This is a genomic window from Trujillonella humicola (assembly GCF_046233715.1).
Taxonomy (GTDB): Bacteria; Actinomycetota; Actinomycetes; order Mycobacteriales; family Geodermatophilaceae; genus Trujillonella; species Trujillonella humicola.
The window spans coordinates 1-48679 of the sequence record NZ_JBJNRJ010000037.1 but is presented as its reverse complement, the minus strand read 5'-3'; the positions used below and the strand labels follow the sequence as shown (position 1 = coordinate 48679).

At 72.5% G+C, this 48679-nt stretch carries 44 protein-coding genes; 23 read left to right on the top strand and 21 right to left on the bottom strand.

All coding sequences use genetic code 11. From position 1 onward, the window contains the following. Nucleotides 1–95 precede the first annotated feature (95 nt). Nucleotides 96–1022: a glycosyltransferase family 2 protein gene (locus ACK586_RS17195; RefSeq protein WP_409331718.1), complete on the bottom strand. Its 927-nt coding sequence runs from the start codon at nucleotides 1020–1022 to the stop codon at nucleotides 96–98. Beyond that, a complete protein-coding gene (locus tag ACK586_RS17190; RefSeq protein ID WP_409331717.1) occupies nucleotides 1015–2298 on the bottom strand; it encodes an O-antigen ligase family protein in 1284 nt (427 codons plus the stop codon). The genes ACK586_RS17195 and ACK586_RS17190 overlap by 8 nt, the downstream gene beginning before the upstream one ends. A 726-nt stretch (nucleotides 2299–3024) precedes the next feature. On the opposite strand from ACK586_RS17190, the gene ACK586_RS17185 reads away from it, so the two are divergent. Next, nucleotides 3025–4449, top strand: a complete 1425-nt coding sequence (locus tag ACK586_RS17185; RefSeq protein ID WP_409331716.1) for a tyrosine-protein kinase domain-containing protein — start codon at nucleotides 3025–3027, stop codon at nucleotides 4447–4449. 70 nt (nucleotides 4450–4519) lie between these two features. Here the strand turns inward: ACK586_RS17185 and gmd are convergent, their stop codons facing one another. Beyond that, on the bottom strand, nucleotides 4520–5533 hold the full coding sequence (gene gmd / locus ACK586_RS17180; protein ID WP_409331715.1) for a GDP-mannose 4,6-dehydratase: 1014 nt from the start codon (nucleotides 5531–5533) through the stop codon (nucleotides 4520–4522). A gap of 89 nt (nucleotides 5534–5622) precedes the next feature. Here gmd and ACK586_RS17175 point away from each other — a divergent pair, with 89 nt between their 5' ends. Then, complete coding sequence (locus ACK586_RS17175) at nucleotides 5623–6588, top strand: GDP-L-fucose synthase family protein (protein ID WP_409331714.1); 966 nt, start codon at nucleotides 5623–5625, stop codon at nucleotides 6586–6588. Nucleotides 6589–6606: 18 nt separating this feature from the next. On the opposite strand, the gene ACK586_RS17170 is transcribed toward ACK586_RS17175, so the two are convergent. After that, nucleotides 6607–7698 carry an LCP family protein gene (locus tag ACK586_RS17170; RefSeq protein WP_409331713.1) on the bottom strand — a complete coding sequence of 364 codons (1092 nt, stop codon included), beginning with the start codon at nucleotides 7696–7698 and terminating at the stop codon, nucleotides 6607–6609. Nucleotides 7699–8365: 667 nt separating this feature from the next. Between ACK586_RS17170 and ACK586_RS17165 the strand changes: the two genes are divergently transcribed. The 3 genes from ACK586_RS17165 (at nucleotide 8366) to ACK586_RS17155 (ending at nucleotide 12062) form a co-directional block, all read left to right on the top strand. Beyond that, nucleotides 8366–9682 (top strand): UDP-glucose dehydrogenase family protein, encoded by a 1317-nt coding sequence (locus ACK586_RS17165; protein WP_409331712.1) that lies wholly within the window; start codon nucleotides 8366–8368, stop codon nucleotides 9680–9682. 186 nt (nucleotides 9683–9868) lie between these two features. Next, nucleotides 9869–11383: a sugar transferase gene (locus tag ACK586_RS17160; protein WP_409331711.1), complete on the top strand. Its 1515-nt coding sequence runs from the start codon at nucleotides 9869–9871 to the stop codon at nucleotides 11381–11383. 46 nt (nucleotides 11384–11429) lie between these two features. After that, a complete protein-coding gene (locus tag ACK586_RS17155) occupies nucleotides 11430–12062 on the top strand; it encodes an arsenate reductase/protein-tyrosine-phosphatase family protein (protein ID WP_409331710.1) in 633 nt (210 codons plus the stop codon). 1 nt (nucleotide 12063) lies between these two features. Here ACK586_RS17155 and ACK586_RS17150 read toward each other — a convergent pair whose 3' ends face one another. Together ACK586_RS17150 and ACK586_RS17145 are read right to left on the bottom strand one after the other, a co-directional pair. Beyond that, nucleotides 12064–12669 (bottom strand): arsenate reductase/protein-tyrosine-phosphatase family protein, encoded by a 606-nt coding sequence (locus ACK586_RS17150; protein ID WP_409331709.1) that lies wholly within the window; start codon nucleotides 12667–12669, stop codon nucleotides 12064–12066. 85 nt (nucleotides 12670–12754) lie between these two features. Continuing rightward, nucleotides 12755–12922: a hypothetical protein gene (locus ACK586_RS17145; protein ID WP_409331708.1), complete on the bottom strand. Its 168-nt coding sequence runs from the start codon at nucleotides 12920–12922 to the stop codon at nucleotides 12755–12757. 306 nt (nucleotides 12923–13228) lie between these two features. On the opposite strand from ACK586_RS17145, the gene ACK586_RS17140 reads away from it, so the two are divergent. The 6 genes from ACK586_RS17140 to ACK586_RS17115 all read left to right on the top strand — a co-directional run bounded on the left by ACK586_RS17140 (nucleotide 13229) and on the right by ACK586_RS17115 (nucleotide 17148). Beyond that, nucleotides 13229–14101, top strand: coding sequence for a hypothetical protein (locus ACK586_RS17140; protein WP_409331707.1), 873 nt, complete (start codon nucleotides 13229–13231; stop codon nucleotides 14099–14101). Nucleotides 14102–14173: 72 nt separating this feature from the next. Then, nucleotides 14174–15169 (top strand): dTDP-glucose 4,6-dehydratase, encoded by a 996-nt coding sequence (gene rfbB / locus ACK586_RS17135; protein ID WP_409331706.1) that lies wholly within the window; start codon nucleotides 14174–14176, stop codon nucleotides 15167–15169. After that, nucleotides 15166–16029 carry an SDR family oxidoreductase gene (locus tag ACK586_RS17130; RefSeq protein WP_409331705.1) on the top strand — a complete coding sequence of 288 codons (864 nt, stop codon included), beginning with the start codon at nucleotides 15166–15168 and terminating at the stop codon, nucleotides 16027–16029. The genes rfbB and ACK586_RS17130 overlap by 4 nt, the downstream gene beginning before the upstream one ends. A 44-nt stretch (nucleotides 16030–16073) precedes the next feature. After that, nucleotides 16074–16241: a hypothetical protein gene (locus tag ACK586_RS17125; RefSeq protein WP_409331704.1), complete on the top strand. Its 168-nt coding sequence runs from the start codon at nucleotides 16074–16076 to the stop codon at nucleotides 16239–16241. Between the two features lie 148 nt (nucleotides 16242–16389). Next, nucleotides 16390–16653, top strand: a complete 264-nt coding sequence (locus ACK586_RS17120) for a hypothetical protein (RefSeq protein ID WP_409331703.1) — start codon at nucleotides 16390–16392, stop codon at nucleotides 16651–16653. A gap of 177 nt (nucleotides 16654–16830) precedes the next feature. Then, nucleotides 16831–17148 (top strand): hypothetical protein, encoded by a 318-nt coding sequence (locus ACK586_RS17115; protein ID WP_409331702.1) that lies wholly within the window; start codon nucleotides 16831–16833, stop codon nucleotides 17146–17148. On the opposite strand, the gene ACK586_RS17110 is transcribed toward ACK586_RS17115, so the two are convergent. From ACK586_RS17110 to ACK586_RS17100, 3 genes are all read right to left on the bottom strand, one after another. Further along, nucleotides 17117–18643, bottom strand: a complete 1527-nt coding sequence (locus tag ACK586_RS17110) for a sugar transferase (protein ID WP_409331701.1) — start codon at nucleotides 18641–18643, stop codon at nucleotides 17117–17119. The two genes, ACK586_RS17115 and ACK586_RS17110, sit on opposite strands and share 32 nt — an antisense overlap. Before the next feature lie 147 nt (nucleotides 18644–18790). Further along, complete coding sequence (locus ACK586_RS17105; protein WP_409331700.1) at nucleotides 18791–20023, bottom strand: hypothetical protein; 1233 nt, start codon at nucleotides 20021–20023, stop codon at nucleotides 18791–18793. 195 nt (nucleotides 20024–20218) lie between these two features. Beyond that, nucleotides 20219–21436, bottom strand: a complete 1218-nt coding sequence (locus ACK586_RS17100; protein ID WP_409331699.1) for a glycosyltransferase — start codon at nucleotides 21434–21436, stop codon at nucleotides 20219–20221. Nucleotides 21437–21730: 294 nt separating this feature from the next. On the opposite strand from ACK586_RS17100, the gene ACK586_RS17095 reads away from it, so the two are divergent. Next, nucleotides 21731–22786 (top strand): alpha-hydroxy acid oxidase, encoded by a 1056-nt coding sequence (locus ACK586_RS17095; RefSeq protein WP_409331698.1) that lies wholly within the window; start codon nucleotides 21731–21733, stop codon nucleotides 22784–22786. Between the two features lie 122 nt (nucleotides 22787–22908). Further along, a complete protein-coding gene (locus ACK586_RS17090; protein WP_409331697.1) occupies nucleotides 22909–23727 on the top strand; it encodes a sugar phosphate nucleotidyltransferase in 819 nt (272 codons plus the stop codon). 16 nt (nucleotides 23728–23743) lie between these two features. Here ACK586_RS17090 and ACK586_RS17085 read toward each other — a convergent pair whose 3' ends face one another. Both ACK586_RS17085 and ACK586_RS17080 read right to left on the bottom strand, forming a co-directional pair. Beyond that, nucleotides 23744–24397, bottom strand: a complete 654-nt coding sequence (locus ACK586_RS17085) for a PIG-L deacetylase family protein (RefSeq protein ID WP_409331696.1) — start codon at nucleotides 24395–24397, stop codon at nucleotides 23744–23746. Nucleotides 24398–24401: 4 nt separating this feature from the next. Beyond that, nucleotides 24402–25238 (bottom strand): glycosyltransferase family protein, encoded by an 837-nt coding sequence (locus tag ACK586_RS17080; protein WP_409331695.1) that lies wholly within the window; start codon nucleotides 25236–25238, stop codon nucleotides 24402–24404. Nucleotides 25239–25467: 229 nt separating this feature from the next. On the opposite strand from ACK586_RS17080, the gene ACK586_RS17075 reads away from it, so the two are divergent. From ACK586_RS17075 to ACK586_RS17060, 4 genes are all read left to right on the top strand, one after another. Next, nucleotides 25468–26493 carry an NAD-dependent epimerase/dehydratase family protein gene (locus ACK586_RS17075; protein WP_409331694.1) on the top strand — a complete coding sequence of 342 codons (1026 nt, stop codon included), beginning with the start codon at nucleotides 25468–25470 and terminating at the stop codon, nucleotides 26491–26493. Continuing rightward, a complete protein-coding gene (locus tag ACK586_RS17070) occupies nucleotides 26490–27059 on the top strand; it encodes a dTDP-4-dehydrorhamnose 3,5-epimerase family protein (protein WP_409331693.1) in 570 nt (189 codons plus the stop codon). Before ACK586_RS17075 ends, ACK586_RS17070 begins: the two co-directional genes overlap by 4 nt. Next, a complete protein-coding gene (locus ACK586_RS17065; RefSeq protein WP_409331720.1) occupies nucleotides 27059–28360 on the top strand; it encodes an NAD(P)H-dependent oxidoreductase in 1302 nt (433 codons plus the stop codon). Before ACK586_RS17070 ends, ACK586_RS17065 begins: the two co-directional genes overlap by 1 nt. Nucleotides 28361–29267: 907 nt before the next feature. Then, the gene (locus ACK586_RS17060; RefSeq protein WP_409331692.1) at nucleotides 29268–30179 is read left to right on the top strand and encodes a glycoside hydrolase family 26 protein; all 912 of its coding nucleotides are present in this window, start codon (nucleotides 29268–29270) and stop codon (nucleotides 30177–30179) included. Nucleotides 30180–30200: 21 nt separating this feature from the next. Here the strand turns inward: ACK586_RS17060 and ACK586_RS17055 are convergent, their stop codons facing one another. After that, entirely contained in the window at nucleotides 30201–31502 is a 1302-nt protein-coding gene (locus ACK586_RS17055) for a hypothetical protein (protein WP_409331691.1), read from the bottom strand. After that, nucleotides 31495–32394, bottom strand: coding sequence for a glycosyltransferase family 2 protein (locus tag ACK586_RS17050; protein ID WP_409331690.1), 900 nt, complete (start codon nucleotides 32392–32394; stop codon nucleotides 31495–31497). Before ACK586_RS17050 ends, ACK586_RS17055 begins: the two co-directional genes overlap by 8 nt. Before the next feature lie 241 nt (nucleotides 32395–32635). Between ACK586_RS17050 and ACK586_RS17045 the strand changes: the two genes are divergently transcribed. Then, nucleotides 32636–34078 (top strand): P-loop NTPase family protein, encoded by a 1443-nt coding sequence (locus tag ACK586_RS17045; protein ID WP_409331689.1) that lies wholly within the window; start codon nucleotides 32636–32638, stop codon nucleotides 34076–34078. 21 nt (nucleotides 34079–34099) lie between these two features. Here ACK586_RS17045 and ACK586_RS17040 read toward each other — a convergent pair whose 3' ends face one another. Further along, the gene (locus ACK586_RS17040; protein ID WP_409331688.1) at nucleotides 34100–35059 is read right to left on the bottom strand and encodes a glycosyltransferase family protein; all 960 of its coding nucleotides are present in this window, start codon (nucleotides 35057–35059) and stop codon (nucleotides 34100–34102) included. Nucleotides 35060–35301: 242 nt separating this feature from the next. On the opposite strand from ACK586_RS17040, the gene ACK586_RS17035 reads away from it, so the two are divergent. Continuing rightward, nucleotides 35302–36432 carry a glycoside hydrolase family 26 protein gene (locus ACK586_RS17035; protein ID WP_409331687.1) on the top strand — a complete coding sequence of 377 codons (1131 nt, stop codon included), beginning with the start codon at nucleotides 35302–35304 and terminating at the stop codon, nucleotides 36430–36432. A 30-nt stretch (nucleotides 36433–36462) separates the two neighbouring features. Here the strand turns inward: ACK586_RS17035 and ACK586_RS17030 are convergent, their stop codons facing one another. After that, nucleotides 36463–37938, bottom strand: coding sequence for a glycoside hydrolase family 26 protein (locus tag ACK586_RS17030; protein ID WP_409331686.1), 1476 nt, complete (start codon nucleotides 37936–37938; stop codon nucleotides 36463–36465). A gap of 368 nt (nucleotides 37939–38306) precedes the next feature. On the opposite strand from ACK586_RS17030, the gene ACK586_RS17025 reads away from it, so the two are divergent. From ACK586_RS17025 to galE, 3 genes are all read left to right on the top strand, one after another. Beyond that, complete coding sequence (locus ACK586_RS17025) at nucleotides 38307–39851, top strand: hypothetical protein (RefSeq protein ID WP_409331685.1); 1545 nt, start codon at nucleotides 38307–38309, stop codon at nucleotides 39849–39851. Between the two features lie 232 nt (nucleotides 39852–40083). Then, on the top strand, nucleotides 40084–41331 hold the full coding sequence (locus ACK586_RS17020; protein WP_409331684.1) for an MATE family efflux transporter: 1248 nt from the start codon (nucleotides 40084–40086) through the stop codon (nucleotides 41329–41331). A 479-nt stretch (nucleotides 41332–41810) separates the two neighbouring features. Next, nucleotides 41811–42782 carry a UDP-glucose 4-epimerase GalE gene (gene galE / locus ACK586_RS17015; RefSeq protein ID WP_409331683.1) on the top strand — a complete coding sequence of 324 codons (972 nt, stop codon included), beginning with the start codon at nucleotides 41811–41813 and terminating at the stop codon, nucleotides 42780–42782. On the opposite strand, the gene ACK586_RS17010 is transcribed toward galE, so the two are convergent. Both ACK586_RS17010 and ACK586_RS17005 read right to left on the bottom strand, forming a co-directional pair. Next, a complete protein-coding gene (locus ACK586_RS17010) occupies nucleotides 42783–43829 on the bottom strand; it encodes a PHP domain-containing protein (protein ID WP_409331719.1) in 1047 nt (348 codons plus the stop codon). It abuts the gene before it with no gap. Beyond that, nucleotides 43826–44386, bottom strand: coding sequence for a DoxX family protein (locus tag ACK586_RS17005; RefSeq protein WP_409331682.1), 561 nt, complete (start codon nucleotides 44384–44386; stop codon nucleotides 43826–43828). The genes ACK586_RS17010 and ACK586_RS17005 overlap by 4 nt, the downstream gene beginning before the upstream one ends. Before the next feature lie 177 nt (nucleotides 44387–44563). Between ACK586_RS17005 and ACK586_RS17000 the strand changes: the two genes are divergently transcribed. Beyond that, on the top strand, nucleotides 44564–44749 hold the full coding sequence (locus tag ACK586_RS17000; protein ID WP_409331681.1) for an MYXO-CTERM sorting domain-containing protein: 186 nt from the start codon (nucleotides 44564–44566) through the stop codon (nucleotides 44747–44749). Between the two features lie 13 nt (nucleotides 44750–44762). Here ACK586_RS17000 and ACK586_RS16995 read toward each other — a convergent pair whose 3' ends face one another. The 4 genes from ACK586_RS16995 to ACK586_RS16980 form a co-directional block, all read right to left on the bottom strand. Then, entirely contained in the window at nucleotides 44763–44987 is a 225-nt protein-coding gene (locus ACK586_RS16995) for a helix-turn-helix domain-containing protein (RefSeq protein WP_409331680.1), read from the bottom strand. A gap of 63 nt (nucleotides 44988–45050) precedes the next feature. Beyond that, nucleotides 45051–45503 carry a hypothetical protein gene (locus tag ACK586_RS16990; protein WP_409331679.1) on the bottom strand — a complete coding sequence of 151 codons (453 nt, stop codon included), beginning with the start codon at nucleotides 45501–45503 and terminating at the stop codon, nucleotides 45051–45053. 452 nt (nucleotides 45504–45955) lie between these two features. After that, on the bottom strand, nucleotides 45956–46537 hold the full coding sequence (locus ACK586_RS16985; RefSeq protein ID WP_409331678.1) for a DUF6318 family protein: 582 nt from the start codon (nucleotides 46535–46537) through the stop codon (nucleotides 45956–45958). Between the two features lie 597 nt (nucleotides 46538–47134). Then, nucleotides 47135–48571, bottom strand: a complete 1437-nt coding sequence (locus tag ACK586_RS16980) for a bifunctional phosphatase PAP2/diacylglycerol kinase family protein (protein ID WP_409331677.1) — start codon at nucleotides 48569–48571, stop codon at nucleotides 47135–47137. Between the last annotated feature and the right edge of the window lie 108 nt (nucleotides 48572–48679).

The following is a 48679-nucleotide window of genomic DNA, read 5'->3' as shown; positions in this document are numbered from 1 at the left end:
GGACAGGTCCCTAGACAAGACCCATCCTTGCTGGTCAGGAGCACTTTTCAGTTGATCAACACCCGCTCACGCCACTCCGCCGTGAAAGCCCCGGGCTAGAGGCGATGTCGCCCCCCGGTCGCCCATCGTGAGATCCGTTGGCCAGCCCGCTCCGGCATGAGCAGGGCACTTCCCAGTAGTTGCAGGCGCCCTCGCAGGCGGCGATCGCCGTGGGAGGCTACGAGACCGGCGCGATACGCCGACAGGGCGACCGCTTTCCGCCTGAGGTTCAGGGCTCGAATCCGGTTCTCCCGCAGGGCTGCTTCGAACGCCTCGTACGAGCATGCCTCCCGAGGCAATCTGTACGTCGCAGTGCTGAAGGCCATGCGCTTCTGCACCTCGTACTGACGACTAGCGTTGATCCCCGACCCGTGTATCCGATACTTCAGGCCCACCTCAGGGAGGTTGGCCAGTCGCCCGACCGAGCTCATCCGAAGGAAGAGGTCGAAGTCCTCCGCGACCCCTTCCTGCCAGTAGCGGTCCACGGCATCGACAGCGGCACGCCTCATCAGGACCGAGGGATGGCAAATTGCGTGGTGCCCTCGGAGGAGCGCCTCGACGATCGCAGGGTGCGCGGTAGGGAGGGAGCTGGCCCCCAGTTCGACGCCTCCTACGACGCGGACGATCTGGCAGCCGACCGCGGCGAGATCGGGCTGTCGCACCATGGCGGACAACTGTGTCGCCAGCCTCCCCGGGAGCCAGATGTCGTCGGCGTCCATGCGTGCGACGTACGTCGAGTCCGTGGCTGCCAGACCTGCGTTGAGCGCCGCTGGAAGGCCAACCCCACCGGTGTGGATGACATGGAGTCGCCGCTCGTGCCGAAGGCCGTCGAGCCAGTTCCGCGTCTCGTCGGTGGAGCCGTCGTCGATGACGAGCAGTTCGGCGTCGTGGTCGGTGCCAATGTCCGCGAGTGTGGAGGTCACCGCCTGGCGCAGAAGTGGCCAGCCATCTCTGCTGGGTAGGAGGACGGTCGTCTCAGGCAACGGGGGACTCCTGGGCAGCTCGAGGGCGCTCCGCTGCCGCTGCTGCCAGCACCAGCGCTAGAGGTCCGGTGAACTGGACGGTCGAGAAGGGATTATCGACGAACGCGAAGGTCAGGATGCTCACGGCGACGGCGAGGCACATGCCGGCGGGACAGGATCGACGCAGGTTGCGGTAGATGATCGCGGCAATGATGACAAAGAGAGCCAGGGCAATCGGCAGGCCAGCATCAAGCCAGAAATGAATGTACTCGTTGTGTGGCGACTGAAAGGCGCTCTGGACGCCGAGTGGACGCTCGATCGAGTTCGCTACCGACGACGCGCCCAGGCCGCTGCCCCACCAGGGCTCTCTCTCTGCGATCGACCGGTAGAACTCCCACGCCTCCGTTCGGCCACTCGTGTTGTACGGACCTTCGTACGAATTCCCCTGGCTGCGCAGCGCGATGGCGCTCGCGGTCACCGCGAACGCGGTCGACAGCAGCCCGACGGCTGCCAGTCGGCCGCGAGCGAGCCTTCTGGTCCGTACGGTCGTGGCGACGTGTGCGAGGACGATGATAACGACCGCAAGGATCGCGCCTCGGGTCACCGTTGCGCAGGCGATCGCTGTATTGAGCGTTATCCAGGTCCAGTGACCGCGCGAGTGACCGCGGTGACCGCGGACAATGGTGGCGATGAGGCCACAGACGGCCAACATCGCTACTTGCGGAGGGATGAGGGAACCCGCGAGCCGGGGTACGCCGGAGGCGTCCGTGTGGGCGAACTGGATCAGGCCGGCGAGGCTGAGGATTAGTCCGGCGAGAACACACAGTGCAGCACTCGACTCGACTAAGCGTAGCCGTAGCTGCCGTTGGTCGGGCGGGACGCGGACGAAGAGCCAGAGCCAGCCACTGATGTACCCGAGATAAGCGTTCGTCATCCCCACGGGGCCCAGTCCGAAGGGGTCAGGTCCCAACACCGAAAATACCAGGGCCAAGGTCCACATCCCCAGCCAGACCAGCTCGAGCCCGGACGAGCGCCAACCCACCTTGAGCCCTGCGGCCACGGCGAAGAGGATCAGCAGGAGTTTCAAAGGTGCTGATTCGCTGCCCGCGGCCGCCACAATGTTCAGCACCGGAGGAAGCGAGAACAGCGACACCACGGCAAGGACGACGAGCCCCCGCCCCGTGGTCACCGCGGCGGCCATCAGGAGGAGGAGGACGGCGACCAGGCCAATGGCCGCGTCGTTGGCGCTGGGACGGGAGATGGCCGCCGCAGCGCCCAAGCAGGCGGACGCGAGCACCAAGACGTGCAGCCATGACAATCCGGCACCGTTCCGCGCCGCGGACAGGCCTCCATACTTTGGTCTCGACGGAGCGGTCGGAGCGAATCTATGCACGGTCGTCCGAAATCAGCGGCGATGCAGGGGCCTGATCCCCCTGGTTGGGGATCGTCCGAGCCGAGGCCCGTTCGTCCACGGACGGGTCCATCCCCCCACGCATCAGGAGGACCACCTCGGTGCGTGTCTACACGCGTGGCGGACGGCCAAGGCGAGGACAATGGGCCCTGTGGGCAGGGTCGAAAGTGCGACGGCGGACGGAATTGCGACATAGATGAGCGGAGATGACTGCCTCGTCACTGCTCATCGCTCCCGGAGTTCGACGTCGAGGACTCGAGACGGAGCATAAAGCGGATGGTCTCCTGCGGGTGCTCGTTCGAGGTTGGGGCGTCACTCGATGGGAGTGTCGGCGACCGCGCCCCAAGTCGGCCACATGGGCGCGCGGCGCCGGTACTCCAGCCGTCTCGGCCCCATGGCGGGAACACGTACGGCCTGCCACTTGCTCACGTGAGGCAGGCGGAGGGCGCCATGCGTGACGCGCGCATCGCTTCCGAGTTTCGACGTCATGGGACCTACGGTCAGTGCGATCTGCCCGCTGACATGCGGCTCGAGGCTGAGCGTTCGCCCCCTTTTGGGGCATGTGAGGGCACTTGGCCCGCTCGACACGCTGACGTCACCTAGCGTCTCAGCATGCTGTTGGCCGTTCAGCGTGGAGGGTTCGGCCGCGACGATGGGGGAAGTGTGGAGTTTCGGGACGTTGTTGCGGCCTTGCGGACGTCGTGGTGGGTTGTCGTCCTGGGGGGTGCCCTCGGCGTAGCGAGTACGCTTGGTCTGGGCCTCGCTCAACCGCCGCTCTACACGTCGACGACCCAGTTCTTCGTCTCCACGACTGGGGCCGGCTCCGCGACCGACGTCTTTCAGGGAAGTCAGTTCTCCCAGCAGCGGGTGAGTTCGTACGCGGAGCTCCTGACCGGAGCGGAACTGGCCCAGCGTGTCATTGACGTCGTGGAGCTCGACTTGACGCCGTCAGCACTCTCCTCGCAGATCACGGCGACTGTTGTGCCGAACACCGTGCTGATCGACGTCGCTGTCGTCGCGTCGTCGCCAGAGTCGGCGCGGCGCGTGGCCGGAGCGATCGGCGACGAGTTCATCGCCATGGTGGAGGAGTTGGAGACGCCGCGCGGAGGTGGTGCGTCGCCGGTCGCCGTCGCAGTGACCGATCCTCCGGACCTGCCGGATCAGCCGAGCTCGCCGCGCCTCCTCAGGGACGCGGCGCTCGGTGGTGCGGCGGGTGTGGCTATTGGTGTACTGATGGTACTTCTCCGTGCCCGACTCGACCGCTCGGTGAAAGACCCCGGGGAGGTCGCCGAACTAGCCGGTGCGCCGGTGATCGGGACGATCCTCCGCGATGACCAGCTCGCCGGCCAGCGCAGACTCGATCGCGTCGGTTTGAGTCATGCAGCCGAGGATTACCGACACCTGAGGAACAATCTGCAGTTCCTCAGGGTGGATGATCCGCCGAAGGTGATCATGATCACGAGCGCGATGCCATCCGAGGGCAAGACGACTGCGGTCATCAACCTCGCCTTCACCCTTGCGGACGTGGGACGTCGAGTCACCATCGTGGAGGCGGACCTGCGGAAGCCGAGGGTGACGCGCTACCTCGGGCTCGTGGGCGATGTCGGGTTGACCAACGTGCTTTCTGGAGTCGCGGGCATCGAGGACGTACTCCAGAAGTACGGAACGAGCGACCTCCACGTGTTGGCCGCCGGCCCCATCCCGCCGAACCCGGGCGAGCTGCTGGCGTCGACCCACATGCAGGCGCTCATCGAGAAGCTCAAAGAAGAGAACGACTTCGTCCTGGTCGACGCTCCACCGCTCCTGCCTGTGGCTGACTCCACCGGGCTCGCCGTCGGCATGGACGGTGTCCTCCTCTCGGTCCGATACGGAAGCACTCGCAAGGAGCAGGTCGAGGCCGCTGCCGGAGCGTTGAACCGGGTTGGCGCCCGCACGCTGGGCGTCATCCTGAACATCGTCACTCCCAAGGCCGACGCGGCCGTGGGGCGGGGGTACGGCTATTCGTACGACGAGCGGGTCAGCAAATCGAACCGATAGGACCGCGCGTCTCTCTGCGGAAGCTCAGTGCACTCGCCGTCGACCGCGGCCCTCCACCGACGCCGCTGCCTCAACGATCGATGCGCAGGTGTCGGCCGGAGCGCATGTCCTCGAGCTGCTGGATGTCGGCGTCGACCATGATCTTCACCAGGTCGGGCGTGAGGACCTTCGGCTCCCAGCCGAGCCGCTCCTTGGCCTTGGAGTAGTCGCCGATCAGCGCGTCGACCTCGGTGGGGCGCTCGTACCTCTCGTCGTGCTCGACGTAGTTCTCCCACTCCAGGTCGACGTGCTCGAAGGCCATCCGGACGAAGTCCTTGACCGAGTAGGCGGTGTTGGTGGCCAGGACGTAGTCATCGGGCTCGGGCGCCTGGAGCATCCGCCACATGCCCTCGACGTACTCGGGTGCGTAGCCCCAGTCGCGCACGGCGTCGAGGTTGCCCATGTAGAGCTTGTCCTGGAGGCCGGCCTGGATACGGGCCACGGCGCGGGTCACCTTGCGGGTGACGAAGGTGGCGCCGCGGCGGGGGCTTTCGTGGTTGAACAGGATGCCGTTGACGGCGTGGATGCCGTAGGCCTCGCGGTAGTTGCGGGTGGCCCAGTAGGCGTAGACCTTGGCGGCGCCGTAGGGGCTGCGTGGGTAGAACGGTGTCTGCTCGTCCTGCGGCGGCGGGGTGGCGCCGAACATCTCCGACGACGACGCCTGGTAGATCTTCGTGCGGACCCGGGCGGCGCGGACCGCTTCCAGCAGGCGCATGGCGGCCAGGCCGGTGACGTCGCCGGTGAACACCGGCTGGTCGAAGGACACCCGAACATGCGACTGCGCGCCGAGGTTGTACACCTCGTCGGGGTTGATCTCGCGCAGCAGGTTGATCAGCGTGACGCCGTCGTTCAGGTCGCCGAAGTGCAGGAACAGCCGCCGGTTGGCGACGTGCGGGTCCTGGTAGATGCCGTCGAGCCGCTCGGTGTTGAAGGACGAGGAGCGGCGCACCAGGCCGTGCACCTCGTAACCCTTCTCCAGGAGCAGTTCGGCCAGGTAGGAACCGTCCTGACCGGTGATCCCGGTGATCAGCGCCGACTTCGCCACGAGGTACTCCTCACACGTCCCGTGCGATCCGGACAGTTCCGGATCGTCCCCCCGTTAGCCTAGGGGCGGCCGTCACGGGAGGACTCGTCATGTCGATCGCACCGCTGGACCGCAGTGCCCGCACATACATCGCCGGGCACCGGGGGCTCGTCGGGGGAGCGGTGCTTCGGCACTTCACCATGTCGGGCTTCGACAACGTCGTGACCCGGACGTCCGGTGAGCTCGACCTGCGCGATGCGCCGGCGGTCGAGGAGTTCTTCGCTGCCGAGAAGCCGGCGACCGTGGTCATGGCGGCGGCCAAGGTGGGCGGGATCGTCGCCAACAGCACCTACCCGGCCGATTTCATCTCCGACAACCTGCGGGTGCAGGTCAACGTGCTCGACGCCGCCGCCCGCCACGGCGCCACGAAGCTGCTGTTCCTGGGTTCGAGCTGCATCTACCCGAAGATGGCCGAGCAGCCGATCCGTGAGGACAGCCTGCTCACCGGGCCGCTGGAGGAGACCAACGACGCCTACGCGATCGCGAAGATCGCCGGGGTGCTGCAGCTGCAGGCGCTGCGCCGGCAGTACGGCGTCCACTACATCTCGGCGATGCCGACCAACCTGTACGGGCCCGGCGACAACTTCCACCCGACCAACTCCCACGTGCTGCCCGGGCTCATCCGCCGGTTCCACGAGGCGAAGACCCAGGGCGCGCCGTCGGTGACCGTCTGGGGGACCGGGACGCCGCGGCGGGAGTTCATGCACGTCGACGACATGGCGCGGGCCTGCCTGTACCTGCTGGAGCACTACGACGAGCCGGAGCCGATCAACGTCGGCATCGGCAGCGACCTGTCCATCCGTGAGCTGGCCGAGCTGGTCGCCGAGGTCGTCGGCTACCAGGGATCGCTGGAGTTCGACAGCAGCAAGCCCGACGGCACCCCGCGCAAGCTGCTGGACGTCAGCAAGCTGCACGCCCTGGGCTTCACCGATCAGATCGACCTGCGCACCGGCCTCACCGAGACCTACGCCTGGTACCAGGAACAGCTCGCCGCGGGTGCCGTCCGCGCGGCCTAAGACTGAGACCCGCCTGGCTCAGCGCGGGACGTCGGGCAGGGCCTCGTCGTCGAACTCGGCCGCGTTGGCGGCGAGCGAGTCGCTGCGCAGGTAGGTCCACATCCGCTCGCACGTGACGGTGTCGAGGTAGACGACGCTCGCCGCGCCCTCCCGGCCAGTGCCCAGTACCGGCGCGGTGAACGACTCGACGTTCTCCGGGCGCAGGCCGCGCAGCGAGTAGGACAGCGACAGCAGGTCGGCGTTGCTGAGGGTGTCGTCGACGGCCACCGCGCCGGTCACCGCGCGCAGGGCGGCGTCCAACCGGCCGGGGTCGGTGAACGTGTCGCTGCTGAAGAGCTGGCTGAACATCGCCTCGAGGAACTGCTGCTGGCGACGCACCCGGTCGAAGTCACCGCCCTCCAGGCCGTACCGCTGCGCGAGGTACCAGCGGGCCTGCGCGCCGTCGAGACGGTTCACGCCGGCGGGCCAGGTGTAGGGGCCGTTGCTGGTCTCCTCGGCGACCACCACGTCGACGCCACCTAGATCGTCGGTCACCTGGATGATGCCCTCGAAGTCGATGGCCACGTAGTGGTCGATCCGCACGCCGGTGAGCTGCTCGACGGTCTGGACGAGCAGCGTCGGGCCGCCGAAGGCATAGGCGGCGTTGATCTTGTTTTTGCCGTGGCCCGGGATGTCGACCCACGAGTCGCGGGGGATCGAGATCAACTGCGCGTGCGCGCGGTTGCCGGAGAAGCGAGCGATCATGATCGCGTCCGCGCGTCCTCCCTCCGCTACCCCGTCTTCGGCCGTCGCGCGGGTGTCCGAGCCGAGCAGCAGGAAGGTGACTGGGTCCTCGGTGGTCGGCTGCTGCGGGGTCGGTGCCGCGGGGCGGGAGTCCTCGTCGAGTCCGTCGAAGACGTCGGCGACGCGATCGATGTTGCCGGTGTACCGGTCGGTGAGGAACCAGACCCCGCCGCCGATCAGGACGGCGAGCACGAGTGCCAGCACGCCGATGGCGGCCAGGGCGCGACGAAAGCGGGGACGGGGGGAGGAGGTGCGTTCGGGGTTACCCGACGCGTCGATGTCGTCGCCGGTCGTGTCAGCGGCATCCTGCGGCGCGTCGGTGCTCATGTCGTCCCCCGTCCGGCAAGCATCCGGACCGAGGGTAGAAGCGCGGGAGCGCGCAGGTCATCAGCCGATCCCCCGGCGGGGTGAGGACGGGACCGGTCATCCAGCCCGGTGGCCGCCGGGCTGCACCGTCAGGACGGTGACCTACGGGATGCGGTGACGGGGGCGGTCCCGCGACCGATGCTCCGGCACCGGTCGGCGATCCGGACGCCGCGGCCGATGAGGAGGGCCGCGAGTGTCGAGGCGAGGAACCAGCCGGCCAGGACCCACCAGAGCCAGGGCATCGCGCTCCTTCGTGAGCGGGCGGCCGGTATGTTCCGGCCGTCGTCGGTTCCCCCTGCTGGCTGCCGAGTTTCCCCGCGGCGGAGCGGTCAAACGCCAGGTGAGAGGGGGCACCGCCGGGGCTCCCGCATGAACAGTGGCAGCACGGACCAAGACGATTCCCTGTCCGGTCGGACCGGCCCTTCTCCCGGGGAGGGCGCACTTGCCACACTTGCTCGCGTGACTCGGACGTCACCGTTCGTGCGCTCTGCCTCCGTTGCGGCGTTCGTCCGCCACTCCGGCAGCGACGCCACATCGGCCTGCAGTCCATGCGCTCACCGAGCGCTTCACGTCGGTGCGTGGTGCACTTCGGGTTCTTGATCTGCCGTACACAGCGGGAGGCGGAGCGGTGCGCATCTCGGTCATCGGCTGCGGGTACTTGGGGGCTGTTCACGCGGCCTCGCTGGTCGAGCTCGGACACGAGGTGGTCGGCGTCGACGTCGACCGGCGGAGGGTGGAGGCGCTCCGCGCCGGACGGGCGCCGTTCTACGAGCCCGACTTCGAGGAGCTGCTCACGCACTCGCTGGCCTCCGGCAGGCTCTCCTTCACCACGGACGTCGCGGCGGCACACGGGTGTCGCGTCCACTTCATCTGCGTCGGGACGCCGCAGAAGCACGGGGAGTACGCCGCCGACCTGACCTACGTGCAGGACGCAGCCGAGTCGCTTCTCCAGATCCTCGAGCCGGGCGACCTCGTCGTCGGCAAGTCCACCGTGCCGGTCGGCACGGCCGCTGGGCTGGCCCGGATGATCGAGGAGAAGGTCCCCGGCGCCACCGTGGCCTGGAACCCGGAGTTCCTGCGGGAGGGCTTCGCCGTCCGCGACACCCTCCATCCGGACCGCCTCGTCTACGGCGTGCCGGCCGAGGACGGCGGCGCTGCCGAGCGGCTCCTCGACGAGGTGTACGCGCCGATCGTCGAGCGCGGAACACCCAAGGTCACCACCGACTACGCGACCGCGGAGATGGTCAAGACGGCGGCCAACTCGTTCCTCGCCACGAAGATCAGCTTCATCAACGCGATGGCCGAGCTGTGCGAGGCCACCGGAGCGGATGTGAAGCAGCTGGCCGACGCGATCGGTTACGACGACCGGATCGGCCGAAAGTTCCTCAACGCCGGCCTCGGCTTCGGTGGCGGGTGCCTGCCCAAGGACATCCGCGCCTTCATGGCGCGGGCGGGTGAGCTGGGCGCGGACCAGGCCCTGACGTTCCTGCGCGAGGTCGACAACATCAACATGCGCCGCCGGATCCGCATGGTCGAGCTCGCTCGCGAGGTCTGCGACGGCTCGCTGCTCGGCAAGCGGGTGGCGGTGCTGGGCGCGGCGTTCAAGCCGGATTCCGACGACATCCGCGACTCCCCGGCGCTCAACGTGGCCGCGCAGCTGCAGCTGCAGGGTGCCCTTGTGCGCGTCACCGACCCGGCCGCGGTGGAGAACTCTCGTCGCCTGTGGCCGCAGCTCGACTACGCCGACACCGCCGAGGAGGCCGCCGAGCGCGCCGACGCCGTCCTCGTGCTGACTGAGTGGAAGCAGTACCGCGAGCTCGACCCGGTCGCGTTCGGCGAGATCGTCGCGCAGAAGCGCGTGCTCGACGGTCGCAACGCCCTGTCGCGAACCGCCTGGACCGAGGCGGGCTGGACCTACCGAGCGCTCGGCCGCCGAGCGGGCTGACCGCGCCCTTCTCGCGGGCGGAGTGTGACTGGACCGACTCCACCGTTGCTCTTGCGAAACTGTGGCAGGTCCGTAATCTGTCTCCTGCCGGTTGAACGCTGAAGTTCACCGAGCGCCACTTCGCAGAATCGGCCCTTGCTTCGCAGGTCGGCGTGGGCTGCCTTTCGCACGGGGGTGCGTCTCTTCATGGCTGTCGCGCGTGACGAAGCAGTTCGTCAACCCGACGTCGTCCGCGCCCGGGGCTGGAGCTTCCTCGCCCCGCGGCTGCGCGGGGAGGGGACGGCCGCCCGCCGAGCGTGGCGCGGCGCCTACGTCCGGCGGCTGCTGGCCGTCGATGCGACCGTCGCCGGTTTCGCTGCGTGCGTCGGCTATCTGATCCGCTTCGGCCCGGAGAGCGCCGGGACGGCGCCGGCTCCCGTCGCGCTCGCTCTGCTCCTCCCGGTTGTGTGGGCGCTGGCGATGCTCGTCGGTCGCGCGTACGAGCAGCGGTTCCTGTGGGAGGGCCCCGAGGAGTTCCGTCGGGTCTTCGTCGCCGCGATGATGGTGCTCGCCGCAGTCGGGACCATCTCCTGGGCGTTCAAGCTGGACGTCGCCCGCGGCTTCGTCGTCATCGCCCTTCCGCTCGCCACGGTCCTGACGCTCGGCGCCCGGTACGCGCAGCGCAAGGCCCTGCACCGCGCGCGCCGGCACGGCCAGCGGATGCAGACCACCATCCTCGTCGGCCACCGCGGCGGCGTCGGCGCGCTCGACCAGCAGCTCGACCGCGAGGCTTTTCACGGCTACCGCGTGATCGGCTGCTGCCTGCCGGCCGCCGAGCAGACCGCCGGCAAGGACGCGTTCCACGGTCTCCCGGTGCTCGGCGACCTCACCCAGGTGGCGGAGGTGGTCAAGGCCTACGAGGTCGACACCGTGGCGGTCCTCCCGTGCCCGGAGCTCGACGGGCCGGCCCTGCGCCGCCTCGGCTGGGAGCTCGAGACGACCGACGCCGAGTTGCTGCTCGCCCCCGCCGTCACCGAGATCGTCGGCCCGCGGGTGCGGATCCGGCCGGTGAGCGGCCTGCCGCTGATGCACCTGGAGCGCCCGGAGCTGAAGGGTGTGCGGCGGCTGACCAAGGAGGCCTTCGACTGCACCAGCGCCGTGCTCGGCCTGCTCTTCCTGGCACCGATGCTCATCGGTATCGCGCTGGCGGTGAAGGTGACCAGCCGAGGGCCGGTGTTCTTCCGGCAGGAGCGCGTCGGCCGCGACGGCCGGACGTTCTCGATGCTGAAGTTCCGCAGCATGGTGCTCGACGCCGACCGGATGGTCGAGCAGTTGAGCGCCGAGGCCGGCAGCGACGGCAACGGCGTCCTGTTCAAGAAGAAGGTCGACCCGCGGGTGACCCGCGTCGGCCGGGTGCTGCGCCGCTACTCCATCGACGAGCTCCCGCAGCTGATCAACGTGGTCAAGGGCGAGATGAGCCTGGTCGGCCCGCGCCCGCCGCTGCAGCGCGAGGTCGAGAAGTACGGCCATGACATGCACCGCCGCTTCCTGGTCAAGCCCGGCCTGACCGGCCTGTGGCAGGTCAGCGGCCGCTCCGACCTCTCCTGGGACGACTCGGTGCGCATCGACGTCCGCTACGTGGAGAACTGGTCGCTGGCCTTCGACTTCATGATCCTGTGGAAGACCGTCGGTGCCGTCGTCAGGGGTTCCGGGGCCTACTGACGCACCTCCGCATGTGGGCGGGGATCTCCGCGCGGAGAATGTGCCGATGCCCCGCCACTGGTCGCCCGAGCCGGTCTTCACCGTGCTCCTGGTGTGCACGGGCAACATCTGCCGCTCGGCGCTCGCCGAGCGCCTGGGCCGCGCCTGGCTCGACGACCGGCTCGGCGGGGACGCGCACCTGGTCCGGCTGACCAGCGCCGGCGTCGGCGCGGTCGTGGGCTCGGCCATGCACCCCGACAGCGCGCTCGTCCTCCAGGGCTACGGCGGCGACCCGGCCGGCTTCGTCGCCCGGCAGGTCGTCGAGGACATGGCAATCGACGCCGACCTCACGCTCACCATGACCCGGGCGCACCGGCGCCGGGTGCTCGAGCTGGCCCCGCGCGCGCTCGCCCGCACCTTCACGCTGCGCGAGGCGGCCGACCTGGTCCGGCTGCTCCGCGACACCGACGTTCCGGGGGAGGGGCTCGCCGACCGCGCCCGCGCGCTGGTGCGGGAGATGAACGGCGCCCGCTCGCGCCGGCAGGCCGGCCCGGGCGACGACGTCCGCGACCCCATCGGGCTGCCGGTGGAGGTGCACGAGGAGGTGGGCGCGGCGATCGCCGAGGCGCTCGTCCCGCTGCTGGCCCGCATCGCCGACCTGCAGGGCCCGGCCGCCACGGACGACCCCGACGCTGCCTGAGCTACGCCGGTATCGGCGCAGCCAGCTGACTGCGGACGCTGGTGAAGAGCACGTCGGCGAGCGGGCGAAGCGCGCGGTCGATCCGACCGGCCACGTCGGCGTGGACGGAGGCGCGCTGCCCCACCGGGTCGGCGATGTCGTCGGCCGGTACTGCCTGCCGGCGCGCCCGGGTGGCGTCCAGCCGGAGGCCCAGCTCGCGGGTCCGTGCGTCGAGCGGCATGAGGCCCAGGCCCGAGAGGTCCGCCAGCTGCACCAGGTCGGCGGCCTCGGCCAGGGTGAACGTCCGGCGCAGGCCGCGCGGGTCCAGCCCCAGGACGACCTCGCGGTGCTTCCGCGTCATGGTGAGCACGAGGTCGGCCGACCGGACCAGCTCGGGACCGAGGCGCTGTGCGCCGAAGTCGGCCGGGTCGCCGCCCAGGGCCTGCAGGGCGCGGGCGCTGTGTGGGTCCATCCGGGCGCCGTCCTCGGCCTGCACGCCGGCGCTGAGCACCTCGACGCGGCCCAGTTCGGGGCTGTCCGCCAGCGAGCGGGCCGCGCGGGCCACCGTCAGGCGCTCGGCCACGGGGGAGCGGCACAGGTTGCCCGTGCAGACGAAGAGGAGGCGCACGAGCGGACCGTAGGTCGCTCGTGCGGCGCCATGCCCGGTGCGGCCGGACGCCGTCACCCGCACTGGGGAGGCGTCGGCGGCCGTCTCACGCGACCGGGCGTCGCGTGCCACGGCGCAGATCCGCCTCCAGGAAGGTGAACAGGGAGTCCTCCTGGGCGCGCCGATCGGCGAACGCGATCGACTTCCCGATCAGCACCGCCATGAAGGGCGCGGTGAGCAACCATGCCAGGCCGACGAACACGAACAGGTACACATCGACCTTTCTAGGCGGCGAGACCTGCGGCCTTCAGTCGAGACCGTGGGCAAGTCCTGCCATGTCTGCTGTCGACTCATCGGGATCCGGCATCTCCGCGCCACACGGCCCCCACGAGGCGCTGGGACCTCGCCGGCCGGGCTCGGGACGTGCCGGACGGGTTCCGTCGGCAGATCGCACTGCCGATACAGCTCTGCAGCCCCGGTGCAGCCGGCCCACCGGTCCCGCCGACCTCACGCGAACCGACGGGCCCGGACACCCCGTTGGTGTGAGGCCCGGGTCAGGTGGTCGGACCAGGCTGCCGATGTGCCTGACGTGTGGACGTGGATCGCCGTCGGCCTGACCGCCTGGGTGCTGCTGGCCGCCGTCGTCGCCGTCGTCCTGGGTAGGGGCATCCGGCTGGCCGACCAGCGCAGCCCCGACACCGGCGCCGACCTCGCCCCGGCCCCGGCGCTGTTCCCCCGGCGCCGGCGCATCCCGCTGCCGCCGGTCGGCGTGGCCCTCGCCGCCACCGCTGTCGCCCTGCAGGCCGTCGGCTACGCGCTGCGCCTGACCGGGGCGACCGGCCCGACCGCGCACGCGCTCTCCATGGACGCTCCCTTCTCGGCGCCCCGGCTGTTCGTGGCGGCGCTGTTCGCCGTCGCCGCCGTGGCCGCGCTGACGGCCGCCTCCCGCATCCCCGGCCGCCGCACCTGGTGGCTCGCGGTCGGCCTCGTCGCCGCCATCATCGCGGTGGTCAAGACCGGCAGCACCGTGCACGCCACCGCCATGCAGGATCTGGCCGCCGCCGTCGGCGAGGCGCAGGCGGTCGCGCTCAGCGTCGCGGTGGCCGCTGTCGTCCTCGCCACCCTCGGCTTCATCTCCCGCGCCGAGCGCCGCGACCGGCGCCGGGTCCTGCTCGCCCTGGCCGCCTACGCCGCCGCGGCCGTCGGACTGTCGGCCGTCTCCGCCGTCGCGCCCGGGCAGCTGGCGATCACCGCGACCTTCCTCGAGGAGTCCGGCGAGGCGCTGGCCGGCGTCGCCTTCCTCATGGCGGTCCTCATCGGCGTCGCGCCGCGGCTCGTGCTCCCGGCCGCCTGGGCGATGCGCCGTCGGGCCGACGCGCACACCCTCGAGGTGGCGGCCGACCCCGCGGCCGGCCGCGCGTCCGGCCCCGCGGGCGAGCCTCGCCGTGGCTGATCACCTCCCTTCGAGGGGTGTCGCCGGTGCGGAGGGCCGCAGGTCAGCCGCCTGCATGACACGCTGGTCCCCATGCGTCTGCTCGTGACCGGTGGCGCCGGGTTCATCGGTGCCAACTTCGTCCACCAGACCCTGCGGGAGCACCCCGAGCACGAGGTCACGGTGCTCGACGCGCTCACCTACGCCGGCAACGAGGCGTCGCTGGCGGCGGTCCGCGACCGGATCCACTTCGTGCACGGCTCGGTCAGCGACGCCGACCTGGTCGACGGGCTGGTCGCCTCCTCCGACGCCGTCGTCCACTTCGCCGCGGAGAGCCACAACGACAACTCGCTGGCCGATCCGCGCCCGTTCCTCGACACCAACGTGATCGGCACCTTCACGCTGCTGGAGGCCGTGCGCCGGCACGGGGTGCGGCTGCACCACATCTCCACCGACGAGGTCTACGGCGACCTGGAGCTCGACGACCCGGCCAAGTTCACGCCCGAGACGCCGTACAACCCGTCGAGCCCCTACTCCTCGACCAAGGCGTCGTCCGACCTGCTGGTCCGCGCCTGGGTCCGGTCGTTCGGCGTGCACGCCACCATCTCCAACTGCTCGAACAACTACGGCCCGTACCAGCACGTGGAGAAGTTCATCCCGCGGCAGATCACCAACGTCCTCACCGGTCGCCGCCCCAAGCTCTACGGCGCCGGGGAGAACGTCCGCGACTGGATCCACGTCGAGGACCACAACGCCGCCGTCCACCTGATCCTGGAGAAGGGCCGGGCGGGGGAGACCTACCTGATCGGGGCGGACGGCGAGGTCAACAACCGCGACGTCCTCGCGCTGGTGCTGGAGCTGCTCGGCCAGCCGGCCGACGCCTTCGACCACGTGACCGACCGCGCCGGGCACGACCTGCGCTACGCCATCGACGCCGGCAAGCTGCGCGACGAGCTGGGCTGGGCGCCGCGCTACACCGACTTCCGGCAGGGGCTGGCCGCGACCGTCGACTGGTACCGGGCGAACGAGGACTGGTGGCGCCCGCTCAAGGAGCAGGTCGAGGCCTCCTACGCCGCCCGCGGCCAGTGAGCCGCGGCCGCACTGTCGTCGTCGGGGCACGCGGGCAGGTCGGGCGCGCCCTGGCCCGCCGGTTCCCCGACGCCGAGCTGCTCGACCGCGACGAGCTCGACGCCGCCGATCCGGACGCCGTCGCCGCGCACGACTGGTCCGGCGTCGGACTGCTGCTCAACGCCGCGGCCTACACGCAGGTCGACGCCGCCCAGGACCCGGCCAACCTCGCCGCGGTCCGCGCGGGCAACGTGGACGCCGTCGCCCACCTCGCCGCCGCGGCCGAGCGGGCCGGCGCGACCCTCGTCCACTTCTCCACCGAGTACGTCTTCGACGGCACGCACCCCGGGCCGATGCCCGAGGACCTGCCGGTGAAGCCGCTGAGCGTCTACGGGCAGAGCAAGGCCGACGGCGACGCCGCCGCCCGGACCGCCGCCCGGCACTACCTGCTGCGCACCAGCTGGGTGGTGGGCGACGGGCACAACTTCGTGCGCACCATGGCCTCGCTGGCCGACCGCGGGATCGAGCCGTCGGTCGTGGCCGACCAGGTCGGCCGGCTCACCTTCGCCGACGACCTGGCCGCCGCCGTGGCGCACCTGGTCGCGGCCGGCGCCCCGTTCGGCACCTACAACGTCACCTGCGCGGGACCGCCCACCAGCTGGGCCGAGGTCGCTGAGCTGGTGTTCGCCTCGCGCGGCCGGCCGGCGTCGGCGGTCCGCCGGGTGAGCACCGCCGAGTACTTCGCCGGCAAGCCCGACGCCGCCCCCCGGCCGCTCAACAGCCTGCTCGACCTCGCCGGGCTGGCCGCCACCGGCTTCCGGCCCCGCGACTGGCGGGACGGCCTCCGCGAGTACCTGAACGCGCTGCCGCCCGTTCGCTGAACCTTCTCTTGCATCTCCCGCCGTTCCGGGAGAGCGTGTCGCCCGTGACGGGGCTGATCGAGTGGACGGCGCGCGTGCTGGACGCGCGGCGGCGCTGCGAGTGGTGCGGTGCGGAGCTGCCCTCGTCGCGGCAGCGGGTCCGCGGCCGCCGCGCCTGCTCGGCCGAGCACGCGCACGCCCTCGACGACTTCTGGTCCCCCGGCCCCGGCTGACCTCGCCCCGGCCGACCCTCTCGGCGGGTGCAGGAACGAGCAGTTGAGCGTGTCACCCGTATGGGGGAACATGGAGACCTTCCCCACAGCGCGGGCACCCGCCCGCCAGGGATCTGGAGCCGCGAGGGCACCCGTGACATCCGTAGCCGTGTTCGTGGTTCTGTGGCTGCTCGTCGCCGCGGTGCTGTCCCTCGTCGTCTCCCGCGCGCTCCATCGGGCCGACTGCCTCGGCGAGCGAGGCCGGGGCAGGGGCGCGGCGCCGGTGCAGGGTGCCGCCCGCGTGTTCCGCGGGCGACTGGTCCGGCCGGACCTCGACGATCTCGCACCCGGGTACGGCTGGCAGGACCGTGAGCCCTGGCCGGAACCGGGAGCCCGGCGGCCGGGCCCGTCCCCCCGGGCCGGCGCCGGCTGACGACCGGCCGGCAAGGGCTCCGGCCGCTGCCGCGGTGGTGCACCGCCGCCCGGGTGCTCGCGCGCGGTGCGGAACCGCAGCGTATCGAACGGGCGGACCCCGCCGCCGGCGCTACTCCCGGACCCGTGCCCGCTGGCGGGGTCAAGGTCCTGCCCCGCCGTGCCGATGCTCCGGACCATGCAGGCCTGGATCGTGGGTGCAGTGGTCACCTGGCTGCTCGGGGCGCTGGTGGTCGGCCTGGCGCTGGGCCGCAGTATCAGGGTGATGCACGGCATCGACGACGCCGTCGACCAGCGGGCAGGCGAGGCGACGAGCCGGCCGGTCCGTACCCGGTCGTCGAGGAGTGTCCGCGGGCCCCGCATCGCCGTCCGCCGCATCGCCGGCAACCCGGTCGCCGGCGGAGCGGTGGTGGGCGTGGGCGGGCCGGGTGCTCAGCACTCCCACGCGCGGTGGCCCGGCGTGCTCAGCCGCCGGCGCCTCGGACGACCGAGCTGAAGGTCCGGAGGATGATCTTCAGGTCGAGCCAGAGCGACCAGTTCTCGATGTAGTAGTTGTCGAACCGGGCGCGGTCGGCGATGGAGGTGTTCCCCCGCAGGCCGTGCACCTGAGCCCACCCGGTCAGCCCGGACGGCACGCGGTGGCGCGCCTCGTAGCTCGGGTAGGCGTTGCGGAACTGGTTGACGAAGTGCGGCCGCTCCGGCCGCGGTCCGACCAGGCTCATGTCACCACGCAGGATGTTGAGCAGCTGCGGCAGCTCGTCCAGCGAGGTCTTCCGCAGGATGCGGCCGACCGAGCTGAGCCGGTCGTCGTTCGACACGTTCCAGGTGGTGGCCGACTCGGTCTCGTCCACGGGGCGCAGGGAGCGGAACTTCAGCACGTCGAAGGTCCGGCCGTCCACCCCGATCCGCTGCTGCCGGAACAGCACGCCCGGACCGCCGTCCAGCCGCACCACCAGGGCCAGCGCCAGCATCACCGGCGCCAGGAAGAGCAGCGCCCCGCCGGACACCAGCACGTCGATGAGCCGCTTCACCCGCCAGGCCGGGCTGCGGTACGTCGCCCGTCGCAGGCGCACCAGGGGCAGACCCCAGGCAGTGTCCATGTCGCCGTCCACGTGGTGCAGCTCGTAGAGCCGGGGCACGACGAACAGCTCGCAGCTGTAGCGGTCACACGTGCGGATGACGCCGACCATCTCCGACTCGCGCATGGAGGAGAAGGCGACCACGACGTTGCGGATGTTCCCCTGCAGCAGCACCTCCGTCAGCCGGCCGGGGCCGCCCAGGACCGGCAGGCCGGAGGCGTCGTCCGGGGTGCGCGGGTCGTCGTCGAGGAAACCGACCGGGTGCAGCCCGTACTCGGGGTGCTCCTGCAGGATGCCGACGACCTGGTGGCCGACGCTGCCTGCGCCGAGGACCAGCGTCCGGTGCGCCACCAGCCGCCGGGAGCGCAGCCGGCGCAGGGTCGCGTACCCGATCATGCGGAACACGACGGCCAGCACGCCGATCGCCAGCGCGCCCCACAGGAAGCGCCAGTTGACGATGTAGTTCTGCCAGATGGCGTTGGACCACACGATCTGGGCCAGGATCGAGATCGCCGCGGCGGCCAGCCAGCGGCCGCTGAGCGCGGGGAGGTCGTCGAGGACCGACAGCGACAACCGCGAGCGGTACAGCCCCGCGGAGAGGAAGGCGAGCAGCAGCGCGAGTCCGAAGAACGCCGTCTTCCTCGCCGGCGAGTCGATCCCGACCTCCGCGCCGATGATCTCCACGCCGAGCACGCCGATGCACACCGCGAGCGCGTCGAGGGCGAACAGCAGCGGGCCGGCCCCGAGCCTCCCCAGGGTCTGCCACCCGGTGTGCGCTCCGGTCGAAGTCGGGGCGGGGATCGCCGGTGGTGTCCGCGAGGTGGGGGGCGGCTGCGCGGCGTGCTGCCGGCTGGGGCGCCTGGTCGGCAGCCGGCGCCGGACGCCGATCGTCGTGTCGTGGAGTGGCCTCATGGCGGAGTTCCTCGGAGATCCTGTGCGTGGTGCGGGCGCGGACGAGGGGGAGCGACGGCACGTCCCCCGGCGGGCGGCACAGCGGCCGGATGCGAGCGGAGGGACCCGGCGCGGCCGAAGGCAGACGCCGGGCGGTGCGCTCGGCGGTCAGTCGGGGCAGGCGCCGGGCGATCCGGCGGTCCCGACCGTGGCGGCGGCGTCACCCATGGCCGCACCGGTCCGCGACGCGGTGAGCGAGACCCCCAGGGCCACCGGGACGGCCGGCTGCTGGTCGACGGCCTGACCGGTGCCGGAGCCCGCCGAGGCCCAGGACGACGAGCCGCACGGCGCGCCGGTTCCGGCAGGTGCCGGCGGGGGCGGGCTCGGCGGCGCGGGCGGAGACGTCGGCTGCGGTGGTGCGGGGGAGTCGATCGCCGTGGCACCCGCCCGCTCCGGGGCGACGGCGGGCGGCGGGGCCCCACCGGCGGCGGTCCGGGCCGGGGAGGCGGAGCCACCCGCCGACGACGCGACGGCGGGTGGCTCCGCGGGGACCGGGGAGCCACAGCCGGACGGCGGGACCCGGTCCTCGCGCGGAATCGGAGGAGTGCCGCCCGGCGACGGCGTGCCGGTCCCTGCGTCGACCGGGGACCCGGCGGCCTCGGCTCCGACGAGGGCGGCCCCGCCGGTCGTGGGCGGCAGCGCGCCGGCCGCCGTGGTCGTGGTCGTGGCCGGTCGCGCGGGTGGCGTCGAGCTGGGAACGGGCGCCTGGCCCGCAGGCGGAAGAGCTTCCGCGTCGCCGGCCTGCTCCGGTGCCGGCGGGGCTTCGGCGTCGCCCGTCCCCGGCAGGACGACCGGATCGGGGCCGGGCGCCGGGAGACCCGGGTCGGTGGCTCCGCCGGTGTCCCCGGCCGGGTCGACCTCGGGAGCGTCGTCGCCGGGAGGCTCGGTACCGATGGGCTCGGTCCCCGTACCGGAGGGGTCGCTCTCCGTCGGGTGGTCACCGCTGCCCGTGGTCTCCGGCCGCACCGACGGGTCGCCCGACTCCTCGGCGCCGTCGGCTGCCCCGCCGCCGGCGCCCGCGGCGCCGTCCGGCGGCTGCGCACCGGTCCCGGTCGCGGGTGGGTCCTGGGCGGGGGGAGGCGGCGGATCCGCGGCCGGCGGCCCGGCGTCGGTGACCGGCGCCGACCCGTCGGCGGGAGCGGCCTCGTCCGCCCGGGCCGCCGAGGAGAGGGCGACCAGCAGCAGCCAGGCACCGAACAGGAGGGAGGCGACGACGAGCAGCCGGCGGCCCGAGGACCGCCGGCGGGACGATGAGATCGAGTCGTCGCCTGGGGGCCGCGCAGCGCCAGGCGACGGTTCCGCGGCCCCAGGCGAGGGTGCCGCGATACCGACGATCTGCACGATAGGCGCTCCCGGGATCCACGTGTACGTGTGCCCGACCATCCAGGGAGCGGGGCGATCGGGCAACCGCCTCGGGAGCCAGCCGTCGCCGTTCCGGCTCGTAGTCACCCTGCGTGATCGGCCACCGACCGCGAGTCGATCGCGCGCCCGATATCGGGTCCGGCCGCGCCCGCGCTCCTCACCGTGCGTATGGCGTCAGCCGGTGTCCTGCGGCAGGAGCCGAGCGAGCAACCCTGCCCAGCGGCGGGCCGCCGCCGCGGCGCTGAACTCCTCGGCCACGACGGCGCGGGCGCGCACGCCGACCTCGCGGCAGCGGGCGGGGTCGGCGACGAGCTCCCGGACCAGGGCACCCAGTGCGGGGCCGTCGGCCGCCTGCAACGCCAGGCCGTCGGGCAGGCCGAGGCCTTCGAAGGCCCCCGGAGTACCGGCGACCGGCAGACCGTGCGCCATGCCGTCGAGCACCTTGAGCTTGACGCCGCCGCCGGCGACCAGCGGCGCCACGAGGAGCCTCCGGTGCAGCGCCGCGTGCAGGTCCTCGACGTAGCCGTGCAGCTCGATGCCCGGGACGTCGAGCTCGGCCCGGATCTCGTCCGGGCAGTGGCCCACCACGTGCAGCAGGTGCCGGGGATCGGCGGGATCGAGCCCGGGCAGCACCTCGTCGCGGTAGAAGCGCAAGGCCTGCACGTTCGGCAGGTAGTCCAGGCCGCCCAGGAAGACCAGCCCGTCGCGCTGGGTGACGGGCGCCTCCGGCACGGAGACCGCCGGCGGCAGCCACTCGACCGGCCGGCCGGTGTGCCGCGCCAGATCCGCCGCCTCCGTGCGCGACACCAGGCTGACCGCAGCGGCGGAGGCGGTCACCGCCGACTCGCGCGCGGCCATCCGGCGGGCCTCCCAGCCGAGCAGCAGCAGCGCGGCCCGGGCGGCGGGGGCACGCAGGGGGCGCGGGACGCGCGCGGCGGCGAAGCCGAGAACCGCGCCCGGATCGGAGCGGGCGGTCGTCCGCAGCCGCTGGTAGCGCACGCTGAGCAGATCGTCGAGGTCCACCACCACCGGCACGCCCACGCCGGTGACCGCCCCCGACAGCCGGAGCGAGTCCAGCACGACCACGTCGGCGCCCAGGTCGCCCACCAGCCGGGTCACGCTCCGCCGCACCGTCCGGTCGACGAACAGCGCCTCGTTGAGCGACCCCCGGCCGGTGGCCAGGGCGCGGACCGCGTTCAGCGCGATCGAGGGCAGCCGCGGCGAGCGGACGTGCCGGGTGTCGAAGCGCCGCGTCCAGGCGCTCTCCTCGGGCGGGGAGGGTGCCACCACCGCGACGGTGACGGTGTGGCCGAGGGCGGCCAGCGCGTCGACGTGCGTCCGCAGCACGACGATCCGCCCCGTCGCCCGCTGGCCGATGTCCCGCGTCGTCACCAGCAGGATCCGCAGGGGTCGGGTCGATCCGCTCACAGCCGGTGGCCGGTCAGGGGCACGGGTCGGGGCATCCGCCGAGGCTACTGCGCATGCGCCGGCCGACCCCGTCCGCCCGCGGCCCTCGCCCGATCAGGTGGACCGGACCCGGGCGGTCGGCGTCGCGTGGCAGCATCGGCGACCCGCGGCACGTCCGGGCGATCCGGTCCGCCGCGTCCGGACCGGAGGGGTGGCGGTGTTCGACGACGAGGTGCGGCAGCCCGGCCGGCCGGGGCCCGGGCGCAGGGTGCGCCGCTGATGCTCCCGCTGCTCGACGACCACCTCGAGACGGCGCGCGCCCGCCTGGCCCCCGAGGTCTGGGACTACTACGACGCCGGCTCGGGGGAAGAGGTCACCGCCGGCGAGGCGGCGGACGCCTGGCGCGCGTACCGGTTGCGACCGCGCGTGCTGCGCGACGTGTCCGCGGTGGACACCGCGGTGACCGTGCTCGGCACCCGACTGGCCACGCCCTTCGCCGTGGCACCCATGGCGTTCCACGCGCTGGCGCACCCCGACGGCGAGACGGCCACGGTGCGGGGCGCGGGGGACGCCGGGTCGCTGGTGGTCGTCTCCACCCGGGCCTCCCGCACGATCGAGGACATCGCCGCCGCCGCCACCGGGCCGTGGTGGTTCCAGGCGTACATGATGCGCGACCGCGGCCTGACCGAGGCCCTGGTGCGGAGGGCCGCGGCGGCGGGGGCGGGCGCGATCGTGCTCACCGTCGACACCCCGTACGTGGGACGCAAGGGCAAGGTGAGCGGCGTCCGGATCTCGGTGCCCGACGACCAGTACCTGATCAACCTCGCCCAGCACCTGGTCCCCGGGGCGGTCGGCCGCGAGTCGGCCGAGCAGGACCCCTCCATGACCGAGGACGCGATCGCCCGGCTGGCCGAGGTGAGCGGGCTCCCCGTCGTGGTCAAGGGCGTGCTGCGCGGGGACGAGGCCGCACGCTGCGTCGCCGCGGGCGCGGCCGGGGTCGTGGTCTCCAACCACGGTGGCCGGCAGCTGGACCGCGCCGTCCCCAGCGCCCACGCGCTGGCCGAGGTGGTGGCGGAGGTGGGCGGTCGGGTGCCCGTGCTGGTCGACGGAGGCATCCGCAGCGGCACCGACGCCCTCGTCGCCCTCGCGCTCGGCGCCGACGCCGTGCTGGTGGGCCGGCCGCTGCTGTGGGCACTGGCCGCCGGTGGGGCGCCGGCGGTGAGCGCTGCCCTGGCCGAGCTGACCGGGCACCTGCGCCACGTCATGGCCGTGGCCGGTGCCGCCTCGCCGGCGGACCTCGACCCGGGGATGGTCGCCGGGGTCGGCCCCCGCTGAACGGGCGGGCCGGTCACCCGATCAGGTGCTCCGGCATACGCCGGGACCTGCTCGTCTGTCCCACGACCGCCGGCCGGGCCTAGGGTCCCGGCCGTAAGGCGTCCCTGCTGCTGGAGGCACACATGACCGATCCCACCGACGTGCCCGTCGCCGACATCCCGGTGGTGATCCTCTGCGGAGGCATGGGCACCCGGCTGCGCGAGGCCAGCGAGCAGCTGCCGAAGGGCCTGGTCGACATCGGTGGCCGCCCGATCCTGTGGCACATCATGAAGACCTACAGCCACTACGGCTTCCGGCGCTTCGTGCTCTGCCTCGGTTACAAGGGCGACATGATCAAGAACTACTTCGTCGACCACCGGGCCCGCACGAACGACTTCACGCTGAGGATGCGCGGCTCCCATGCGCTGGAGTTCCACACCGACGTGGCCGACGAGGACTGGGAGATCACCTTCGCCGAGACCGGCCTGACCACGGCGACCGGCGCTCGCATCGCCCGCGTGGCGCACTACCTGGACCGCCCCCGCTTCGCCCTCACCTACGGCGACGGCATCGGCGCGGTCGACATCCCGGCCGTCCTGCGCACCCACCTCTCCTCCGGGCGGCTGGGCACGCTGACCGGGGTGCACCCCAGCGGCCGGTACGGCGAGATGGTGCTCGAGGGCGACGACGTCACCGCGTTCAACGAGAAGCAGCCGCAGACCGGGTACGTCAACGGCGGCTTCTTCTTCTTCGAGCGGTCCTTCGTCGACGACTACCTCGATGCCGAGGCGACCGAGGAGATGCTCGAGCACGCCCCGCTGCAGCGCCTCGCCCGCGACGGCGAGCTCGGCGTGTACCGGCACGAGGGCTTCTGGATGGGCATGGACACCTTCCGCGACTGGAAGGAGCTCAACGGCCTGTGGGACGACGGCAAGGCCGAGTGGAAGGTCTGGAAGGACTGACCCCGCAGCCCGGCCGTCACTCCTCCCAGGCGAGGACGGCGGCCGGGCAGGCGAACGCCTCGGCGAAGTCCGCCCGGCACTCCATGCCGCGCAGCCTCGCCAGCGCCGAGAAGGTGTCCGCGCGCCACCAGTCGTGCCCCCGCTGCGAGGGGTAGTGCCGGTCGAGCAGCTGCCACTTGCGGGCGACGATCCCGGGCGCCAGCGGCCAGTAGGTGGCCGGCCGCCCGGCGCCCAGGTCGCCGTCCCACTTGGGGATCTCGTAGTGCAGCACGAGGTGGTCGCGGAACGCCGTGCGCACGAGCTCGCCCACCAACCGGTGGTCCTGGTGGGCGTCGGCGGGCGAGGGAGCCAGCACGACGTCCGCTCCGCCGCGGGCGGCCATCGCCTGGAGCAGGTCCTTCACCTCGCCCCAGTGCGCGGGCAGCCGGCCGTCGGGGAGCGCACCGAAGCTCATCTGCGGGGTCGCCGGTGTGCAGAAGGCAGTCAGCGCGGCCCGCGACTCGGCCTCCCGGTCCGGCGTGGAGGAGAGGACGAGGGCCTCGGCGGAGGCCAGGGCGCCCCGGCCGGCGAGGTCGAGGACCAGCCCGCCGCAGCCGATCTCGATGTCGTCGCAGTGCGCGCCGATCAGGGCCAGGCGCAGCGGGCGGCGGGGCAGCGTCAGGCGCAGCACCGGGTCAGGAACCCGCGCCCGAGCCACCCGCCGGCACGCCGCTGCCACCCGTGCGGCGCGGGTCGGCCTCGTCCCACAGGGCCCACGGACGCCGGTGGTGACGCGCCATCGTGTCGAGCTGGCTGCGCTCCTTCACCGTGTCCGCCGGCTTCCAGAAGCCGCGGTAGGGGTAGGCCAGCAGGCGCCGCCGGGCCGCCAGGCGGGGCAGGGCGTCGGTGACGAGGTCCTCGCCCTCGTGCAGGTGGTCGAAGAGCTCCTGGGTGAAGAAGAAGTAGCCGCCGTTCTCCTGCACCGGCAGGGTCGAGACGTCGACGATGTCCTGCACGTAGCAGTCGTCGTCGGTCTCGACGAGGTGGAAGGCGGCCTGCGGCGGGACGGCCAGCAGCGAGCCGATCGCGCCCGACGCGCGGAAGCGCTGCTCGATCAGGTCCAGTGGCGCGTCGGTCAGGACGTCGGCGTAGTTGGCCGCGAACACGTCCTCGTCGGCCACGTGGTCGCGCACCCGGCGCAGGCGCTCGCCGATGGGGGTCTCCAGGCCGGTGTGGACGAACGTGATCGTCCAGTCCGGGATGTCGGACGAGAGCAGCTCGATGTCCCTGCCGCCCTTGCGCATGACGAAGTCGTTCGACCGCGTCTCGTCGTAGGACCGGAAGAAGTCGACGACGTGGTGCGCGCCGTACCCCAGGCACAGGACGAAGTCGCTGTGCCCGAAGTGGGCGTACAGCCGCATCACGTGCCACAGCAGCGGGCGGTCGCCGATCATCTGCATCGGCTTGGGGATGTCGTCGACGTCGTCGCGCATGCGCATGCCGTAACCGCCGCAGAACAGCACGACCTTCACCGTGCCACCACCTCCCGGGCTCCCGCCGTCGTCGTCATGCCCGATCCTCCCCGCGGCCTCGGCCGCCGGGCGATCAGAGGACGGATACCGGCACGCACGTTGGCACGCTGAGTGAGTCTCCGACCACGCAGGTAGTCGAAATTCACCCGTTCTGCTAACGCTGCGTGACTCCGCCGGGGTGGTGCGCGGTAGCGTGCCGGGCACAGCGACGAGTGATGCGAGGGCCGACGTGCGAGTGCTGATCACGGGGACCGAGGGCTACCTGGGGTGCCTCACGGCGCAGGAACTCCTGCGAGCAGGCCACCAGGTCGTGGGGGTGGACACCGGGTACTACAAGTACGGGTGGCTGTACCCGGGCGTGGAGCACGTGCCTGAGACGCTGGCCCTGGACATCCGCCGGCTCGGGCGCGAGCACCTCGAGGGTGTCGACGCCGTCGTGCACATGGCGGAGCTGTCCAACGACCCGATCGGTGACCTCATCGGCGACGTCACCTACGACATCAACCACGCCGGGTCGGTGCACCTGGCCGGGGTGGCCAAGGAAGCCGGCGTCTCGCGGTTCGTCTACATGTCCTCGTGCAGCGTCTACGGCGTCGCCGAGGGCACCGTGGACGAGTCGAGCCCCGTGGACCCGCAGACCTCCTACGCCCGGTGCAAGGCCCTGGTCGAGCGCGACGTCTCGGCCCTGGCCTCCGATGCGTTCTCCCCGACGTTCCTGCGCAACGCCACCGCATTCGGTGCCAGCCCGCGGATGCGCTTCGACATCGTGCTGAACAACCTCGCCGGGCTGGCGTGGACGACGAAGCGGATCGCGATGACCAGCGACGGCTCGCCGTGGCGGCCGCTGGTGCACGCCCTCGACATCGCCAAGGCCATCCGGATGACGCTGGAGAGCCCGCGCGAGCGGGTGCACGGCGAGGTCGTCAACGTGGGCAGCGAGGGCAACAACTACCAGGTCCGCGACATCGCCGAGATCGTTGCGGCCGAGTTCCCCGGGTGCGACCTCTCCTTCGGCGATCCCAGCGCCGACAACCGCAGCTACCGGGTCGCCTTCGACCACATCCGGGAGGTCCTGCCCGGTTACGACACCGACTGGGATGCCAAGGCCGGCGCAGCCCAGCTCCGCCGCGTCTTCGAGTCCATCGACCTGGACGAGGCCACCTTCACCGGGCGCGGGCACACCCGGCTCAAGCAGATCGAGTACCTGATGCGCACCGGGCAGGTCGACGAGAAGCTCTACTGGGCGAGCCGATGAAGTACACCGAGCTCGACGTCGCCGGCGTGCACCTGGTCGAGATGGAGCCGTTCACCGACGACCGCGGGGCCTTCGCCCGGTCGTTCGACGCGGCCGAGTTCGAGGCGCTGGGCATGCAGCCGGCGGTCGCGCAGTGCAACGTCTCCTGGAACCACCGCGCCGGCACGCTGCGGGGCCTGCACCTGTCGCTGCCCGGTCACCCCGAGTCGAAGTTCATCCGGTGCACGCGTGGCGCGATCGTCGACGTCGCGGTCGACGTCCGGCCCGATTCGCCGACCTACCTGAAGCACGTGATGGTCGAGCTCACCGCGGACAACCGCCACGGTCTCTACCTGCCGCCGCACCTGGCCCACGCCTACCTCACGCTGACCGACGACACCGAGATCCTCTACATGGTCAGCGTGCCCTACGCGCCGGGCGCCGAGATCGGCTACCGGTACGACGACGCGGCGTTCGGGCTGGCCTGGCCGCGGGAGGTGGAGGTCATCAGCGACAAGGACGCCGCCTGGCCGGCCTTCGACCCGGAGACCAACGCCGCCACCTTCGCCGCGGGAGCACCCGCGTGATGGTCGTCGACACGCTGCTGCAGCGCCGGCAGACCGAGGGGCGGCCGGTGCGACTGGGTCTGGTCGGCGCCGGCTTCATGGCCCGGGGCCTGATCAACCAGGTGATCAACAGCACCCCCGGCATGCAGCTGGTGGCGGTCTCCAACCGGACGCCGTCCCGTGCGCACGACGCCGTCGCCGCCGTCGGCGGGCAGCCGGCCGCGGCGGAGAAGCCTGCCGACGTCGATCGGCTGGCCGCGGCGGGGCAGGTTGCGATCACCGACGACCCCACGGTGCTGACCGCCAGCGACGCGGTGGAGGTCGTGGTCGACGCGACCGGTGCGGTGGCGTTCGGGGCCGAGCTGGCGCTCGCCTGCATCGCCGGCGGCAAGCACCTCGTGCTGCTCAACGCCGAGGTCGATGCCACCTTCGGGCCGCTGCTGGTGACCAAGGCGGACGCGGCCGGCGTCGGGTACTCCGGTGCCGACGGCGACCAGCCGGCCGTGCAGATGAACCTCATCCGCTTCGTCCGCCAGATCGGGCTGCGACCCCTCGTCGCCGGCAACATCAAGGGGTTGCAGGACCCGTACCGCAATCCCACCACCCAGCAGGGGTTCGCCGAGCGGTGGGGCCAGGACCCCTGGATGGTGACCAGCTTCGCCGACGGCACCAAGGTCAGCGTCGAGGAGGCCCTGGTCGCCAACGCCGCCGGCTTCACGGTGCACAAGCGGGGGATGCTGGGCCGCGACCACCACGGGCACGTCGACGACCTGACCGGCATGTACGACGTCGACGAGCTGCGGGCGATGGGCGGCGCCGTCGACTACGTCGTCGGCAGCAAGCCGGGGCCGGGTGTGTACGTCCTTGCCGAGCACGACGACCCCCGGCAGCGGCACTACCTGGAGCTGTACAAGCTCGGCGTGGGCCCCCTCTACAGCTTCTACACGCCTTATCACCTGTGCCACTTCGAGGTGCCGACGACGGTGGCGCGCGTCGCGCTGCTGGGCGACCCCGCCATCCGTCCGGCGGGCGCGCCGCAGGTCGACGTGGTGACGATGGCCAAGACGGACCTGAAGGCGGGGACGGTCCTCGACGCCCCGGGCGGCTACACGTACTACGGGGAGGCGGAGCGCTCCGACGTGACCCATCGCGACCGCCTCCTGCCGCTCGGGCTCGCCGAGGGGTGCCGCCTGCTGCGCGACGTGCGCAAGGACGACGTCCTCGGCTACGACGACGTCGAGGTGCCCGACGGGCGCCTGGTCGACCGGTTGCGCGCCGAGCAGGACGAGCTCTTCTTCGGCGGCAGCGCCGCGACGGCGTAGGCGCACCACGCCCGACGTCGCGGACACCCGCGACGCCGGGCGCATGCCCGACCGGGCCGGCCCACGTGCGGGGCCGGCCCGGTCGCGCGTCTCGGTCCCGCCGTGTCCTGGTGGTGAGTCCCCGTGCTCGTCCCGACGGCAGCGTCGGAAGTCCGGTGCCGTCCGCGTGCTGCGCACGGTGTGGCACGTCACAACGTTCTGCGATCGCCCGGTAACTGCCTGGTGACGACGTCACTCGTGGGACGGACGTGACGGAGGAGTCCACCGCATACCCACCGTGACCTTCCCGATGCGCTGCGCATGTGCCAGGGTGCCAAACGACATCGACGCAATTCGTCTGGCCCTGCCAGGCTCCGGAGGCACCGTGCTCTTCCCCCGCTCCTCGCGAGTGACCCCTGCCCAGCACCGGCCCCACCCGGCCGGGCGCCGCTCGAGGCGGTCTCGACGGGAGACCCCGCCGTCCACCCGTGGCGTGGGCTCGCTGGCCGTGGCGGCCGTCATCCTGACCACGGCCGCCACCGGCTTCGCCGTCGTCGGCACCATGGATCCCGCACCGGTCGCGGACCGCACCACGGCGAGCCATCAGGCGACCGATCCGACCATCCCCTCGGTCGGCCGCGGCGTGCCGCCGGGGCCGCCGGCGAGGGCCCCCCACGCCGCGCCCGGCGCAGCGGACGCCGCTGCCGGAGCCGGCGGAGGCGCAGCCGGTGCCCCGGAGGCCACCGCTCCCGGCTCCTCCGGCCCGGTCCGGGAGAGGGGGGCGGCGCCGTCGACCGCGGCCGGTGGCTCGTCCGGGAGCAGCGCGCCTGCGGGGAGCACCCCGCCGGCCACCGGTGGATCGTCCCCCGCGCCGGGATCCTCCCCGCAGTCGGCGCCCTCGGGCGGCGCTGCGGCCGCGCCGGTCCCGGTGGCCTCGGCAGGCTCGCTGCCGCACCACTCCGGGCTCAGCTGGCGCAGCGGGGTCTACATCCCCGGCTCCAACGCCGCCACCTACGCCTCGTTCGGGCAGTGGCGGGGGAGCGGGCTCGACGTGGTCGTCGACTGGTCGGCGCGCAACAGCTGGAACGACATCGTGAACCCCACCTGGCTCTACGACGCCTGGGCCGGCACGCCGTACACCAAGGTGTTCGGGGTCGCCATGGTGCCCGAGGGCGACGGCTCGGCCACCATCGCCAACTGCGCCCGGGGCGCCTACAACGACCGCTGGCGCGAGTTCGGGCGCAACATCGTCGCGGCCGGCCTCGACGACGAGTCGATCATCCGCCTCGGCTGGGAGTTCAACGGCAACTGGTACAAGTGGAGCGCCTACGACCCCGCCGCGTGGGCGGAGTGCTGGCGGGCCATCGTGAGCTCGGCCGAGCAGACCGCCCCCCGTCTGCGGTGGGACTGGACGGTCAACCGCGGCGTCGGGCAGAGCGTCGCCGACGCCCGGCAGGCCTATCCCGGTGACGCCTACGTCGACATCATCGGCGTCGACTCCTACGACATGTGGCCGGGAGTGCGCACCGAGGCCGACTGGCAGGCCCACTACGCCGGTCCGGGCGGTCTGCGCTCGTGGGTCGACTTCGCCCGTGAGCGCGGCAAGCTGCTGAGCGTGCCGGAATGGGGCGTGTACCCCGGCACGGCGCACGCCGGGAACAACGGCGGGGACAACGCCTTCTACATCCAGAAGATGGCCGAGTTCTTCCGCTCGCTGGGCCCGCTGCTGGCCTACGAGGCCTACTTCAACGAGCCCGCCTCCTACTACGCCGGGTCGATCTTCGGGCCGGAGCAGAACCCGCGTGCGGCGGCGGCCTACCGCCAGCACTTCCGCGCCTGACCGCGCACGGGCCGCGACCGCTCAGGCGGATCGCGGCCCGTCGCCGTCGGTGTTCGCCGTCCAGAACGCGGTGAGCAGCCACGCGAGGTAGGCCGTCTGCGGCTGGAGCAGGGCGCCGGAGAGGAAGAACGTCATCACCAGCAGGGTTCCCGGGACGACCCGCCACGGGACGCGGTCGAGCAGGCTCACCACGATGAAGAGGGCGAACAACCCGCCCGCGATCAGGCCGTACTCGAACACCAGCTTCGGCACGGTCGTGTACACGGCGGCCTGGCCGATCTGGGTCCCTCCCCGGGAGGAGTCGAGCAGGCGCTCGGAGGTCCCGGCCCCGGCCCCCCAGGCGTAGCGCAGCGGCTCGTCCTCCAGGCCGGCGAGTACCTCGTCGTAGGGCTGCACGAATCGCTGGTAACCGCTGCTGCCCTGCTGCGTCGTCTCGTCGCTGCGTTCGAGCAGCAGCGGAGCCACCGGGCTGAGCAGGACCAGGACCACGGCGACGAGCCCGGCGACGACGTAGCCGGGGCGCAGCGCGCGCGGCGCGCGGAGGACAACCAGCAGCGCGCCGACGGCCAGCAGGATGATGCCGGTGCCCGAGACCGACGAGGCCATCCCCGCCACCAGGATCAGCAGCTGCCACGCGCGGACCCGCAGGACGAGCCCGATGACGACGGCCAGGGCGCACAGCTGCGACAGGAACGACGGCTCCAGGATGACGAAGGCGTTGGCCTTGTACGTCGGGGAGTCGTACACGAGCGGGATGCTGATGTTGTAGCCGGGAACCAGCCAGTCCTCGCCCAGCCACTCGAGCAGGTAGTCCTCGTAGCGCCAGACCCCGAGCAGCTGCGTGGCCAGCTGCCCGACACCGACGAGCGCGAGCACCACCATGAGGCGCACGAAGCCCCGCCCGACGTGGGCGAGACCGTCCCGGGCCTGAGCCGGGTCGCACCGCAACCGCAGGACCCAGGGCACGTAGATGACCAGCAGCAGCAGGAAGGAGGTCATGGAGACGGTGATCTGCTGCGAGCTGACCACCACCGTGGCCGTGATGACGCCGACCAGCGCCAGCAGGAGGAGTTCCAGCCGCAGCCGGCTGACGCCCAGCCGGTGGCGCACCAGCAGCAGGGCGAGACCCGCGTAGACCAGCGGGATGGCGACCGAGACGGAGTTCTCCCCCAGCGGGATCCCGATGCGCTGGGTCAGCACCAGCACGACGAGCAGCGCCGTGATGCCGCGCAGGGGCAACGGCCGGGAGGCAGGAGCTGCGGCGGGCGGTGGATCGCCGGGCGCCGGCTCGGCCGCGCGGGCCGGGCCCAGGACCTCAGTCAAGGCGGTCGCCGAGCAGTTCCTGCGGGAGCCGGAGCACGCGCACGCCCGTCCACAGCGACAGCAGGGCTCCGTCGGTGATCATCCGCCGCGGGTCCCGCGAGGCCACCAGCCCGAGCGCGGGAACGGCGAGGGTGGTCGCCGCGGCCCAACCGGCCAAGGCCCTCGGCCGGCGACCGAACGTGGCGGAGAGGGCAGCGACGGTCCCCACGCCCGCCCAGCCGGCGCCGGCCAGCACCAGCGCCCGACTTCCCCGCGCCATGCGGGGGTACCACCCCGGGGCCCTCGTGTGCCAGCGCTCCCTGCGCAGGAACGAGCGCAGGTCGCCCGGGAAGCCGTGGTGGACGGCGCCCATGCCCGGGACCAGAGCGACCGTCCCTCCGCGCGCCTCCACCTGGATGGACAGCTCGGCGTCCTCCCCGGTTGGTCGCTGCGGGAAGCCGCCGACGGCGGCGAAGGTCTCGGCGCGGATCAGCAGGTGCTGGCTCCACACCCGCGATCCGGCGTGCGCGCGGGCCGCCTCGACCTCGGCCCAGCGGCGGGCGACCCACGGCGCGTCCGCGGCCGCGCGGCTGCGCGAGCCGACCAGGTCGGCTCCGTCGGCGAGCGCCTGCAGTCCTGCGGCGAGCCAGCCGTCGTCGACCTCCGTGTCGGCGTCGACGAAGGCCAGGACGTCGACGGCGCCACACGCGTCCGCGCCGCGGTTGCGCAGCGTGGAGATGGTGCCCTCCGCGATCTCCAGCACCTCGTCGGCGAGGCCACGCGCGATCTGCGGGCTGCCGTCGGTCGACCCGTTGTCCACGACCACGATCCGTGTTCCGGCGGGCCCCTCCCGCCGTAGGGCCTCGAGGCATCGTCGGATGGTGCTGCCCTCGTTCTTGCAGGGGACCACCATCCCCACCCTCGGCTCGGCGGGCAGTCGCCCGACCGGAGCCGCAGAGCCGGGGCCCGGGCCTGGCGCGTGTGGCACGACCGATGTCACCTCACCGGGGGATTGGGCCCGGGGAGGGCCCCGAGCGCGTATTTGCCGTGTCAAACTCTAGACACGGTCCAGCCGCGCACGGGGCCGATCGACACGGTCGGGCTACCCCATCACCCGGTTCACGGACATCAACCCGAACGGCAGAGGAGAGAGTGTGCGCGGTCCCTCGACGACCGACTCGAGCGGGTCGGTGGTGCTTCGTGCGCTGTGGCGCGCCCGCTGGCTGATCCTCTGCGCGGTCGTCGTGGCCGGAGTCGGCGGGTACGTGGTGACCGCCAGCCAGCAGGAGACCTATCGGGCCGAGAGCGAGGTCGTCCTCTCCTCGACCGAGGAGTTCGACCCGCTGGGCCGGCAGTCGTTCGGCGAGGCCACCCGCTACGTCGCCAACCAGCTCTCGGTGCTCTTCGCGCCGCAGGTCCTCGACACGGCGGTGGAGGCCCTGGACGACGGCACCACCAACATCGAGCTGGCGGAGGCGATGGACGTGTCCGCCTCGGCCGATGCCGACGTCCTGACGGTCACCGCGACGGCCTCGACGGCCGAAGCGGCCGCGGCCCGGGCCAACGCCGTCGTCGATGCCTACCGCGGCTTCGTCCTCGACCGGGTGGCGGCCCGGGCGCGCGCTGCGGAGGCGGCGACCACCGATCCGGTCATCATCGAGGAGATCCGCGCGCGGGCTGCGAGCTACGGCGACGGCGTGGCCGTCGTCCAGTCGGCCGCGGTCCCCGACCAGGCGGCGGGACCGAACCCGGCCCGATCGGCGTTGCTCCTGGCGGTCGTGGCCGCCCTGCTGGCCGGCGGCATCGCCGTGTGGCGGCGCGGTGACGGTTCGGCGGAGGTGTCGCTGCCCGAGGCCATCGCGGCTCCCGTCCTCGCCACGGTGCCGGTACGTCCCCGGACCGGCCGCCGCGCGGGTGAGCCCGACGCCGGCAGGTTCGCGCTCGCCCTGGTGGCCCTGCGCTACGCCGTCGAGGACCGTCGGGGCCCCGTGCTGCTGAGTGGAGTGAGCCGGCACAGCGGTGCGCCCGCCGTCGCCGAGGGGCTCGCCGTCGCGGCCGCGGACGCCGGGCTGCGCGTGCTCGTGGTGGACGCCGAGCCCGGACGTGAGGTGCTCGGCCGTCTCGGCGCGCATCCCCCGCAGCGGACTCTCGACGCGCTGGCCGACCCGTCCGTGGCCGAGGGCGAGGTGCTCGTCGGCGTCGAGCGGCCCGACCGGCGAGGGCCGGCGCTGCACGTCGCCGTTCTCGGGGAGGACGAGCGGCCGGCCCCCGAGGCCGCCGTCACCCGGGCGCTCGGCCGCCTCACCGGGGCGTTCGATCTCGTCCTGCTGCACGGCGGACCGGTGGCGGACAGCGCCCGGGCGTTCAGCCTGCTCCGCGAGGCGGCGGTCGTCGTCGGTGTGGCCGGCCCGGACGACGCCCCGGCCGCCGTGCGGCTGCTGCGCGAGCGGGTCGCCGCGGCCGGCCGTCCCCTGGCCGGGGCGGTGGTCACGCAGCCGGCCGGCCGCCGGCGACGTCCCGCTCCGCGGGCTCCGTCCACGGCGCCCGCCGGTGCGCGGGCCGCCGGACCACCGGTGGGCGCCGTCGCCGAGCGCTGACCCGGCGCACCGCGGGCGCGGTCAGGCCGCCGCGGGCTCGTGTGGACGCGGTCGCCCCTCCGTCACCACGCGGCCGCCGACAGTGGCCCGCCCGGTCAGGAGGCCGCGCACGTAGCACGTGTGCTCCCGTGACCGGGCGACATCCCCGCGCAGCCTGACCGCGAGGGCGCGAACGGAGTAGCCGACCGCGAGCAGCGCGGCGGTGGCTGCGGCCGTGGGGGTGGAGGAGTACTTCCGCAGGTACCGGGTCATCGAGGCGCCTCGCAGGCGCATCATCTCCAGGGACGGTGCGCCGGAGCCCCCGCTCGTTCCCGGGACCACGACGTCGGTCCGGAGCCGTTGCCGCAGCCCGCGCTCCCGGCAGGCGCGCCCGAACGCCATGTCCTCGTTGTAGACGAAGAAGTCGGGGTCGAAGCCCCCCAACTCGAGGAAGGTGGTCCGCCGGACCGCCATGCAGGCGCCGCTCACCCAGTCCACGGTCAACTGCTCGCCGCGGCGGGGCCGGGCGAAGAGGCCGGCCGAGCGCCAGATCTTGTGCAGCCCGAGGGCGTGGACTGCGGCGCGGCGCACGGTCGGTTCCCAGCCCCCGATCCCGATCTGCATCCGGTCCTCGCCTTCGACCAGGACGGCGGCGCTCGCCGCGCACCGCGGATCGTCCACCACGTCGCTCACGAGCGTGGCGATGTCTGCGGCCGTCGGGCGGACGTCGGGGTTGACGAAGACGACGACGTCGGCCGACGACGACCGCACACCCGCGGTGGCCGCCTGCCCGAAGCCGATCCCGCCGCCCGACAGGTAGCGTGCGTGCGGCCGACCGCGGAGGAGATCCTCCAGGCCGTCGCTGCCGTCGGAGTTGTCGACGACCGCCACCGGCAGGTCCGGCGGCAGGCCCGCGAGCAGCGCCGCCACCTGCGGGCGGCTGCGGTAGCCGACCACGACGAGCTCCACATCGACGCTCCTGCCGTGCAGATTCTCGGGCACCGGCGCTCCGTTCGGTCCAGGGTCGCCCGGAAGGGCGACACCACACGTGGTCCTAGCAGGTAAATTACCCTCTGTTGACCCTTTGATGACGCGGGGTTCACCCTCGCGGGCGACAGCTCGTCCATGGCACGGAAGGGCGCGCCACGGCGTTCGGCCTGTAGAGCACCCTGCATACGCCTGGGGCTGATCGGGATCAGCGTGACGTGCGCGGGCCGGGTACCGGAGGAAGTCGAGGAGACGGCGTGGTTCAGGCAGGCAACGACTCGTCGACGCAGCGGCCGGACGCCGCTCCCGGGACCGCGCGGCGGGCCGGGGGGGCGGGCAGCCCGCGGCGCCGGGGATGGGTGCTGGCTGCCGCGGTCCTGGTCGTCGCCGCGCTCGTCGCCTGGCTGGTCGTCGGCCGGGACGACCCTTCCGAGGACGGCCCGGGTGGCACGTCCGAGGCGGGGCCGCCCCGCCCGGGATGGGAGGGCGCCATGGTCGGGGTCTTCCGCAGCACCAACGCCGAGGAGGTGGAGGCGTACGAGGCGTGGCTCGGTCGCCCCCTCGACCTCGTCGTCGACATCCCGGCGAGGGCCAACTGGTTCGACATCTCCGCCCCCGACTACCTCCTGGAGGAGTGGCAGCAGGCGGGTCGGCGGCTCGTGATGGGCCTGGCGATGCTCCCCGAGGAGGTGGACGGGGTCAGCATCGAGGCCGGCGCGCGCGGGGAGTACGACGAGTACTTCCGGACGCTGGGGGAGCGGATGGTGGCGTACGGGCTCGAGGACTCCGTCCTGCGCGTGGGTTGGGAGTTCAACCTCGAGTCCTGGCCCTGGTACACGACGGACGCGGAGACCTGGATCCGCTATTTCCAGCGCATCGTGGACGCGATGCGCTCGGTCCCGGGCCAGGCGTTCCAGTTCGACTGGAACGTCAACAACGGGAACTCGCGCGGCATGGACCCGGTGGACTTCTACCCCGGCGACGACTACGTCGACTACGTCGGCGTCGACGCCTACGACGTGGCGGGTTCGGTCTACCCGGTCCCGTCCGGCTGCACGGGGGACTGCGCCCAGGACTACCACCAGCGGGCGTGGGACGACGTCGTCTACGGCGGAGACCGCGGCCTCCGCTTCTGGAGCGAGTTCGCCGCCTCGCGGGGCAAGCTCCTCTCCCTGCCCGAATGGGGCGTCTGGGAACGCTTCGACGGGACCGGAGGCGGCGACAACCCCTTCTACATCGAGCAGATGGCCCGCTTCATCGCCGACCCGGCCAACGCGGTCGGCTACCAGGCCTACTTCGAGGACGACAACAGCCAGGGAAGCCATCGGCTGATGGGTGGCGAGTTCCCCCGGTCGACCGAGCGCTACCTCGAACTGTTCGGTGGCTGAGCGAGCGCGGGGGCGGCAGGTCCCCACGGGTCACCACAGCTCTCGGTACCGGTCCGCGGCGATCGGCGACCGGGTCGCCGGCATGAGAGCGAACGCGTTGCCGTCGATCGGCACGTTGAACAGGATCTCGTAGAGCAACTGCCCGGGACCGTCCCCGGCGGTGATGCGGAAGTACTGGTTCATCTCCTCCACGTACACGCCGGCGTCACCGAACCGCGCGTGCGGACCCCACTCGCTGACGGCGAGGGGAAGACCGACGCTGCGGGCGAACTCCAGGTGGCGGTGGATCCCCGACGGGGCGCCGAAGCTGTCGACGGCGAAGGCGCGTTGCCAGAACTCCTCCGGCGTGTCGACGTAGGGCCAGGCGTTGAAGTAGGGGATCGAGATGACGTCGACGTACTCGGGGCCCGGGAAGAACGTGCGCCAGTCGAGGCGCTGCTCGGCCGGCGTCTCGTAGTTAGGGGTGAACACCAGCCGGGCGGCCGGGAACCAGGTGAGCTGGAGTGCGCGGAACCGCTGCCACGCGGCGACGAAGTCGGCGGACTCGCCGGCCGTCACGCTCCAGGGGAACCACGTCCCGTTGAACTCGTGCGCGAGGCGCAGGTAGAGGGTGCCGGGCCGCCCCTCCCACGACCTCGCGAGCTCCTGCAGCGACCGTGTCCACCGGGCGTCGTAGGCCCCCCGGGCGGCCGCGGCCCAGCTCTCGTGGCGCTCGATCGCGCCGATGGCGTAGTCGAGGTCGGCCGTCCAGCCGCCGTACTGACCGTCGGGCCGGACCTGCCACAGCGCCAGCTGCCCCTGGTTGCTGTCCGCCCAGGCCCCGGCGATGGGCAGATCGGTCCCACGCCAGGCCGCGAACTCCCCGGTGGGCACCTCGTTCCCGGAAGCGCCGGACCTCCAGGTGGGGCCCGTCACCGATCCCGCCAGGGAGAAGGAGGTCCCGGCCGTCGCGCAGGGGTCGGCGACCGAGCCGTCCCCCACCAGCGAGACGGTGAATTCGTAGGCGCCGGGCGCGAGCTCGACGACCGTCGACCAGGCGCTGCCGGCACCGAGATCGCTCGGCTGCACGAACCCCGAGGTGACCTGCGTGCCGGCGGGTGCACGGGACACGGTCCAGCGCAGGGAGCGGTCGGGGTCGGCCGTCGTCCCGGTGACCAGCACGTGCCCGGGGCGCAGCTGCGCGTCCGGGGCCGGCGCGTGCACCTGGACCAGGGCGCCGGAGCGACAGGCCGGCTGGGGAGCCGGGTCCCCGGGGGTGGCGTCCGGACCGGTCGCGTCGTCCGTCGGGGCGGTGGGGAGAGGCCGCTCCTCGTTCGCGGGTCCGCCGTCGCCCGGGACCAGGACGACGACCCCCGCGGTGATCAGCAGCAGCGCGACCACGAGCGCGACCGGCCACCAGGGAGGCCCGCCGCGCCACCGCTCCGGGGCGCGTCGGCGGGTCGCGAGACGGGCTCGCAACCGCTCGGTGGCCTGCAGGATGCGGGTGTCGTGCGGTCGGTCGGACACGTGCTCCCACTCCGGTAGTCGGACACCGATCGGCGGCGGGCTTCCGCGCCGGTCGTCCGGACGCTAGGCAGCCTCGGGCGGTGGCGACAGCCGCTCTGCCCCGTCCGGGTGAACCCGGCGCGCATTCGTCCCGGGTCCTCACCGACCCGGCGCGGGTGGTCGCCCGCGACCGGCTCCGTGTGCCCGTCCGCATCGTCGCGGTTCTCGTCCCGTGGGACGCGCGCGCCCCAGGTGCACCGTCGGCCTCTATGCTTCGACGGGCGAGGAGGGCGCTGGCGCTGCGCGGGACGCCGGCTCAGCGCCCGTCAGCAGGGGCGCGCCTCGCCCTACAGCGCAGGTCACGGGGCTGACCGCCGGGAATCCGAGGTATGTCCGAGTACACCATCGAGCAGGTCGAGCCGGACTTCCTCGACGTCCGGCGGCAGGAGCCGGTCACCGTCGACGCGGTCCGGCGACGGATCGCCGAGCCGGACGCGCCCGTCCTCGTCGACTTCGACCACACGCTCTTCGCCGGGAACAGCACCGAGCTCTTCATCTCCAGTTGCCGACCGTCCCCGGTGGTCGCCGTCATCGACTTCCTGGTGCGCGGCTGCCTGCCCTGGCGGCTGGTCCCCCGTGGTCGCGGCTTCCGCGTCCGCGACTACCTGTGCGTCGTCCTGATCGTCGTCCTGACGCCCTGGAACGTGTTCCGGTGGCGCCGGTCGGCGCCTGCCCTCTTCGAGCGGCACCGCGCCACCGAGATCTCCGCTCTCTTCGCCGACGTCGACCGGTCGCGGCTGACGATCATCTCCTTCGGCATGGCGTTCGTGATCAGCGGACTGGTGAGAGGGAGCGAGTACGAGTCCGCCGGACTGCTGGCGACGCCGCTGCTTCCTCGACCGTCCTGGTTCGCCGGTGGCAAGACGGCGGCGGCGGTCGAGGGCGTCGGCGCGGGCGGGGTGGCCCGGGCCGTCTTCGTCTCCGACTCGCTGGACGACGCCGACCTGCTCGGGGCGTGCCGCTCGGGTCTCCTGGTCCCGCCACAGGGGGAGCGGATGCTCGCCCGCGAGCGTCTCTACATCCCGATGCGCTACACGGCGCGGGTCAAGCTCTCGCCCTGGTACGCGCTGGACCAGTTCCTCCTGGTGGACGCTCTCGTCATCGCCATCGCCGTCAGCTACGACCTGACGAGCCTCCTCCACTTCGGGCTGATCGCCCCGCTGCTGCTGCTGTCGGTGATGTCGGTCTACGAGCTCGGCTACTTCGAGAACGACATGGTCGCCGCGCGGTCCGAGGAGCGCCCGGTCCTCGACCCGAACGTCTCGCGGTACCGGGAGTACCCGATCCGGCTCCAGGCGTGGATCTGGGCCGCTGCGTTCGCGGCTGCCGGTCTGGGCGCGGCCGTCCTCCTCGGGGAACTCGGGACCGACGAGTTGCTCCGGGCCGGCATCGGGTGGGCCGTGCTGCTCGTCGTGCTGCGCGCGGTGTTCTTCCTCTACAACCGGACGAGGACCGAGCGGCGGATGTTCGTCTACCCGCTGCTGCAGGCGTTGAAGTACGGCGCCGTCTTCGTGGTCTTCGTCCCCACCGTCCTCGGGGTGGCCCTGGTGATGAGCCAGATCATGGGGATGTGGGTGGTCTACGTCGTCTACCGGCTCGGTGGGAGCAAGAAGGCGCTGAACCGGGACGTCTTCGGTGCCGTGGCGTTCCTGATCGCTGCCGGCCTGCTGGGCCTGGCGAGCGTCCTGCACGGCGGGGTGGTCGAGGAGGACGCGGGGCGCGAGTCGGCGAACCGGCTCTGCTTCGTCGCTGCCCTGCTGTGGTCGCTGGCCAGGGTCAGCAAGGCCCCGGTCACCCGTGGGGTCAGGGCCGGGCTCGCCCAGCGCAGAAGAGACCGGGTCGTCGCTCGGCCCCTCGTCGAGCAGGTCGGGTGATCGTCGGGCTGCGGGAGCGAGAGGACGCACCTGTGCAGCGGCGTGGCAGGAGGGGGTCCCGGCGCCGTGCCGGGTGCCGGGCGGCTGCCGGCGGCGGGACGACCCGCTCCGTCGGTCCGCGGTCCCGGACCCTCCGCCGCCCGCTCGGCCGGTGATACCGTCGCGCGGAGTGGACGGCGTGCGGGCGGGATCGGCGCCGGCCGCACCGGCTGCGGAGGTGCGGGGCAGGCCCGTGCGGCAGGCCGCCTGGACCATCGCCGCCCAGGTGCTCTCGAGCGTCGCCAACTTCGGCCTCACCATCGCCGTGGCCCGCGCCGTCGACGCACAGGTGGGGGGCGCCTTCGCCTACGCCTTCCTCGTCTTCTCCCTGGTGATCGCCGTCTCGCGGGCGGTCACGACCGATCCGCTGACGATCCGGTTCAGTGCCGCCGCCGCCGCCGACCGCGACGTGGCCATCGCCCAGGCCGCGTCGAGCGCCGCGGGGGTGGGTCTCCTCTCCGGCGTGGTCTGCGCGCTCGTCGGCCTCGTCCTGGGCGGCGATCTGGGGTTGGCGCTGCTCATGCTGGCCGTCGTGCTGCCCGGCCAGCTGCTCCAGGACGCCTGGCGCAGCGCGGCCTTCGCCAGCAACGACGCGCGCCGCGCGACGGTCAACGACGGCCTGCGCGTCGTCGTCCAGTTCGCCGGTATCGCGCTGGTCATCTGGTCGGGTGTCGACAGCCTCGTCTGGTACATGGGCGCCTGGGCGGCCGGTGCGTGGGCGGCGGCGCTCCTGGGGATGTGGCAGTTCCGCCGGCCGTCCGGCGCCGCACGGAGCCTGGCGTGGCTCCGCGCGCACGCAGGTCTCAGCGTCCGGCTGGGGTCCGGCATCCTGATCAACATGGGGGCGGTGACCCTCACCACGTCGCTGCTGGTGGTGGTGGTCGGAGTCGCCGATACGGGCGGGCTGCGCTTCGCGCAGAGCGTGCTCGGTCCGATCCAGGTGCTGTTCGGAGCGGTCACCGCGTTCATGGTGCCGTTGCTGGCCCGGCGGCTGGCCCGCTCGGGCCCCGGCTCCCTGCGCCGCCCGGCCGCACTGGTGTCCCTGGGTGCGCTGGCGGTGAGCGCGGCCGTGGTCGCGGTCCTGCTGGTCATCCCCCCATCCGTGGGCGAGGAGCTGCTAGGCGACTCCTGGCAGGGGGCGCGGGCGGTGATGGCCGCGGTCGGCACCATGCAGTGCTTCGTCGCCCTGTCCCTGGGGGCGTCCCACCTGGTGATGGCCATGGGGCGGGCCGACCTCATGCTGAGGATCGCGTTGCTGCAGGCGCCGCTGCTGCTCGCGCTGGGTGTGGGCGGTGGCGTGATCTTCGGGATCGAGGGGGCCGCGTGGGGGCTCGCCGCGGCGCAGGGCATCGGCTGCGCCGTCATCGTGTTCCTGGCCTGGCGGGCCCGGCCCGACCGCAGCGGGTCCCTGGCCCCGGAGGCTCCGGCCGCGGCCGGCTGACCGGACAGGACCGGCGGCGGCGGCCCTCGAGCCGTCCTGGCCCAGGCGGGCGACCGGGCTCGGCCGTAGGTCCGGTCGTGCCGTAGGGCGCGCGTCACGACGTGGGGCAGGACGGGCGTGCCACCCGCGAGGCGGCGCACGGCCGCACCGTCCCGGCCGGGGAGGATTCCGCCGGTGAGACCCTCGCGGTCGCTCGCGTCAGAACAGCCCGGGTCTCCCGGCGTGAGGACCGACCCGCGTCCTGCCACCGACGGTCGCTCTCAGGCCGAACGGCACATCCCTGCCCACGCTCAGCTGGTCGGATGTGGAGGCACTCCTGACCGCGGGAGGCATACCGGCTATTCAGGCGGTAGCCCCCGATCAGCGGGTCCTCCCCACGCCGGCGACGACGACGTGACCCGCCCGAACCTTTTCTCGGTCGGGTCGAGGCTCCGTCGAGGTCATGCGGTGAGCATCCGGAGGGGCACTACCTTGCGGGCATGAGCTGGCTGGTCACCGGCGGGGCCGGTTACATCGGGGCGCACGTCGTCGCGGCGATGCGCGCGGCCGGCGAGGACGTCGTCGTCCTCGACGACCTGTCCACCGGCGACGCGGCGCGCATCCCCGGCACCCCGCTGGTTACCGGCAGCGTGCTCGACCCCGCCCTGGTGGCCCGAACGCTGCGCGAGCACGACGTGCGCGGCATCGTGCACCTGGCGGCGAAGAAGCAGGTCGAGGAATCGGTCCGCCGGCCCCTGTACTACTACCGGGAGAACGTGGAAGGCCTTCGGGTGCTGCTCGAGGCCGCGACCGAGGCCCGGGTCGGATCGTTCGTGTTCTCCTCCAGCGCCGCCGTGTACGGGGCGCCGGACCTGGATCTCGTCGACGAGGACGTCGACTGCCGGCCGGTGAACCCCTACGGGACGTCGAAGATCGTCGGCGAGTGGATGGTCGCCGAGGTCGCCCGCGCCACCGGCCTGCGCTACGCGAACCTGCGCTACTTCAACGTCGCCGGCACCTCGACGCCCGAGCTCACCGACCGCGGGGTGTCCAACCTCGTGCCGATGGTCTTCGAGCAGCTGGACCGCCGGCAGCCGCCGCGGGTCTTCGGCGACGACTACGACACCCCCGACGGCACGTGCATCCGCGACTTCGTGCACGTCGGGGACATCGCCTCGGCGCACGTGGCTGCTGCGCAGGCGCTGGGATCGGGCTCGGTGACCGCGCTGACGGCCAACATCGGCCGCGGCGAGGGCGTCTCGGTGCGCGAGATGGTGCGGGTCATCCGCTCGGTCACCGGCACCGCGGACGAGGGGTGGGCCGAGCCGGTCGTCGAGCCGCGCCGCGCCGGTGACCCGCCGCGGGTCGTCGCCTCCGCCGACCGGGCGGCCGCCGAACTCGGCTGGCGGGCGCGGTTCGGCGTCGAGGAGATGGTCGCCTCGGCGTGGGAGGGCTGGACCCGCCGAGGCTGATCAGCCGGTCCAGCCGAGCAACTCGTTCGCCGTCCAGGTGTTGATCACGCGCTCGGCTGGGACGCCGGTCTGCACCGCCCGCTCGCAGCCGTTGGACTGCCAGTCGAGCTGGCCGGGCGCGTGCGCGTCGGTGTCGATGGCGAACTCGCAGCCCAGCTCGACGGCGAGGGAGAGCAGCCGCCGGGGCGGGTCGAGCCGCTCGGGGCGGGAGTTGATCTCCACCGCCGTCCCGTGCTCGACGCAGGCCGAGAACACCGCCTCGGCGTCGAACTGGCTCTCCGGCCGGGGCCGCTGGGTGCCGTTGCGCTGCCGGCGGCCGATGACCAGCCGGCCGGTGCAGTGCCCGAGGACGTCGGTGTGCGGATCGGCGACGGCGGCCAGCATCCGCTCGGTCATCGCCGACCGCTCCGCCCGCAGGTCGGAGTGCACGCTGGCGACGACGACGTCCACCCGCCCGAGCAGCTCGTCGGTCTGGTCGAGGCTGCCGTCGAGGTTGATGTCGACCTCGATGCCGGTGAGGATCCGGAACGGCGCCAGCTCCTCGTTGAGCTCGGCGACGACGTCGAGCTGCTTCTCCAGCCGGGCCGCGGTGAGCCCGTTGGCGACGGTCAGCCGCGGCGAGTGGTCGGTGAGCGCCAGGTACTCGTGGCCGATGCCCATGGCGGCCTCGGCCATCTCGCGGATCGGGCTGCCGCCGTCGGACCAGTCCGAGTGGCTGTGCAGGTCGCCGCGCAGCAGGGCGCGGTACTCCGCGACGTCGCCGGCCAGCTCCACCAGGTCGGCGTGCGCCTCCTCGAGCGTGCGGAGGTACTCCGGGACCTCGCCGGCGTGGGCCTGCACGATGGCCGCGCCGGTCTTGGGGCCGATGCCCTTGAGGTCGGTGAGCGTCCGGGTGCGGATCCGCCGGTCGAGCTCGCCGTCGTCCAGGCCGTCGAGGACGGCCGCGGCGGTGCGGAACGCCGCGACCCGGTGCGTGGGCTCGCGGGCGCGCTCCAGGAGGAAGGCGATCCTCCGGAGCGCGGCCGCGGGGAGGAGTGGCTCGGTCAGCTCGTGACCTTCTTCGCCTGCTTCTTGGCCTTCTTCTCCGCCTTCTTGTGCGCCTTGCTCGCGCGCTTGGCGGCCTTCTCGTAGTTGGCCTCGGTGGACTTGGCCGCCCGCTGGGCAGCGCGCCGGGCGCGGTAGCCGACGGAGGGGCGGCCCTCGGTGTCGACGGCGGCGAGGATCAGGCCACCGAGCAGGCCGGTGTTCTTGAGGAAGTTGGAGATCTGGCCGAACTGCTCGGTCGGGTCGTCGTGCTCCCAGAACCGGTGACCGGCCAGCGTGGTCGGCACGATGGACGCCGAGAGCACCAGCGCGGACAGGCGAGGCAGCTTGCCCAGCGCCAGCAGCGAGCCCGCGGCGACCTTCACGCCGGCGTCGATCTTCACCCACTGCTCGACGTCCCTGGGCACCTCGACGGGCAACTGCCCGTCGGCCACCTCGGCGATCTTGTCCACCACGGGGGCGGCACCGGGCACGCGGTCCTGCGGCTTGCGCAGCGTGCTGATGCCTCCGTAGATGAAGGGCGCGGCGAGCAGGGGCCGGGCGATCCGGCGGACCAACATGGGCAGACCTCTTCCTTCGAGCGAACCGTCTCCGTGTCCTCATGCCCACGTCCGCGGGCCGGACACCCGTGATCACGACCGTAGTGACGTCACGGGCCGTCCGCCTGCCCAGCGGGGACTGCCCTCCAGGGGTGAGGGGGCCTGTCGGACGGCGCCCGCAGCGGGCAGGCTGCCTGCATGGGGAAGGCGCTGCTGGGACTGCTGCTGGTCGTGGTGGCCGTCGAGATGATCGCCGTGGTCGTCGTCGGCGCCGTGCTCGTGCTGCTCGGGACGACGCAGACCACGCTGATCGGCGTCGGCATGATGTTCGCCGCCGTGGTGGCCGCGATCCTGGCCTGGCGCTTCGCCCGCCGGCGCGCCTGAGGGTCGGTTCGGGTCAGCCCAGCAGTCGCGCCGCTGCGTGCACGATCTCGGTGAGCTCGACGCCCATCGCCTGGGCGACGGCCTGCAGGTCGTCGAGGTCGAACGGGCTCTCCTCGCGCAGCTTGCGCGCCACGCTGGCCTGGTTGATGCCGGTCTCGCGCGCCAGTTGCCGCCCTGACCAGCCACGCTCCTCGAGCATGGACCGGATGACGGAGGCCACGGCCGCGGACAGGTGCACGCGGATCACGGTAGGGGCTGGCGCGCGGCGAGGTGCCCCGTCGGCGCGTGCTGTGCGGTGTGCTCAGTCGTAGGGGTCGGTGAGGACGGCGCGGGCCTCGACGACGGTGAAGGTGACCGGCGGGCCGGTGGTCGTCGTGGTGCCGGGGACGTCGACGCTCGCGCCGCCGTCGACGCTGAAGACGCCGCTCCAGGTGGTGGTGAGCGAGGCGGTGTAGGTGCCCGACGCGTAGTCGTGGGTGACGGTGTGGTCGGGGTAGGGGGCGCCGGGGTCGGTGGTGGTGAGGTCGGTGCCGTCACCGGTCCGCCAGGTGAAGGCGTCGGCCGTGGCGACGATGTCGACCGTGAACCCGCGGATGTCGAGGCTGTAGCCCTGGGTTGTCGGGCCGTCGGTGAAGAAGATGACCGGCAGGCCGACGAGCGCGTCACCGGGCGGCTGCTGGAGGGTGGGGAGCTGGGGGAGGGGGAGCCGCTCGAAGTAGCGGAACACCTCCTCCGGCGTGGGCGCCGGGTTCAACGCCGTGACGTCGACGCACCCCCGCGTGAAGGTCTGCCACGCGCCGACGGCCGTCCCTGCCGGTTGCGGTGGATCCAGAACAAAGCCGTCCACTGTCGTTCCGTCTGGCAGCACCAATTGCCGCTGCTGAACGGTCAAGAAGCGAACCAGTCGATCTGGTGGCGCCTGGCAAGCCTGGTCCAAATCCTCTAGGCAGTCGTTGTTGGTCCAGGCGTCACAAGGTGGGATTAGTCGCCATGTGTACGGTTGCGGAGTCGGCGGACTATTGTTCGCGGTCAATCCCCCGCCATCGGTCACCGCTACATATGCTGCGGTCAGGGCGCCTGAACCTATGCCTACCTGGGGTTCCTCGCACACGCGCCGGCAATCGTCCGCATGTGCAGGTGTAAATGTGGCGGAAGCGAGAGTGAAAGCGGTTGCGGCCGCAATCCTGACGAGGGTTGACTGGCTCGTCATCCGAGGGTCAGTTCGGTGATGAGCCAAGAAGCGAGTTCGCTGTCCCAGCGAAGACTCGCTCCCGAAGACACCTGATCAACGGCCTCGAACGTTAACTCCGGCACCGGCTGCCCAGCTGCATCGAGGACACTAAGGGCTGCTTGATCGGCCAAGAATGCAACCTCGGCATCTGAGTCCGGCTCAAGTGCTTGGATCCAGGTGATAGTCAGCTCGCCGCCCCGGTACCGATATCCCGCGGCAGCATCTTCCTCTGTGTCGGCCGCGATCCTGTCGCAGTCTGCGCACTCGTCTGAGAACTCGCGCATCGGAGCGGCGTCCATAATGGTTGAGGTTCGATTGATGAGGGCGACGTAGTAGCGAACGAAGGCTTCAGCGCCTTCGGCGTCCTGCGTTCGGGCCTCTGGGGGCATCGGCAAGTCGGGTGGGCCCAGGGGCGGCAGGGCTTCCGCGGTCTGCGAGGGCTCGGCGGTCGTCTGCGGCAGGGTCTCGTTGGCCGGCTGCTGCTCCGAGCACCCGCTGAGCAGCGCCGCGGCCACCACGAGCGCCGCCGTCGTCCGCGCCGTCCACCCGGTTGCCACGCGTGACCTCCCCGTCCTCACGGAGTCGGGACACTAACCAGCCGCGGGTGCCAACCGCAGCCCTCGCTGTGGACAACCGCCCGATCGGGCCCATTGCGGGTCGAGTTCGTGCGCTGGGGGTGCTGCAGGACCGGCAACGGGCGGGGAACACCCGCAACGGGGTTGGCTCTCGCGGTCGTCCTCGTGCTCTTGCCGTGCTGCAACGCCGCAAGAGCCCGGACAACACCGCGAGTGCGAGCCCCGGGGCACGTCGACCGCCGGATCGGGCTCCTTGCGGGTGGAGTTCGTGCGCTGGGGGTGCTGCAGGACCGGCGACGGGCGGGGGACACCCGCAACGGGTCGGCTCTTGCGGTCCTCATCGCGCTCCTGCGGTGCTGCAACGCCGCAAGAGCACGGACGACGCCGCGAGAGCGGGCCCGGGCCACGTCGACCGCCCGATCGGGCCCATCGCGGGTCGAGTTCGTGCGCTGGGGGTGCTGCAGGACCGGCAACCGGCGGGGAACACCCGCAACGGGTCGGCTCTTGCGGTCCTCCTCGCGCTCCTGCGGTGCTGCAACGCCGCAAGAGCACGGACGACGCAGTAAGAGGGGAGCCGGGTTACGTCGTCCGGCAGCAGTAGACGGTCAGCGAGCCGGCCTTGGTGAACACGAACTCGGTGGCGGCGTCGCCCATCTCGCCGTCGTAGGCCAGCGCGTGCGGGCCCGACAGCGAGCGGACCGCGACCTGGCGCACCTGCTCCGAGGCGTACCCCGACACCCGGTCGGAGACGCCGAGCAGCGTGCCCAGCACCGCCCGCGTGCGGCTGAACGGGATGTCGGCGCGCAGGTACTGGACGTCGAGCAGCCCGTCCTCCAGCCGCGGCCGCCAGGCGGGCGCGAGGCCGCGCGGGGTGTAGGCGCAGTTGCCCACGAACAGGATCCAGACCCGCACCCGCCGCCCGTCGAGCAGCAGCGACACCGGCGTCCCGCGCCGCAGGGTCTGCGCGGCAGCCACCGTCATGGCCGCCCACTTGCCCAGCCGGCCGGACAGCTCGTCGCGGCGGCGCACCACCTCCGGGTAGCTGCCGATGCTGGCGGTGTTGAGGAACGTCGTCCCGTTGACCGACGCGACGTCGACCGTCACCGCCGAGCCGGAGGTGACCGCTCCGGCGGCGTGCGCCACGGTCTCGACGCCGACGTCCCGGGCGAAGTGGTTGAGCGTCCCCGCGGGGATGACGGCGAGCGGGAGTCCGTGCTCGACCGCCACCGCGGCGGCCGCGGCCACCGAGCCGTCGCCGCCGGCCACGCCCAGCGCCCGTGCGCGGCCCGACCGCGCCGCCTCCCCGAGCAGGTCGGCGACGCCGCGCTCCGCCGACATCTCCAGCACCTCGGCCCGCGGCAGGAGCTCCCGGATCTCGGCCGAGGGGTCGTAGTGCTCGGCGCCCGACCGGGGGTTGACCGCCACGACGAGGCCCGCGCCGTCGGGGAGGACGGGCGCCGAGCGGGCCGGTCGCACCCGCGCGGGGGTCCGTGGCCGGACCGCCCACCACCGCCTCCCGGCTGCGGCCACCGCCGTCCCCACGGCGAAGCCGGCGACCACGTCGCCGGGGTAGTGCACGCCCACGTGCACACGGGAGTAGCCGACCGCCGCGGCCACGGGGGCCAGCGCCGCGCCGGCGAGCGGGCTCTCCATCGCGACCCCGGTGGCGAACGCCGCCGCCGAGGCGGCGTGCCCGCTGGGGAAGGAGTGCGTGGTCAGGCTTCGCCGCAGCAGCCGGTGCTCGCCGAGGAGCGACAGGTCGGGACGGCGCCGGCCGAACACCTGCTTGAGCAGCGCGTTCACCACGCTGCTGGTGACCACGAGCGACCCGGCGCCGCGGATGGCGGCCCGCCGCGGCGCGCCCTTGCGCGTGGCCAGGAGCGCGCCGACGCCGAACCAGAGCAGGCTGTGGTCGGCGGCGGTCGACAGCCGGCGCAGCCACCGGTCCGCGGGGGATGCCGGAAGGGTGCCGATCGCCGCGTGCAGGCGGGTGTCCCAGTGCCGCGGTGACCTCACGCGTTGCTACTATGTCAAGCCGCGGCTGGAAGGCACGTTCCAGCCGCGGTGTCGGTCGGTCGAAGCAGGTTGAAGACGATGCGAGCCAGGCGGCGCTTGAGGGCGCGG

Coding starts and splice junctions, on each gene's coding strand:
- ACK586_RS17070 (WP_409331693.1), top strand. CDS start 26,490: ATGAAGTACACCGAGCTCGACGTCGCCGGCGTGCACCTGGTCGAGATG.
- ACK586_RS17175 (WP_409331714.1), top strand. CDS start 5,623: ATGTCGATCGCACCGCTGGACCGCAGTGCCCGCACATACATCGCCGGG.
- ACK586_RS17170 (WP_409331713.1), bottom strand. CDS start 7,698: ATGAGCACCGACGCGCCGCAGGATGCCGCTGACACGACCGGCGACGAC.
- ACK586_RS17000 (WP_409331681.1), top strand. CDS start 44,564: ATGGGGAAGGCGCTGCTGGGACTGCTGCTGGTCGTGGTGGCCGTCGAG.
- ACK586_RS17005 (WP_409331682.1), bottom strand. CDS start 44,386: ATGTTGGTCCGCCGGATCGCCCGGCCCCTGCTCGCCGCGCCCTTCATC.
- ACK586_RS17090 (WP_409331697.1), top strand. CDS start 22,909: ATGACCGATCCCACCGACGTGCCCGTCGCCGACATCCCGGTGGTGATC.
- ACK586_RS17160 (WP_409331711.1), top strand. CDS start 9,869: ATGGCTGTCGCGCGTGACGAAGCAGTTCGTCAACCCGACGTCGTCCGC.
- galE (WP_409331683.1), top strand. CDS start 41,811: ATGAGCTGGCTGGTCACCGGCGGGGCCGGTTACATCGGGGCGCACGTC.
- ACK586_RS17095 (WP_409331698.1), top strand. CDS start 21,731: ATGCTCCCGCTGCTCGACGACCACCTCGAGACGGCGCGCGCCCGCCTG.
- ACK586_RS17185 (WP_409331716.1), top strand. CDS start 3,025: ATGCTGTTGGCCGTTCAGCGTGGAGGGTTCGGCCGCGACGATGGGGGA.
- ACK586_RS17025 (WP_409331685.1), top strand. CDS start 38,307: ATGTCCGAGTACACCATCGAGCAGGTCGAGCCGGACTTCCTCGACGTC.
- rfbB (WP_409331706.1), top strand. CDS start 14,174: ATGCGTCTGCTCGTGACCGGTGGCGCCGGGTTCATCGGTGCCAACTTC.
- ACK586_RS17155 (WP_409331710.1), top strand. CDS start 11,430: ATGCCCCGCCACTGGTCGCCCGAGCCGGTCTTCACCGTGCTCCTGGTG.
- ACK586_RS17110 (WP_409331701.1), bottom strand. CDS start 18,643: ATGAGGCCACTCCACGACACGACGATCGGCGTCCGGCGCCGGCTGCCG.
- ACK586_RS17115 (WP_409331702.1), top strand. CDS start 16,831: ATGCAGGCCTGGATCGTGGGTGCAGTGGTCACCTGGCTGCTCGGGGCG.
- ACK586_RS17050 (WP_409331690.1), bottom strand. CDS start 32,394: ATGGTGGTCCCCTGCAAGAACGAGGGCAGCACCATCCGACGATGCCTC.
- ACK586_RS17065 (WP_409331720.1), top strand. CDS start 27,059: ATGGTCGTCGACACGCTGCTGCAGCGCCGGCAGACCGAGGGGCGGCCG.